A 57,459-nucleotide genomic window follows, 5' to 3' on the forward strand; every position below is an offset into this window, starting at 1 on the left:
GCCACCGCCGTGACCTTCGGCGGCACCCCGGCAACAAGCTTCACCGTCAACAGTGACACCTCGATCACCGCCACGACACCGGCTCACGCCGCCGGCGCGGTCGCAGTCGCTGTCACCGCCCCCGGTGGCAATGCGACCCTGCCAGGAGCCTTCACCTACGACCTGCCGGTGCCGACGGTCACTTCCGTTTCGCCATCCAGCGGCCCTGATACCGGCGGCACCAGCGTCACCCTCACTGGCGCCGGCTTTACTGGCGCCACCGCCGTGACCTTCGGCGGCACCCCGGCAACAAGCTTCACCGTCAACAGTGACACCTCGATCACCGCCACGACAGCGGCTCACGCCGCTGGCGCGGTCGCAGTCGCCGTCACCGCCCCCGGTGGCAATGCGACCCTGCCTGGCGCCTTCACCTACGACCTGCCGGTGCCGACACTTACCTCGGTATCGCCGTCCAATGGACCTGACGGCGGCGGTACCAGCGTAACCATCACCGGTTCAGGCTTTACCGGGACCACCGCTGTGACCTTCGGGGGCACCGTGGCAGCAAGCTTCACCGTCAACAGCGATACTTCGATCACCGCCACGACGCCGGCGCATGCCGCAGGAGCAGTCGCGGTCGCCGTCACCGCACCCGGCGGCAATGCCGCTTTACCTAGCGCCTTCACCTATTCCGCGAGACCTGATCCTTCCCGCGACCCTGAGGTCATCGGGATGCTGGAGGCCCAGTACCAAAGCACACAGCGCTTCGCCAAAACGCAAATCACCAACTTCCGCGACAGGTTGGAGCAGCTTCACAACGATGGCGGCGGGCAAACATCTTCCTGGAATCTCCAGGTGAGTTCACGACAGTCGTCGACCGATGCCTTGGGTTACGCCCAAGAGCCCAAGGAACACGACTCCGTCGGACAAAAACTCGGCCTGACGCCGACCAGGCCACTGCCATCCGAGCGCCGGGGCGAACGTTCGCCACAGGCGGCGGGAACAGCCTCCGACGTTGCGATCTGGGCTGGCGGCTACGTGAATTTCGGCTCTGCGGACAAGGACGATGCCAATCTGAACCACACTCTTGTTGGGGTCAGCGGTGGCGTCGACTATCGGTTCTCGGCAGATTTCACCGCCGGCGTTGGCGTGGGGTATGGGCGCGATGCGGTCAACATCGGCTCCAACGGCACGGAGACCGATGGAAGGGCACTGAGTGCCGCGCTTTACGGCAGCTACCATCCGAAGGACAACATCTTCATCGATGGCCTCCTGGGGTATAGCGCTCTCGATTTCGGAAGCCGCAGGTTTGTAACGTCTGGTGGCGGTTTTGCATCCGGAGAGCGCAAGGGCAGCCAGGTGTTCGGTTCGGTCAGCATCGGCTATGAACACAGACAGGATGTATGGCTCCTGTCTCCTTATGGGCGGCTTGAAGCGGCGTGGTCGCAGCTCGATGCCTTCACGGAAGATGGGGCAGGCTCTGAAAACCTGAGCTTTGGCCGCCAGTCCATGGATATGCTGGCTGGGGTTATCGGCCTGCGCGGCCAATATACCGTTCCCCAAGGCTGGGGTGGGCTGACCGCCAAGGGAAGGATTGAACTGACCCATGATTTCCAGGGCTCGAGCCGCGCAAGCATGGGTTATGCCACGCTCGGCAACGGCCTGCCCTACTCGCTGAAGATGGAAGGTTTCACCAAGGACTATGTGTCAATCGGTCTTGGGCTCGACGCCAATCTCGGAGACGACACGACGGTGGGTTTCGACTACACGACGGGGCTCGGCTTCGAAGGTAGAACCCAGGAGCACAATTTCGGATTGCTGTTCAATATGAGGTTCTGATCCCGCAGCAATCCGGACACGGGCATCGCCGCTAACTCCGGGGCTGGTAAGGGGCGATTTCGATCCGCTCACCGTACCGCGGACAAAGGAAAGCCCGTCTGCTACTTTTGTAGGCATATGCCTGCAGACGGGCCCGCCCCCGCACGACGATGCATCCCCGTACGCATAGAGCAAGAGCACGATATCGCTTTGATCGAACAATGAAATTGTACTTTGTGGCAATGCCCTTACGAAACCGGAGATTGCCAAGCGTAAGGATTGACCTACTCTGACCTTGCCCGCTCGCCGGAAAGGCTGGCCGTCACGCCGCGCAGGCCCGGCATGCCGAGCGCCGCGAGCGCGCATGACAGCAGCAAGGCCGAACAGGCCACCAGCACCGTGGTCGCGCCAAAGGTGTCCAGTGTCACCCCAGTGACGAGCGCTGCCGCCGGCGCGCCGAGCAGCACCAGGCTCATCGAGATGCCGATGACATTGGCGCGCAGGTCCTTCGGCACGCTGGATTGCAACAAGGTCGCGAACACCGGCGACAGCGGCCCGGCGGCGACACCCAGCATGGTACCCGAGGCGATCATGATCGGCACCGACCGCCCGAACAGCAGCAAGGCGACGCCGGCGGCAAGCCCGGCAAAGGCGACCGAGAAGATGCCGCGCAGCGACGGCGCCTGGCTGGCGAAGGCCAAAGCGACATTGGACGCGATCGCACCGGCGGCGGCCGCGGACAGAAACATGCCGAGCAAGGCCGCGGACCTGCCTTCCGTGCGCAGGATCGCCGGCAGGGCAATGCCTTCCACAGCCACGAAGACGCTCGTGCCAATGGCGGCGAGGATCAGCGCAGAGCGTAGCGTCCCCTGGCCGAAGATGAAACCGAGACCGGCTTTCATCTGGCCGAATGTCGAGCCGGCGATGCGGCGCAGCCGGAAGCGTGGCACGCTGACAGCAACCAGCAGGGCGGCCAGGAGATTGATGGCGGCGATGACCCACAACAGAACCGTCGTGCTGGCGACGGCGACCAGAAACGCGGCGATCGCCGGCCCAGCGATCGCCGCGCCATTGTCGACGATGTCGTCGATGGCGTTGGCACGGATCAGCGGCAGGCGCGCCAGCCTGGCGATCTCCGGCACTCGCGCCTCGATGGCGATGCCGCCCGGTCCATCGAGGATGGCGCCAAGCAAGGCCAGGCTCGCCAGCAGCCCGATGGTCAGCATGCCGGCATCATAGGCCGCAGCCGCGGCGATCGCGGCAAGCGAGCCCATCGCCACGGAAACGAGCGCCATACGGCGGATGCCGACCCTCTCTGCGATGATACCGCCAAAGGCCGAGCCGAAGATGGCCGGAAACAGCGTCAACGCCGCAATGATGCCCATCCAACTTGCATTGCCCGACAGATCGTAGACCAGCCAGGGATAGACCACCGCGGTGATGGCGTTGGCGAGATTGACGGTGATGCTGGCAAGCTGGAGCCCGGTATAGGGCCAGATCGTGCGCGCCAGCTGCAATGCCTTCGGAGCGTCAGTCATGATGAGGAACGGTTATCGTTTGTCCTGCTGTGACGCCGCGCGCTTCGGCGCCGTTTCGGGCACGAAATAGAGCAGCCAGAGCAACCAGGAGAGGTAGATGTATTCCCAGGCGCTCGCCTGGCCATTGAAGGCCGCAAGCACATCGGGAAGCTTGTACAGCCCGATGAAGCCGAGAAAACCCAGCCACCAGCGTTTCTGCATCTGCATCGTCGTTTCTTTCTCTCAAGCGCTTCCCACGGGATCGCGGAAGCGCATCAAGTCTTTGTTTCAGACAATTCCGGACGGAAAACCGCAGCGCGCCTTTCCTGGAGTTGTCCCAAAGACGGGAACGGCTTGCAGCCGCCTGCGCCTGCCGGGATATTACAGACAGGAACCGGAAGCCGCCCGGGTCGCCGACGTCAGTCGGTCGGCGCCGCGCCTGGCCGCAGGAAGCGCGTGACGAGGAGCCGCAGCATCGGCCGCTGCTCCAGGGGGTTGAAACCGGGATCGATGGCAACCCGGCTGAAGACGCCGTCGATGAGCGCCGCGATCCAGCGCGCGCTGTCGGCGGGGTCGAGCGTCGGATCTACCTGGCCGCGGGCAGCGGCGTTGCGCAGAAGCGTGTTCAACGCCGTCTGCAATTCGTTGTCGTTCTTGGTGACGAGCTTGCCGACCTCCTCATCGCGCATCGCCTCGGCCGCGATCTCCAGCGCCAGCTTGAGATAGGTCGGATCGGAAGCAAGCTCGAGCACGATGTCCATGAAGTCGAGCAGTTCAGCAAACAGGTCCGGCGACTGCAGGGTGCCTTCGAAATAGTCGGCAGTCTGGCGACGCTCCTCTTCGACGATGGCGGCGATGATCGCCTGCTTGTTGGGGAAATAATAAAACAGATTGCCGGGGCTCATGCCGGCTTCGGCGCAGATCTCCGCGGTCGAGGTGCGATGGAATCCCTTGCGCGCGAAGCAGGCAACCGCCGCCTGCAAAATCTGCTGGCGTTTCGCTTCATGCTTCTCGGGATCGACCTTACGCATTCCGCCTCATTTTTGCCTCTTTATTTCTAGACTACTCAGTCTAATAAATGGCGATGTGTGCCGTGTCAACGCAAAAAACACCATGTTTCCGCACCTTGACACCCCGGAGAGTCATTTATTAGATCGACTAGTCTAATAAATAAGGAAGCGCGGCGGGGGACGCCGCAGATATAGGCGACAGTACCCATGCGTTACGTTTCTCGCTTCGCTCGAGCAGCGGCGGCATCCATTTTCCTGCTGGCGGCGGGCAGCCAACCACTGCTGGCCGAGGTTGCCGCCGCCTCGGTGCAACCGGATATTTCGCAGCGCACCGTTTCCACCTTCATTGCGGAACGGCAGCCGGCCGAATGGACCCTGACCTTCACCGGCGTGCTGGTGGCGCGCGACGAGATCGCCGTCGGCACCGCCCTGCAGGACCAGCGCATTGCCGCGGTCGAGGTGGAAGTCGGCGAACACGTCAAGGCCGGCCAGGTACTGGTCAAGCTGGAAACAGCAATGCTGGAAAACAAGCTGCGCGAGTCGGAAGGCCGTGTCGCGCGCAGCAAGGCCTCGCTTGCCCAGCAGGAAGCGACGCTGGCACAGGCACAGTCGGCGCTCGATCGTGCCGAGCGGCTGAAAACGACGCGTACCATTTCCCAGCAGACCTACGAAGATCGCTCCTCCGCCGTTGCCGTGGCCAGACAAGGTGTTGCCGTGCAGCGGGCGGAAAATGCCGAAGCACAGGCGCAACGCGCCGAAGCGGAACGGCAACTGGAGCGTGCGATCGTGCGCGCACCTGCGGACGGCGTGGTTTCCGAGCGCCTTGCCCGCGCCGGTGCGCAGGCCGGTGCCGAAGCGCTGATCCGCCTGATCCGCGACGGTGCGGTCGAATTCGCCGCCGAGGTTCCTGAAGCCGACCTGCCGGCGCTTGCGGTTGGCCAATCCGTCAAGGTCAGGCTCGCCGGCCGCGCCGGCGAGATCGACGGCAAGGTGCGCATCGTTGCACCGAAGATCGACCGCGAGACCCGGCTGGGAGCGGCACAGATCACGCTCGACACCAAGGAGCCGCTGTTTGCCGGCGCCTTCGGCAAAGCCGAAGTGATCTTCGCCCGGCGTGAAGCCATCGTCGTCGCCGACAGCGCGCTGGTCTACGGCCGCGGCAGCGAGGATTGCGCGGTCTTCGTCGTCAATGACGGCCGCGTGCAGCGCCGGCCGGTCGAGACGGGCCTGCGCAAGAGCGGCAAGGTCGAAATCCGCGCCGGCCTCGAACCCGGCGAACGCATCGTCGCCAAGGCGGGTGCGGCCCTGCGCGAGGGCGACGCCGTGACGGCCGTCGACCTGGTGCAGGCCGGCAGCGTCAAGAACTGACAGGCCCCGAAAATCGACAACGATTTTCGCAAGGACCACCGAGTATGAAAAATGCAGGCTAGCAACATTTCCGCCTGGGCGATCCGCAAGCCGGTCCCCACCATCGTCCTGTTCATCGTGCTGACCTTCGCGGGTCTTGCCGCTTTCATGCGGCTGCCGATCAACGCCAACCCCAACGTCTCCTTTCCGATCGTCACCGTGACGGTGGCGCAATCGAGCGCTGCCCCGGCGGAACTGGAGACACAGGTTACCCGTCGTGTCGAAGGAGCGGCGTCCGGCCTTGCCGGCGTCAACCACATCAAGTCGACCATCACCACCGGTTCTTCGATCACCGAGGTCGAGTTCAAGATCGGTGTCGATCCCGACCGCGCCACCAATGACGTGCGCGAGGCGATCCAGCAGATCCGCTCGGACCTGCCGCAGTCGATCCAGGAGCCGGTGATCTCGCGCGTCGACGTCGATGGCAGCGCCATCCTCTACTACACGCTCAAGGCGCCGCGCATGACGCCGGTCGAACTGTCCTGGTTTGTCGACGACACCATCAATCGCGAACTGCTGGCGGTCAGCGGCGTGCAGAAGGTGCAGCGGCTGGGCGGCGTTGCCCGCGAGATCCGCGTCTCGCTCGATCCTGACAAGATGCTGGCGCTGGGCGTGACCGCCGACCAGGTCAACTCGGCCCTGCGCGACATCAACGCCAACATTCCTGGCGGTCGCGGCACCATTGGCGGCCGAGAGCAGTCGATCCGCGCGCTCGGCAGCGTCAAGACGGTGGAAGAGCTCGCGCAGCTTTCGGTGTCATTGCCGAACGGGCGCTGGGTCAAGCTGGCCGACGTCGCGACTGTCACCGACGGCGCCGCCGAGCCACGCTTCTTCGCGCGGCAGGACGGCGAAGCCACCGTCGGCTTCTCCGTCTCGCGCGGCAAGGGCTACAGCGACACCACCGTCGCCGACGCCACCCGGGCGCGCATCGCCGAGATCCAGGCCCGCTCGCCGGATATCGAGATCAAGGAACTGATCTCGACTGTGCAATACACGATGGAGAGCTATGACGCCGCCTCCACCGCGCTGGTGGAAGGCGCTGTGCTGACCGTCATCGTGGTGTTCCTGTTCCTGCGCAACTGGCGCGCCACCATGATCTCGGCGCTGGCGATGCCGTTGTCCATCCTGCCCACCTTCGCGGCGATGGATCTGCTTGGCTTCACGCTGAACTCGATCAGCCTGCTGGCGCTGACGCTGGTCATCGGCATCCTCGTCGATGACGCCATCGTCGAGATCGAAAACATCGAGCGTCACATCCATATGGGCAAGCGGCCCTATATCGCCTCGATCGAGGCCGCCGACGCCATCGGGCTGGCGGTGGTGGCGACGACACTGACCATCGTTGCCATCTTCGCGCCGGTGAGCTTCATCGGGGGCGCGGTCGGACAGTATTTCAAGCAGTTCGGCGTGACGGTCGCCATCGCCGTGCTGTTCTCGCTGCTGGTCGCGCGTCTGCTTACGCCGCTGATGGCAGCCTATCTGATGCAACCCGCGAAACAGGTCGACCATGACGCGAAGCCGTCCAGGATCTCGAGCGGCTACACCACGCTGCTCGCCTGGACGCTCGACCACCGCAAGACAGCGCTGGCCATCGTCGCGGTGATCTTCGCTGGCTCGATCGGCCTGCTCACCATGCTGCCAACCGGTTTCCTGCCAACCAGCGACGGCAACCTGTCGCAGGTCAAGGTGACGCTGCCGCCCGGTACCCGCCTCAACGAGACCGAAAGCGTGACCGACGGCATCGCCAAGCAGTTGCTGGCCCGGCCGGAAGTGGAAACGGTGCTGGTCACCTCCGAAAGCGTCAACCAGGCCAATTTCCTGATCCGGCTGACGCCGCGCAGCGAACGCAACGAAGACCGCAAGGGTTTCGACATGGCGGTGCGGCCGATCTTTGCCACAACACCGGATATTCAGTTCACCTTCCTGTCGGACGGTGGCGGCAAGGAAGTCACGGTCAACCTCGTCGGCGAAGATGCGCATGTGCTGTCGGACGCGGCGCGCAAGCTCGAAATGGAAATGCGGGACCTGCCACAGCTTGCCAACGTGCTGTCGAGCGAACCGCCGCTGGCGCCCGAACTGGTGGTGAAACCCCGACCGGACGAAGCCGCGCGCCTTGGCGTGTCGTCGATGGCGCTCGGCACCGTGGCCCGCATCGCGACGCTCGGCGAGATCGATTCCGCCTCGGCACAGTTCAACCTCGGCACCCGCCAGGTACCGATCCGCGTGCTGCTGGACAGCTCTGCCCGGGCCGATCTTGAAGCGTTGCGCAAGCTGCGTGTCGGCACATCCGGCGGCAAGATGGTGCCGCTCACCTCGGTGGCCGACATCACCTTCGGCGCCGAGGAAGGCCAGATCGAGCGCCTGGACCGCAAGCGCCAGGTCGCCATCGAGGCCAACCTCGACAACAACGCCACGCTCGGCACGGCCATGGCCGCGATCATGGAGTTGCCGGCCTACAAGCAACTGCCTACCGGCGTCAGCCTCAAGGAGTATGGCGACACCGAAGCCATGACCGAGATGTTCCGCAACTTCGCGCTCGCGGTGCTGGCGGGTGTGCTGATGGTGGTCGCGGTGCTGGTCCTTTTGTTCAAGGACTTCCTGCAGCCGGTGACGATCCTGATCGCGCTGCCGCTGTCGCTCGGCGGCGCGGCACTGGCGCTGATCATCGCGGGCTCGGCGCTGGACCTGTCGTCGGTCATCGGCATCCTGATGCTGATGGGCATCGTCGGCAAGAACTCGATCCTGCTGGTCGACTACGCGATCGAAGCCAGGCGCGAGGGCCTCGACCGGCGCGCCGCGCTGATGAAAGCCGGCACCACCCGCGCGCGGCCGATCATCATGACGACCATCGCCATGGTGGCCGGCATGGTGCCCGCAGCCATCGGTGTCGGCGCCGATGCCGGTTTCCGTGCGCCGATGGCGATCGCGGTCATCGGCGGCCTGATCACCTCGACGCTGCTGTCGCTGGTGTTCGTGCCGGTGATGTTCACCGTCATGGACGACCTGAACAATTGGTTTGCCCGCAGGCTGCGGCCGCTGACTTCGGTCACCGAAGCCGACCGCGCTGCCGGAGAACTGCTTGTTGCAAAACAGGCCGAGACGCCGAACCCTTAAGCCCCCAGTTGGGTTCGGCCAGGGCGCAGGGGCAATCGCCTCCCCTGCGCCCTTTCTTTTTTGGGCGCGCTTCTCCCTCAGGCACCAGGTGGTTCACACCCTTATGCCGGAGTGCTGTTGGTAGTATGTGGAAATGCTCTGGCGCGAGCACGGTGCCGCCCCTCATCGCCCTGCCGGGCACTTCTCCCCGTATAGGGACGGGGAGAAGGACGCTGGCCGCGACGAGGGCGTTCAATCTGCAACGCTGGCGATTGGCGAAAGCCATCGCGCGAGTGCCCCTTCTCCCCGTTCGAGGGGAGAAGTGCCCGGCAGGGCGATGAGGGGTGGCGCAAACAGCCGATATTTACGATCTACGCCACGAAGCACTTCCGTGCCTCAAAGCATGGGCGACAAGGGCCGCAGCCCTCAGTACCCTTGCGCCTCGCCGGCAGCCGCGCGGCTGTCGATGGCGCCGTTGTAGCGGGCGCCGCCGCCCTTGCGGATCTCGCCGAGGCTGCGGCCGCCGATCAGGATGCCGGCCGCCTGGCCCCACGTCTTGCCCTCTTCCGTGATGTCGAGCTTGTAGCCCATGCCGGCGAGCAGCTTCTGCGTGTCGGGCGACAGGCCGTTGTGCTCGACATAGAGCGTGTCCGGCAGCCATTGATGGTGGATGCGCGGCGCGTCGATCGCTTCCTGGATGTTCATGCCGTGGTCGATGACATTGAGGATCGCCTGCAAGGTGATGGTGATGATGCGCGAGCCGCCCGGGCTGCCGATGACCATGAACGGCTTGCCGTCCTTGGCGACGACTGTCGGACTCATCGACGACAACGGCGTCTTCTTCGGCTGGATCGCGTTCGCCTCGCCCTGCACCAAGCCATAGAGATTGGGCACGCCCGGCTTCTGGGTGAAGTCGTCCATCTCATTGTTGAGCAGGATGCCGGTGCCGTCGGCCACCACGCCGGCGCCGAACGCGCCGTTCAGCGTATAGGTGACGGCGACCGCGTTGCCGTCCTTGTCGACGATCGAATAATGCGTGGTTTCCTTGCTCTCGCCGAAACCCTGCGGCATCAGGTCCTTCGAGACGCCGGCGCGGAAAGGATCGATCTTGGCGCGGATGCCTGCCGCATAGCCCTTGTCGAGCAGCTTATCGACCGGGTTCTGCACGAAGTCAGGATCGCCCAGCGCCGAATTGCGGTCGACATAGGCATAACGCATCGCCTCGGCCATCAGGTGCACCGTGTCGGCCGAGCCTGCGCCGAGATAGTCGATCGGGTAGCCTTCGAGCACGTTGAGGATTTCGCAGATGATGACGCCGCCGGAGCTCGGCGGCGGCGAGGAGATGATCTCGTAGCCGCGATAGTTGCAGGTGATGGGAGCGAGTTCGCGCACCTTGTATTGTTCGAAATCCGCCTTGGCGAGAATACCGCCCTTGGCGCTGGAAGCCGCAACGATGGTGTCTGCGATGCCGCCCTTGTAGAAGGCGTCCACGCCCTTTTCAGAGATGGTGGAGAGCGTCGCCGCCAGGTTCGGCTGCACCAGCTTTTCGCCGATGCCGAACGGCTTGCCGTCGGGCTTCAGGAAGATGGCGGCCGCCGCCGGGTCCTTGCCCAGCCGCTCGGCGTCGGAAGCAAGTGCTGCCGCATCGCCCTGCTCCAGCGTGAAGCCGTCGCCGGCAAGCCGGATCGCCGGCGCCATCAGATCGGCGCGTGGCAAGGTGCCGTATTTCTCGCGCGCCATTTCGAGACCAGCGACCGAGCCCGGCACGCCGACGGCCAGATAGCCGTCGAGGCTGGCGCCCTTGATCGGGTTGCCGTCCTTGTCGAGATACATGGTCTTGGTGGCGGCGAGCGGTGCACGCTCGCGGAAATCGAGGAAGGTCGTCTTGCCGTCCTTGAAGCGGATGGTCATGAAGCCGCCGCCGCCGATATTGCCGGCGATGGGGTAGGTGACGGCGAGCGCATAGCCGACGGCGACGGCCGCATCGACGGCGTTACCGCCCTTCTTCAGCACCTCGACCCCGGCCTCGGTGGCCAGGCGCTGGGCGGTGACGACCATGCCGTTCTCGCCCTTGGCCGGCGCCGGCGAAGCGGCGATGGCGGGTGCAAGCGGCGCGAAGGCGAGCGCGGCAACAAGGCTGACGGATATCAGCGCATGGCGGATTGGCTGCATGACCATTCTCCAGAGATACCCCCGCCCCAGAGCTAGAGCATTTTGTAGCCAAGTGGAATCACTTGGCGTTACGACAATGCGGCGAAAACAAAACTCAGAGCGTTTCCGCGTTTCCGTGAAAAACGGAAACGCTCTGGTGATTCACGACGGGACCAATGACTCGCCTCAAAAGCGTTTCGACGCAAGGCGCCATGTGCGGGAAATAATCGGCACAACAAACGGCAAGGATGAAGCCGGTCTGGACCGCCGCGCTTTCGTCGGCGTTCCGGCATGGATCCCCGACACTCTCCACTCCCTTCGGTCGCTCCGAGGTCGAGGATGACGGACTTCATGTATCACCAGCGCCAATTGTCCGCGTTGGCTCCACGCTGGTGATTAGCGAAGGCGCAAACGCAACTCCGTCATCCTCGACCTCGAAAGGAGCGAAGCGACTGAAGAGTGTCGGGGATCCATTCCGGAACGCTGGTGAGTGAGTTCGACCTGCTATTCTTCGGAGCGTCCGACCCTCAATTCGGCAGGTTCTCGAGCAGGAAGCGGATTTCGTTGCCGCCCATCGCCTTGCCGGTGTCCGCGTCGCTGAAGCCTGCCGCCAGCAGCGCGTCGGTGATCTGGACAAGCCCCGTGGTGTCGAACGGCATGGTGACAGCGCCGTCGAAATCAGAGCCGAGCGCGACATGGTCGATGCCGGCCACGCCGACCGTATGCTGGATCGCCCTGGCGACGGCGGTGGCGTCCTTGCCGCAGATCGCGGTTTCCCAATAGCCGATGCCGATCAAAGCGCCCTTGGCCGCGAGCGCCTTCAACTGGTCGTCGGAGAGATTGCGGTTGTTGTCGCAAGTGCCCTTCACCCCTGTATGCGAGACGACGACGGGGCGCGTCGAGACGGCGAGCGCATCGTTGATGGTGGCCGACGAGGCATGGGCGAGATCGAGGATCATGCCCTTTTCCTCCATGCGGCGGACCATCTCGCGGCCCTTGTCCGTCAGCCCGCCCTTGTCGACGCCATGCGCGGAGCCACCCATCTCGCTGTCGAAGAAATGCGCCGGCGACATCATGCGGAAACCCGCTTCGAAGAGCACGTCGACATTGGCCGGGTCGCCTTCCAGCACCTGCGCGCCTTCGATGGCGAGCAGTCCGGCAACGAGACCGGACTCCACCTTGCGGCGCTCCAGGAAGCGGCGCAGGTCGCGCTTCGAGCGGATGACGATGAAGTGGCCATCGGAGCGCGCCGCCATGTCGTTCAGCCTGGCGGCCTGGTAAAGCGCGCGCTGCTTCAGGCTGAAGATCGCCGAAAACGGCCAGCGCTGGCCGAGGGCAAGCAGCGTGATGTTGTCGGTCGAACCGTCATTGTGCTCGATGTTCTGGCCGCGCGGCGATTTCGAGACCACGGCAAAGACCTGCAGGGCGACATTGCCTTCGTCCAGACGAGGTATGTCGACCTGGCCACGTGTGCCGCGCGCCAGCAGATCGCGCCCCCACAAAAGCGGATCGGCATGCAGGTCGGCGATGGTCAGCGTCTCATGCAGCGCCCTTGCCCTGTCGGACGCGGCATAAGGCGGCGGATTGATCACCCCGTTCAACGCCTGTTCGAGGCGCGCCGGCAGCACGAAGAAGAAACCGAGCCCGATGGCAAGCAACAACACCAACGCCGCGAGAGCGAATTTCCAGAAACGCCGCATCACACCCCCGCTGCAACCCTGCCACGCACTTTGCTGGCCTTGTTCGAGCGGCAATCATTTCCCGGCAAAACCAGGAAGTCGAGGTGAAGGCTGGCTGGCTGAAGAGTTCTCAACCGGTTAGTCGAACTGGGCCATCTCCCCGCCGTCGCGCATGTCGACGGACTTCGTGCACCGCGCGGTCTGATGTTGCGACAGGGATTACACGCTGCCCTCGCGTTCGATGACCAGCACGCGGGCAGCGCCGACCGGATGCGCAACGTGTTCGTCACCGTCCTCGGCATGGAAAATATCGCCCACCCGAAGCTTGTGAATGATGGTTTCACCGTCGACGCGGGCGTGCATGTCCACCTCGCCGTCGAGGACGACGAAAACCTCGGGGCCATCGTTGACGTGCCATTTGTAAGGCTTGTCGGTCCAGTGCAGCCGCACCGTCGTTGAACCCGGGATCGTCTCGATGCTCATCGCTTCCCATGCGCGCGATCCGACGAAGTTGCCTGGCGAAATTTTCCGCATGAATGCCTCCTTGCAATTATTGGAGTATCTATCGCCGGGTGTTGCGGGACGCATCTTGCGATACGACGGAAGATGGCTGCGGAAAGCTGTATCGGCATGCAAATCGACAAGACGAACAAACGCATCCTCTCTCTTTTGGAGAAGAACGCGCGGATGAGCGCGACCGCCATCGGAAAAGAGATTGGCTTGTCGCGTCCTGCGGTGCAGGAGCGGATTGCCGCAATGGAGCAGGGAGGCGTGATCCGGGGCTATCACGCGTCCACGGATGACGGCGCGCACCTGATCCACGCGGTGCTGTTCATCCGTATTGCCGAGCGACCTTGCGAAAAGGCATTGCGTTGGCTGGCCTCACTCGAAGGCGTGACGTCGGTTGTCTCGCTTGCCGGAGCGTTCGACGCCATCGTTTCGGTATCGCTGCCGGAAGCGGGTGATCTTTCGGCATTGAACGATCGGGTGGCGGCTTCGCCCTTGATAACCGGCTCGACGAGCCAGGTCGTTCTGCGACGCTATGCAGGTGACAGTGGTCGCAGATCTTAGCAGACCAGTTCCCTCCAGAGGAGGTTGCGGCAGGATTAGCCTTTGTAGAGCAGGCCCTGCGGGTCGATCTCCGGTTTGCGGCCGGCAACGAGATCGGCCAGCAGCGCGCCGGAGCCGCACGCCATCGTCCAGCCGACATGGCCATGCCCGGTGTCAAGATAGAGGTTCTTGTATTTGGCGCGGCCGATGACCGGCACCGAGTTCGGCATCATCGGCCGCAGCCCGGACCACAGCTCGGCCTTCTTCTCGTCAAAGGCGCCGGGGAACAGATCCTTCGCCGTCCTGAACATGGCAACGAAATCGCGCGGGCGATAACTGCGGTCGAAGCCGGTGAACTCGGCCGTCGAGGCGATGCGCAACCTGTTGCCGAGCCTTGAATAGGCGATCAGCTGGTCCTCGTCGGCGCCGCCCATGGTCGGTCCCTTGCTCTCGTCTTCCAGCGGCACGGTCGCGGTGTAGCCCTTGACCGGATAGACCGGGAGATCGATGCCATAACGGCGGCCGAGCAGGCCACTTTCCGGTCCCATCGAGATCACCACCGCATCGCCCGAAACCGGGCCTTTCGAGGTGATCACGTTGCGGACGGTGTCGCCCTCGATGTCGAGCCCTTCTACCGTCGTGCCATAGAGGAACGTCACGCCGAGTTTGTCGGCGGCAAAAGCGGCGAGGTTTTCGACGAACTGCCGGGAATCACCGGTCTGGTCGATCGGCGAATAGACGCCGCCGGCAATCTTGTCCTTGGCGCCGGCAAGGCCGGGCTCCAGTTCGACCAGCCGGTTGCGGTCGACGATCTCGATCGGCAGGCCATGCTGGGCGAGGAATTCGTAGTTCGCGGTGCCGTGCTCGAGGCTCTTCTGCGTGCGGAAGAAGTAGAGGATGCCGCGGCGGCGCTCGTCATAGTTGACACCGGTGAACTGCTGCAGCGCATTGATGCAGTCGCGCGAATACAGCGCCAGACGCAGCTTCACCTCGCTGTTGGCGCGCAGGCGTTCCTGCGTGCATTGCCGCAGGAAGCGCAGGCTCCAGGCAAGGAAGTAAGGATCGAAGCGCAGCCGCACCTTGATGCCGAGGTCATGGTTGTAGAGCGCGCGCAGGAAGGTCTTCAGCGCTGCCGGCGACGCCCAGGCCGTCGCATCGCCGGGCGAAACCAGGCCGGCATTGGAATAGCTGGTGCCCCGCGCCGCCGTCTCGTGTCGCTCCACGACGGTGACCTCGTGGCCGTCCCTGGCCAGGTAATAGGCTGCCGCCGTGCCGACAACGCCGGCGCCAAGAACCACAATCTTCAAAACCGTCTCCCCGAAACCGACCAATAACCGCATGACCTTGGTCCGAAAAGTCTGCAACTTTCCGGGGCCATGCTTGAGGCACCCACCTGCCGGCGGTCCTCATAACGACAATCGGCGGGTATTTCGAGCCTTGACCTGCTGGTCCAACGATTTGTGCAAACTTCAGCCGCGGGCCGAGTTCTTGGTGACCAGGATACGCTCCCATGCGAGCGCATCGCGCACGATCAGGTCGAGATCGTCACGGCGGGGCGTCCAGCCGAGTTCGGCCCGGGCCCGGTCGGCATTGGCGATGACCGACACCGAATCGCCGGGACGGCGTGGTCCCATCCTCACGGCAAGCTCGCTGCCGCTGGCGCGGCGCACGGCCTCGACCACCTCGAGCACTGAATAGCCGTGGCCGTAACCGCAATTGGCGACGAGACTGTCGGCTCCTGCACGCAAGCGCTGCAAGGCAAGCCGATGCGCGGCGACAAGGTCGCTGACATGGATGTAGTCGCGCAGGCAGGTTCCGTCCGGGGTCGGATAATCATTGCCGAACACTTCGAGATAGGGACGCTTGCCGAGCGCCACCTCGCAGGCCGCCTTGATCAGATGTGTCGCGCGTGGCGTCGACTGCCCGGTGCGGCCCTTGGAATCTGCGCCCGCGACATTGAAATAGCGCAGCGCCGAATAGCGCAACCCGTGGGCGGCGGCGGCATCGCGCAGCATCCATTCGCTCATCAGCTTGGACAGGCCATAAGGCGATTCCGGCATGGTGGCGGCGTCTTCCGGGATCGGTTCCAGCCGGCTGCCGCCATACACCGCCGCAGTCGAAGAAAAGATGAAGTTCGCCACGCCGCCGCGAACCGCCGCCTCGATCAGCGAGCGGGTCTTGGAGGTGTTGTTCTCGTAATAGGCCAGCGGATCGGCGACCGATTCCGGAACGACGACGGAACCGGCGAAATGAATGATTGAATCGATGCCGTGTTCGCGGATGACCCTGGCGACGAGGTCCTTGTCGCCGACATCGCCGACCACCAGCGTGGCTTCAGGCGCGACGGCCCAGTCGAAACCGGTGGACAGCCGGTCCAGGACGACGACATCCTCGGCACCGGAATCGAGCAGTTCCCACACCATGTGACTGCCGATGTAGCCGGCGCCACCTGTCACCAAGACGGCCATACGGCCCACTCCCCTCAAAAATCCACAAACTGTATCATCCGCAGGATTGTTGCGGACGCTAGCCAGAAAGCCTTAAGAAACAATACGGCGGCCTTGCCACTTTCGCGAAGCGGTCTTTGATCCACATCAAGGGAATAGTTCACAGACCGCGTACGTTAGAAGTGGGTCAATGGACAGCCAGGGATTGGGCGTGGCATTTTGACCAAAGCTGGTCCATGGACGCCGAACGAGCCTATGAATATTATCCCGCCGCAAATTGGGAAGCAGAGATGAACTATCAGCGGTTCTTCGAGGAAGCGATCGACCAGCTCCATGCGGAGCGCCGCTACCGGGTATTCGCCGATCTGGAACGCATCGCGGGCAAGTTTCCGCGCGCGATCTGGCGCGCCAATGGCCGCGCCCAGGAAATCACCGTCTGGTGCTCCAACGACTATCTCGGCATGGGCCAGCATCCCGACGTCATCGCCGCGATGCAGGCTGCCGCCGGCGGCATGGGCACCGGCGCCGGTGGCACACGCAACATTTCCGGCACCAACCACCCGCTGGTTGAGCTTGAGCTCGAGCTCGCCGACCTGCATGGCAAGGAGGCCGGCCTGGTCTTCACGTCCGGCTTCGTTTCCAACGAGGCCGGCATCTCGACCATCGCGCGCCTGCTGCCGAACTGCCTGATCCTGTCCGACGAGCTCAACCATGCCTCGATGATCGAAGGCATCCGCCGCTCGGGCGCCGAGAAGAAGATCTTCCGTCACAACGACGTGGCCCATCTGGAAAGCCTGCTGCAGAGCGCCGGGCGCGAGCGCGCCAAGCTGATCGTGTTCGAGAGCGTCTATTCCATGGACGGCGACATCGCGCCGATCGAGGCGATCGCGGATCTCGCCGACAAATACAACGCCATGACCTATATCGATGAGGTCCACGCCGTCGGCATGTATGGTCCGCATGGCGGCGGCATCACCGAGCAGGAAGGCCTGGTCGACCGCATCGATATCATCGAAGGCACGCTCGCCAAGGCGTTCGGCACGCTGGGCGGCTACATCACCGGTCCACGCGCCGTCGTCGACGCCGTGCGCTCCTACGCGCCGGGCTTCATCTTCACCACCGCGCTGCCGCCGGCCATCGCCGCCGCGACGACGACCTCGATCCGTCACCTCAAATCCTCGCAGGTCGAGCGCGACGGCCAGAAGCGCCAGGCCGAACGCACCAAGCAGGTGCTGGCCTCCGCCGGCCTGCCGGTGATGAACTCGGCCACCCATATCGTGCCGTTGCTGGTCGGCGAGCCGGAGCTCTGCAAGATGGCGAGCGACCGCCTTCTCGGCGTGCACGGCATCTACATCCAGCCGATCAACTATCCGACCGTGCCGCGCGGCACGGAGCGGCTGCGCATCACGCCGACGCCGTTCCACGACGACGTGCTGATCGACGGCTTGCGCGACGCGCTGGTCGAGACCTGGGACGCGCTCGGTATTCCCTACGGTTCGACAGGCCGCCCCGCCGTCACCGAGAGCGAGCGGATCATCCCGCTGCTGGTACCGAAGTCCGGCGGCTGACAGGTCGCCCGCGGGCGACGAGGCCGCATCAGCTCACCTCCTGCCGACGGAGCTGGTCGAGATAGTCGCGCAGCAGCGCGGCGCGTCTTGGCCTGAAGCTCTTCGATCCGAGGCGAACCTGCTCGATCCGCTCGACGCGGAAGATTCTGAACGAATCCCGCAGGCAGCACCATGCAAGCAGCGAGACCGAGACATTCGCGTACATGATTGCCAGCGGGAAAACCGTTCGCTCGGTTTCGGCACCCGCTGCATCGACGTAGCGGAAGTCGAGAGCGCGTTCGAGCCAGCAGCCTTCGCGAATGACGTCGATACCTTGCACCTGCTCATAACGCGGTAGCGGTCGATACACGTGCGATATCGCGTGAAAGAGCTGCTGCTCGCGATCGGTCGGGATCGCCGCGCCGATCTTGGCGAGGACGGACGCCGCGGCCCGGGCGAGTGACGGATCGCCGAAGCCTTGAAGATCGGCCATCCCCAAAGCGATCGCTTCCAGCTCCATCCGGTCGAAGGTCTGCGGCGGCAGTGCATCATCTTCGGTGAGGCGATAGCCGTAACCACGCTCACCCTCGATCCGTGCTCCCGCAGCGCGAAGGCTGTCGATGTCGCGGTAGAGCGACCGCAGTGAAACGCCGGTCTCCTCGGCGAGGCGCGCTGCCGTGGCAGGTGCCGGCAGCATGCGCAGGGCATGCAGGAGCCGAAACAGACGATCGGGTCGGGCCATTATCAACTGCCGGAAATTGTCAGTTGGTATCACGTATGGTCGACCCGATCCAATGGAGACTTCCCGATGACAGTGAACACAGTCCCGCATCTCAACTTTCGCGGCTCAGCTCAAGAAGTGCTGGGCTTCTATCGATCCGTGTTCGACGGCGAGCTGACCGTCGTGACCTACGAAGCTGCGGGCAACATCCATGCCGAGGCCGAAGCCAGCCAGGTGATGTGGGGACAGGTCGTGGCCCGCAACGGCTTCGCCATCATGGCATATGATGTGCCGGGGCATTTGCCCTGGAATGCCGGCGATGGCGCCTTCTTCGTTTCGGTCCGAGGCAACGACGCGGAGGAGATCGCTACCTTCTGGGCAAGGCTCGCGGTCGGAGCAACGATCATCCAGCCACTGGCGGCTGCAGGCTGGTCGCCGCTCTATGGAATGCTCAGGGATCGCTACGGCATCACTTGGGTGCTCGATATCGCCGTCGCATACACCGCCGCGGAACCTGCTTGAGCAAGACGTCGACACGTCGAGCCTGAGCAGCCTCAACTGCCCGTGGCATAACTCCTGTTCGCCGCATTCTGGATGAAGGCGATGGCGAGTGGTGGCAGAAGAAAGCTCCACACAGCCAGCCAGGGCAACGAAATCAACGCCGCCTGCCCTCTGTCGCGGGCGCGATCGTTGAGAAGATCGCCGAGGGTCACCGTCAGGATCGGCAATCCAAACGGCGCAAAGATGGCAACCAGCGCCGCAGCGCGGGGCGTGAGCAGTCGTTGCGAAGCCTGCGCGCCCGCCAGTTCTCCGTGGATGCGGTAAACCCAGTAGGCAAGGTAGATGAGTGTACCCACTGCGGCACAGAGCAGCAGAAACGACAGGAGCAGGGCGAGCGGGCTGGTATTGCCGAACGTGGTGACCTGCAGAAAATGGGCGGCAAGTCCCACGAGCAGGAACAAGATCGGCGGAGCCAGCAGGATGGCTGCGACGCCAAGCGGCGATCTCTGCCTGGGAGGCAGTGGCTCGTGACGATGGCGTGGAGCTGCGCTGAAGTCGAGCGGTCGTGCCGGCAGCAGAACCAATGTTGCAAGGAACAGGCAGCCCAGCAGGAGCCAGACGATCAAGCCGTCTCCAATAAACGCATACAACAATCCCGCCCCCATCGGGGCAAAGCGCGACACCAGTATAGTCGCCGACATCAGGACGAAAACGCAGGCGAAGTCGAGTTTTCCCGGCCGCCCGCTCACCAGGATAATCGCGGTCGCGATCGGGAAAACGGCCCTAACCGTCCCGACCGCCAGTCCGAACAGAAACAGCAATACGGGCGATCCCCAGGCGACAGGCATCACCAAAAAACCGGCTGTGACAAGACCACAGACAAGGGCGGGCACAATCAAAGCCGTCCCACCCTGGCGCATTGCCACGATAAGCGACAGGAAGGCGCCGACAACCAGACCGAGGGTCGATCCCAGGAAGAATATCCCCACACCTTGGGGGTCAAGTCCGGTTTGCTGCAATGCCAGGGGGAAGAATGTGGTCAGCCCTTCCCCGCCAAAGGCCACGAAAAGCGAAGAGAAAAAGAGTGCCCAATAGCGGTAGGTACTCAGAAAATCCGCCGTCGTAAAACCGGACTTTGTTGAAGCGATCGAGGGGTTGCTCATTGCGGGTGCATTCTCTTCCTGAGGTCTCCGACAGGTTGCCACGTTTCCATGTCGACCGCACCTTTCCGGCGACCGGGCTTTCGAAGCCGGTGTGTTGCTGTTAGGGTGGCTTCGCAGAAATTACGTCCATGGAGCGTTTCCGTTTTTCGCGGAAACGCGGAAACGCAAAGTTACACACTCTTGCCAGACGACGGCGACAGTACCAGCGACAGTAGTGGTTCGGGCGACAGTAGTCCGGGCGACGGTCGACACCGAAGGCAGCTGGTTTCGCAATGCGGAACCAGCTGCCTCGGTCTAACCCATAATCCGCTACGCTTTGTTTCGACCTCCGGTGTTCCCGCCTGGGGCTTTCTGCGTTCACGCAACAACCCTTAGGACCAACAATGGAACTCCTCGCGGATCCAGCCATCTGGACCGGCCTCATCACCCTTGTCGTGCTCGAAATCGTGCTCGGTATCGACAATCTCGTCTTCATCGCGATCCTGGCCGACAAGCTGCCCGCGCATCAGCGCAACAGGGCGCGTGTGATCGGCCTGTCGCTCGCGTTGCTGATGCGCATCGCATTGCTGTTCTCGATCTCCTGGATCGTGACGCTGACGCAGCCCTTGTTCTCGATCGCCGCCTTCTCGTTCTCGGGCCGCGACATCATTCTCATCCTCGGCGGCGTCTTCCTGATCGCCAAGGGCACGCTCGAACTGCACGAGCGCCTGGAGGGCGACCACAGGCCGAAACAGGGCAAGGTGATCCAGGCCGTGTTCTGGCAGGTCATCGTGCAGATCGTGGTGCTCGATGCGGTGTTCTCGCTGGACAGCGTCATCACCGCCGTCGGCATGGTCGACGAGCTGTGGGTGATGATCGTGGCCGTCTGCGTGGCCATGGCCGTCATGATCGCTGCCTCGAAGCCCCTGATGGCGTTCGTGTCACGCCACCCGACCGTGGTCATCCTCTGCCTCGGCTTCCTTCTGATGATCGGTTTCAGCCTCGTCGTCGAAGGCTTCGGTTTCCACATCCCGAAGGGTTACCTCTATGCCGCGATCGGCTTCTCTGTCCTGATCGAGGCGGCCAACCAGCTTGGCCGCCACAACCGCGAGAAGGTCATCGGCAGCGGCGACCTGCGCGAGCGGACATCCGAGGCCGTGCTGCGCCTTCTTGGCGGCCGTGTCGGCGCGCAGCCGCTGGGCGAGATCGTCGACGTCATCGCAGAGCAGAGCAAGCAGGGAGAGCTGTTCAAGCCCGAGGAAAAGGAAATGATCCGCGGCGTGCTCGGCCTTGGCGAGCGCCCGGTCTCTTCGATCATGTCGCCGCGCAACGAACTGGAATGGCTGGATCTGAACCAAGATGCCGAGACCTTGCGGGCTGCCGTCCGCAAACTCACGCATGGCCGCGTCATCCTGGCCCGCGACAAGGTCGAGGACTTTGTCGGCGTGGCCGTGGCCGGGGAACTTTCCGGTGCATTGCTCGACGGCGGGCCGATCGACTGGGCACGCCTGACCCGGGAGCCGGTGGTCGTGCATGAAACCACTGACGTGCTCACCGTGATGGAGCAGTTGCGGCGCTCGCCGGTGCAGATGGCCATGGTCGTCGACGAGCACGGATCCCTCGAAGGCATCGCCACACCGACCGACATACTGGAAGCCATTGCCGGCGAATTTCCCGACATGGACGAGGAAGCGGCCATGCTCGAACGCCAGGACGACGGGTCATGGCTGGCCGACGGCTTCGTCGACATCCGCCAGCTCAGCAGCGCGATCGATCACGACCTGGTCGATGACGCGAACCGCTATGCCACGCTCGCCGGCTATGTCCTGACCGGGCTTGGCCACCTGCCGAAGGAGGGCGACGCGCTCGAGACCGAAGGCTGGCGCTTTGAAGTCGTCTCCCTCGACAAGCGCCGCATCGGAAGGGTGCGCATCAGGGCGCAGCAAGGGGAGTGATGGAGCACCGGAGATTGGGCCTCTTCCTTGCCCGGGATCGATGTTCTGGAGCGTTTCCGTTTTTCACGGAAACGTGGAAACGCTCTAAGTTTTGTTTTCGCCGCATTTTGTAACGCCAAGTGATTCCACTTGGCTACAAAATGCTCCAGGTTGCGAGTGAGGCGTTGAACGGAATGCGCAATGACAATTCTTACCACTGACAACCGCCACAGGTGTCCGCGGCCACTGATCCTACTGGCCCTGGCATTCGTGATCGCCACCGGAACGGCGTGGGCGGGTGAAAAAGTCACCATTCCCGGCTACAAGCCGGAGATCGGCAAGATTGCAACCTATCGTATCGAGAAGACAACCGAGACCGACATGTCGCTGTGGTTCGACAAGCCGGAAGCGGCTTCCATGGTGATGCGTGGGGATTTCCGCCAGCAGACCGCGGTGGTTTCGCGCGACGACAAGGGCATGCGGGTTCAATGGGCGCTGTCACCTGCGCTGCCGCCGGCGGCGCTGAGCACGGCCGACTCCTACGCGATGAACCCACAATATGCGAATTCGCTTGCCGCCTATGGCGTGCAGCTGCTGGAGCTGGAGACCGATCTGACAGGCTATCCGACAGCTTTGGTCGGAGCCGACCAGATCGTCGCCCGTATGGAAAGCCTTGTCGCAGCGTCCGGTCCAGGCGGCGCGACGGTGCCGGCCGACAGTGTCGCCAGCCAGATGGTTCAGGCGATCAAGGCCAACCCGCTCAAGGTCGTTGACGCGCTTATCCCCGAGGTCATCGCCCTCAGCCTGGGGCAGGCCTCGCAGGACGCCGTCAGCGAGATCGGCGGCACGTGGACCGCAAAGGGCGAGGAAAGCATCGGAGATGGCATCGTCCCCGTTACGTCGGCCTGGAAATTCGAGTCGACCGACAGCGCCAGGCGTACCGCCACATTCAGCGTGAAGCAGAGCTTCGACGCGGCCGCCTTGCAGGCAGCCACGAAAACGTCGACCGACAAGGCGATCACGGCATTCGGCGATCGTGCAAAGCAGCTGAGCGATGAACAGATGGCGCGGGTCCGGAGCGCGCAGAAATCCCGCGACCTCACCTTGATCGTATCGCTGCAGGACGGTGCGACCGTGGAAGCGCTGGACAGCGTGACCGTGGACACCGGTGGCATCAAACTCACCAACGTCACCCATATCTGGCGCGACGATCAATTGCCGGCGCTGCCCAAGCCGCCAGCCTGGGATGCCAAAAGCGTGTCGGCTCAGAGCGTCAGTCCGCTGGCTCCCACACAGCCTCTGGACCTGGACAAATATTCAGCCGCAAGCGGCAGCAGCAGTCCCACCGCGCCAGCCGAACCGCAAAAGGTCATCGCTCCTGTTTCGCTCAAGGTCGCCAAAGCCGAGACCACCAGGGACCCGCTTTACGGAGAGACTGTCGTCAGCGTCGTGCTGGCAGCGGACAGCGCCAAGGCCTTCGGCGACTTCACCACGGCAGCGATCGGACGGAAGACACAGCTTCTGGTCGGCGAAACCGTGATCCTGGAACCGGTCGTGCGTGAGCCGATCGTGGAAGGCAAGATCACGGTCAGCGGCTTCGATGCGACCACGGCCAAGGGACTGGCGGAACAATTGTCAGCCCCCGGCGCGACAATCACCGTCAGACTGGCACCCTGAAACTGGCGCGGTGAGATTGTCCCCGAAGCCGCCGGTGGCCTTGTTGAGAAAGGCAGCGATCCGGACGTCAGGGAGAAATCCTGCGCGATGGATCATGTGCTCCTGCGGCGCAGCATGAAAAAAGCCAATCCGCCGGCGATGAGACCGCTGATGGCCCATTTGTAGGGGAGCACGTCGGCGATCTCGCTGCGGATCGCGCGCACGGCGACGGTGCCCGGACGTGTCTCAACCGAACCGTTGCCGGCAGCGATCTGTTCCGGTGAGACCACCCATTCCGCGCCGGTTTTCTTGTCATAAGCCATGAAGCCTAAACCGACGACGAGCGCGACCACCAGAGCCACGACGATTCTTGGGAGGAATGGCATCTTGTCTGCTCCAACGCATTTTCGAAACGTTTCCGCTTCTCACGGGAACGCTTCAGTCCTTTGTTTTCAGGCTGGTTTTGGATCGCTGCTGACGCGACCGTAAGGCCATGAGCATTTTTGCAGCCAAGCGGAATCACTTGGAGTTACAAAAATGCGGCGAAAACAAAAGCTTATAGCGTTTCCGTGAAAACCGGAAACGCTCCGGGTCAGATGCTGCGCATCCAGCCGTGGTCGTCCTTGACGGTGCCGCGCTGCACGCCGACCAGCTTGGCGCGCAGCTGCGAGGTGACCTCACCGTCGCCGCTGTTGCCGATCGAGAACGAGCCCTCGCGGAACTTCACCGTGCCGATGCCGGCGATGACGGCGGCGGTACCGCAGGCGAACGCCTCGCGCAGCTTGCCGCTCTTGGCATCGGCCTGCCACTCGTCGAAGCCGTAGAGCCGCTCCTCGACCGTGTAGCCGGCCTCGGCAGCGAGCTTCATGATCGAAGCGCGGGTGATGCCGGGCAAGATGGTGCCGAGCGGCGGGGTGACGATGCGCTTGTCATCCATGACGAAGAAGACGTTCATGCCGCCGAGTTCTTCGATCCAGCGGCGCTCGGCCGCATCGAGGAAGACGACCTGGTCACAGCCATTGCGGGTGGCTTCGGCCTGGGCGACGAGGCTACCGGCATAGTTGCCGCCGCACTTGGCAGCACCGGTACCGCCGGGAGCCGCGCGGGTATAGTCGTCCGACACCCAGACGCTGACCGCCTTGTAGCCGCCCTTGAAATAGGCGCCGACCGGCGAGGCGATGACACAGAAGATGTATTCGGTGGCCGGGCGCACGCCGAGGAAGGCTTCGCTGGCGAACATGAAGGGGCGCAGATACAGGCTGCCGTCGCCTTCCGGCACCCAGGCGGCGTCGGTGCGCACCAGCGTCTCGACCGCTTCGATGAACAGGTCTTCCGGGATCGACGGCATTGCCATGCGCTCGGCCGAAAGGTTGAGGCGGCGGGCATTCTCCTCAGGACGAAAGAGTGCCAGCCCGTCCGGGGTGCGATAGGCCTTCATGCCCTCGAAGATTTCCTGGGCGTAGTGCAGCACGGCTGCCGCCGGATCGATGGCGAAGGGGGCGCGAGCGCGAACCTGTGCATCGTGCCAGCCGCGATCGACGCTCCAGGTGATGGTGACCATGTGGTCGGAGAACACCTTGCCGAAGCCGGGATTGGCCATCAGCGCGGCGCGCGCTTCCGGCGAAGTCGGCGAGGCATGCGGGATCAGTTCAATGCGCGGCTTTGCTGTCGTCTGGGCAGTCATCTGGCGTACTTTCCTCAAGCCTTCCGTCGGGAGCGGCAAATGTCGCCTGCTGAGAGGCACGTAATAATATTGCTCGTAACAATCTTGCGCGAAATTACAAGCGCCGCGTCCAGTCCGCGATGCGGGTTGCGGCTTCTTCAAGCTGGTCCAGGCGGCGCAGGAAGCACAATCTGAGAAATTTCTCGCCGCCAACGCCGAAGGCTGTGCCCGGCGCGAGGCCGACATTGGCATGGTCGACGATATCGAAGGCGGCGGCGCGGGAATCGCTCAGGCCGTCGACGGAAAAGAACAGATAGAAGGCGCCGGGCGGAACCGCGAAACGTATCTTGCCGGTGCGCCCGAGGATGTCACAGACAAGGTCGCGTGCCTGGCGCGCATGCGCGACCTGGCCGGCGACGAAAGCATCACCCTGGTCGAGGGCCGCCACCGCGCCACGCTGCATGAACTGCGCCACGCCCGAGGTCGAGTACTGGATCAGGTTCTCGAACACCTGCTGCAGCGAAGGGTGCGTCTTGATCCAGCCGACGCGCCAGCCCGTCATCGACCAGTTCTTCGAGAAGCTGTTGACGAAGAGGATACGATCATCGTCGCGCATGACGTCGATGAAGGATGGGGCACGGCCGCCATCATAGTGGAACAGCGCGTAGATCTCGTCGGCGATGATCCAGAGGCCCCTTGCCCTCGCCAGTTCGAGGATCGCCCGCAAGGTGTCGTGGTCGGCGGTCCAGCCGGTCGGGTTCGAGGGCGTGTTGACGAAGATCGCCCGCGTGCGCGGCGTGATGGAAGCCGCGATCTTCTCGACGTCGCAGGTCCAGCCATTATCGGTGAGGTCGAGCACCACCGGAACCGGCACCGCGCCGCTGATGCCGGCTGCCGCCGCAAAATTCGGCCAGGCCGGCGACAGATAGATCACCTCGTCGCCCTTGCCGGCGACGGCATCGAGCGCAAGCTGGATCGCATGCATGCCGGAACCGGTGAGGATGAATTCCTCCAGTGCGAAACTCCTGCCGAAATGACGCTCATAGTAGTGACTGAGCGCCTGCCGCACTTCCGGGATGCCCTTCTGCCAGGTGTAGAAGGTCTCGCCGTTGCTGAGCGCTCGGCTGGCGGCATCGGCAATAAAGGCAGGCGTAGGCTGATCGCCCTCGCCTGCCCAGAGCGGGATCATGCCGTCGCGGCCGCGGCCATGGTTCATGACGGCAACGATGCCGCTCTCAGGTGCGGCGCGCGCTTCCGCGCGCAAGGTCTCGAACATATCCATACGCAGGTTCCGTCTTGTATCGTCTCGAAGTGCTATCGCGTTTGAGATAGTCCGAAAACAGCAAAACCCGGCCGCAGGCGGCCGGGTTCTTGGTCCAGGAGACTGGATTTACTTCTTGGCGAGCAGGTCGCGGATTTCGGTGAGCAGCGCGACATCAGCCGGCGGTGCCGCCGGAGCCTCGGCTGCCTTCTGTGCAACCAGACGGTTGCGCATGTTGTTCACCATCTTGACCATAAGGAAGATAATGAAGGCGAGGATGATGAAATTCAAAAGCACGGTAATGAAATTGCCATAGGCGAATACGGCACCCTGCTTGCGCGCGTCAGCAAGATTGGTGGCCGTTACCGCGGATGAAAGCCCCAGGAAATAGTTCGAGAAGTCGACACCTCCGATGGCTCCAATCCAAGGCATGATGATGTCATTGACCAGCGAGTCGACGATCTTACTGAAGGCGGCGCCGATGATGACACCGACCGCCAGATCCATGACATTGCCTTTGGAGATGAACTCCTGAAATTCTTTCAGCATTTTGTCCTCCTTTTTCGTGGCGCCGCGCCACGACCCTCGGCAACCGGCCCCACTGCCGATTCGCGGAAACAATAACAAAAATGCATCACAGCACGAGCAAAAACGAAACGCAGGGTTGAGACGCCTGCGCGATCGTCCGCACCCAAGGTCGTAATGGACACACCGGCGAAGCTGTGGTTGCCTCGAAGCGATATCTTTTGTTTGTCGCATGATCTTTGTCCGAAAAGTCTGCAACTTTTCGGGATCATGCTCTGGGAGGAACATCCGGCGTGCAGGGCTGGTTCATCGTCATCATAGCGCTCGCCTATGTGACGCTGCTGTTTGCGGTCGCCAGCATCGGCGACCGGCGCGCCGCCGTGAGCGGTCCCGGCAGGCCACGGCCGCTGATCTTCGCGCTCAGCCTTGCCATCTACTGCACGTCCTGGACTTTCTTCGGCTCGGTCGGGCTGTCGTCCGAGCGCGGCTGGGAGTTCCTCGGCATCTATATCGGCCCGGTGCTGTTGTTCATGTTCGGCTATCCGCTGCTGTCGCGCATCGTGCGGCTGGCCAAGGCCGAAAAGATCACCTCGGTGGCCGACTTCCTGGGCGCCCGCTACGGCAAGAGCTTCACCGTGGCGGCCATCGCCACGCTGATCGCAACGGTTGGCGCCGTTCCCTACATCGCACTGCAATTGAAGGCGATTTCCGGCTCGGTCAGCCTGATGGTCGAGCACTATTCCGGCTCGCCGCCCTCCTTCGATCCCTTCGTTTCCGACATCTCGCTGATCGTGGCGATGCTGCTGGCCGTCTTTGCCGTGCTGTTCGGCACCCGCCACGCCGACGCCACCGAGCACCAGGATGGCCTCGTCCTGGCGGTCGCGGTGGAATCGGTGGTGAAGCTCGCGGCCTTTGTCGCCATCGGGCTGCTCGTCACCTTCCTGGTGTTCGGTGGCCCCGGCGACATGTTGGACAAACTCGCCGCCAATGCCCGGGTGCAGCAGGCGATGAGCTACCGCACCTCGCTCGCCACCTGGCTGGTGCTGACGGGTCTCAGCGCCTTCGCCATCGTCATGCTGCCGCGCCAGTTCTACGTGATGATCGTGGAGAACCGCAGCCAGCGCGAGCTGCGCACCGCGACCTGGGTGTTTCCGCTCTATCTGATCGCCATCAATCTGTTCGTGCTGCCGATCGCGCTGGCGGGCCTCACCGTCGTCGGCGATCGCACCTCGAGCGACCTCTACGTGCTGTCGCTGCCATTGCTCGGCGGTCATGACGCCCTGGCGATGGCTGCCTTCATCGGCGGACTTTCCGCTGCAACGGCGATGGTCATCGTGGAGAGCGTCGCGCTTGCCATCATGATCTCCAACGATCTCGTCATTCCGCTGTTCGTGCGCCGTGTGCTGAAGAACAGCGCCTCGGAAAACGAGGACTGGTCGACACTGATCCTCAATGTGCGGCGCGGCTCGATCTTCATCGTGTTGTTCATCGCCTTCCTCTACTACCGCGCCTCGACCGACAGCGCCCGCCTCTCCTCGATCGGCCTGATGTCGTTCGCGGCGATCGCACAGTTCGCCCCTGCCCTGATCGGCGGCCTGATCTGGCGCCGCGCCAATGGACGCGGAGCCGCGCTCGGCATGGTGGCCGGCATCGCGGTGTGGGCCTACACGCTGCTGTTTCCCTCGCTCGCCGCGCCCGACAATTACATCGTCACCCAGGGCCTGTTCGGCATCGAGGCGCTGCGGCCGCAGGCGCTGTTCGGCACGGCGGCCGAGCCGCTCAACCACGGCGTGATGTGGAGCCTGTCGATCAACGCGCTGTTCTTCCTGCTGGGCTCGCTGTCGCGCGTGTCGGTACCGCTGGAACGCATCCAGGCGGCGATCTTCGTGCCGCGCGACGCCAACCCGATGCCCAGCCTGCGCCGCTTCCGCACCGCCACGACGGTGAACGACCTCAAGGACACGATCGGCCGCTATCTCGGCGTCGAGCGCACCGAACGATCGTTCCAGAGCTTCGAGCGCGACAATGGCCTCACCTTGCACGGCAACGAACAGGCCAGCATGGAGGTGATCCGCTTTTCCGAACAACTGCTGGCGAGCGCCGTCGGCTCATCCTCGGCGCGGCTGGTGCTGTCGCTGCTGTTTCGCCGCAACGACCGCGAATCCAGGGATGCGTTCCGTCTGCTCGACGACGCCACCGAAGCGTTGCAGCACAATCGCGACCTGCTGCAGATCGCGCTCGACCAGATGGAGCAAGGCATCACGGTGTTCGACCGCGACTTCCGGCTGATCTGCTGGAACCGGCAATACCGAGCCTTGTTCGACCTGCCCGACGACATGGGCCAGGTCGGTGTCTCGCTCGACCAGATCCTCCGCCATCTCGCCGATCGCGGCGACATCTCGCCGGACACGCGGCTCGTCGTTCTCGACCGGCTGGCCAATTTCGTCAGTCCCTGGCAGCTCGAACTCAAGACCAGCGGCCGTACCCTGGAGCTGCGCTCCAACCCGATGCCGGATGGCGGGCTTGTCGCCACCTATGCCGATGTCTCGGCGCGCGTGGAATCCGACCTTGCGCTGAAGCGTGCCAACGAATCGCTGGAACAGCGCGTCAAGAGCCGTACCGCCGAGCTCACCCGCGTCAACGAGGAACTGGCGCAGGCACAGATGCTGGCCGAGGAAGCCAATCTCGGCAAGACACGCTTCCTGGCCGCCGCCGGCCACGACATCCTGCAGCCGCTCAACGCCGCCAGGCTCTATTGTGCCTCGCTGATCGAAAAGGCAGGTAAGGGTGTCGCTGGGCAAGCGGCGATGAACATCGAATCCTCGCTGGAATCGGTGGAGACCATCCTGGGCGCCGTGCTCGACATCTCGCGGCTCGATGCCGGCGCGATGAAACCGGAAGAGACGACATTCCGGCTCGACGGCCTGCTTCGCCAGATCGGCACCGACTTCAAGCCGCTGGCCGCTGAAAAGCAGCTGAAGCTGACCATCGTGCCGTCGTCGCTGTCGGTGACCACCGACCGCAACCTGCTGCGCCGGCTGATCCAGAACCTGGTTTCCAACGCCATCAAATACACCCGCAAGGGCCAGATCCTCGTCGGCGTGCGCCGGCGCGGCGAGCTGGCGGAAGTGCAGGTGATCGACACCGGCATCGGCATTGCCGGCGACAAGCTGAACACGGTGTTTCGCGAATTCACCCGGCTCGACGAGGGCGCGCGCGAAGCGCAGGGGCTTGGCCTCGGCCTCTCCATCGTCGACCGCATCGCCCGCGTGCTGCGGCTGGAGATCAGGCTGTTCTCGAACCAGGGCAAGGGCACCCGTTTCTCGATCGTGCTACCGGTGGCGGAGACCGCCGCAGCGGTGCCGGAGGCCAGGCCACGCGCGATCGCCCGCGCCGGCTCGACACTCTCCGGCCTGACGGTCGCCTGCATCGACAACGACGCCCGCATCCTGGAAGGCATGCGGCTTCTGATCGAAGGCTGGGGCTGCACGGTCACGACCTTCTCCGGTTCAGCCGATTTCCAGGCGCGCGCCGGAAGCGCACCGCAGCCCGACCTCATCCTTGCCGACTATCACCTTGACGGCGAGACCGGACTGGACGTCATCATCGGGCTGCGCCGGCACTATCGCGACGCGATACCGGCAGTGCTGGTGACGGCGGACCGGTCGGGCGAAGTCCGCACCGCCGCCGCCGAACTCGATGTTCCGGTGATCAACAAGCCGGTGAAGCCGGCAGCGTTGCGCACCATGATGGCGCGCGTGAAGCCGCTGGCGCCGGCGGCGGAGTAGGGTTCAACCGCCCTGTAGCGGATCGGTGCCGATCTTCGACAGCTGGATCACCGCCTGCGTGCGGCTGTCGACGTCGAGCTTCTGCAGGATCGCCGAGACATGCGCCTTGATCGTGGCTTCCGACACGCCGAGCTCATAGGCGATCTGCTTGTTGAGCAGGCCGGCGCCCAGCATGCCGAGCACCCGCGTCTGCTGCGGGGTCAATGTCTGCAGGCGCTTGATGAGGTCGGAGATTTCCGGATCGCGCTCGACGCCGAGATCGATGCCGGCGGGGGCGGCGATATCGCCGGCGAGCACGGCTTTCACCGCGTCGCGGATCTCCTCCATGCTGGCCGACTTGGAGATGAAGCCGGAAGCGCCGAGTTCGAGCGCACGGCGGATGGTGACGGGATCGTCATGCGCCGAGACCACCACCATCGGCACCGACGGATGGATGCCGCGCAACGCCACCAACCCCGACAGGCCGCTGGCCCCAGGCATCGACAGGTCGAGCAGCAGCAGATCGATGTCCTCATTGGCGGTCACCAGTGCCTTGACGCTGTCGAAGTCGCCGGCCTCGTGGATGGCGCCAACGTCACCGACGCCGGCAAGTGCCGCCTTGAGCGCGCCGCGAAACAAGGGGTGATCGTCAGCGATGACGAAGCTGTAGCCTGCCGGCAAATGGTCCTCCCCGATCCTTGTTTGACGCAGGATCAAGCGGGTCGGATTATGCGGGCGCGGCCGGCGTTTTCAAGCGGCAAAGACTCCGGCAACCGTTTTCCAACAGACATGCCGAGTGCAAACGGCGTAAGACTCCACGCAGGTGGCAGGCCGGACCGAAATGCCGAGGCAAAAAAAATGATCCTGGACGGAGTGGTCGAGACCCCGCGTCTGACGATCCGCCCATTCGAACCGTCGGACGCGGCCAGGCTGGTGTGTGTCTTTTCCGATCCGGAAGTCGCCCGCTATGTCGGGGACGGCGAGCCGCTGTCGTTCGAGGACGCACAGCTCTGGGTGACCAGGTCGGGCGAGAACCTGAAGCGCCATGGCTACGGAACGGGGGCGGTGATCGCCCGTTCGAGCGGGCAGTTGATCGGCTGGGCCGGGTTTGCGCGGCCGCAAGACGGTCCCGAGCAGATCATCTACGGCCTCACCGTCGCCAACTGGCGGCAAGGCTTCGGCGATGAGATTGTCGCGGCGCTCATCGACATCGCCGACAGACGCGGCATCGAGACCGTGCTGGCAACGGTCGACCGGGCCAACATCAAATCAATCCGCCTGCTGGAAAAACACGGCTTTCGCCTGCGCGACGCCAGCCATGACGGCGACCCCACGGTGCATCTCTATGGACGCGACCGCGCCGGATAGAGCAATTCCAGCAAAGTCGCCGGAAATGCTCTGGAATACCCGGATCAGGTCTTCTGCAGGTTCGGCTTGGCTTGGTCGGTTTCCTTGTCCATGTCCTTGACGATGCCCATGAAGCCGCGCACGAAACGCTCCATATAGCCCATCGTCTTGTTGAACTCCTCTTCGCTCGGCAGCTTGGATTCCAGCCGCGCCGTCAGCGAATTCTCGAGCTTGCCTACGCGCTCCTCCAGCGACTTGACCGAGCCCTGCAAGCGATCGATGTCGTCCTGGAAAGCGGTGCGCTCGTCGGCAGCAACACGGCACACCAATTGGCCGTCGCGTTCGTTGCAGATCGACATCGCGCCGGTCTGCGTGTCCATGCGCACGTAACCGTCATTGGTCTTTTCCAGCTTGTAGCGGCTGGCGTCCTCGGCGAATGCGGGAGCCGCCAGCAGGCCGGCCAATGCGGCGGGAACGATCAGCCTGTCGATACGCATGGTGTTCTCCTTCAGCCGTTTTGCGCAGTATGGCCGCGCTTTGCGCCGGAATTACGGAAAGCACGCAATGCGTTCTTCCCGTGGGCGCCGGAATTACGGAAAGCACGCAATGCGTTCTTCCCGTGAGCGCCGGAATTGCGGAAAGCGCGTTTCGCGCCCTTTCCCGTTCGCCACAATCCGACTATAGCGCTGCCATGTCACGATTTATCTACAAGATCGCGCCGCAGTCGCTGTGGCAGGAAGCCGAAGCCGCGGGCCGTTTCACCGGGGCCCCGGTCGACCTCGCCGACGGCTACATCCATTTCTCGACCGGCGCCCAGGTCAAGGAAACGGCAGCCCGCTATTTCGCCGGTCTCGACGACCTGGTGCTGGTGGCGCTCGATGAAGCCAGGCTCGGACCGGCGCTGAAATACGAGGTCTCGCGTGGTGGCGACCTGTTCCCGCACCTCTATGCCGAGTTCACGCTTGATGCTGTCGCCTGGGTGAAACCGCTGCCGCTCGGCGCCGACGGCAGCCATGTCTTCCCGCCGCTGGAGGCTGAATGAGCCTGATCGACCGCATCGGCCAGCAGGTCCTGTTCAGCTTCGATCCGGAGACCGCGCACGGACTGTCGATCACCGCCCTGCGCTGCGGCGTTCCGGTCGCTTCACGCGTTCCGCGCGATTCCCGTCTCAATGTCCGCCTGTGCGGCCTCGACTTCCCGAACCCGCTCGGCATGGCGGCAGGCTATGACAAGAACGCCGAGGTGCCGGACGCGCTGCTTGGCCTCGGCTTCGGTTTCGCCGAGGTCGGCACGGTGACGCCGCTGCCGCAGGCTGGCAACCCGAAGCCGCGCATCTTCCGCCTGACCCGCGACGAGGCGGTGATCAACCGGTTGGGTTTCAACAATGAAGGCCATGAGGCCGCCGAAAGGCGCCTGATGGCGCGCCGGGGCCGCAGCGGCATCGTCGGCGTCAACATCGGCGCCAACAAGGACAGCGCCGACCGCAGCGGCGACTATGAAAAAGGCGTCGCGCGGTTCGCCGCGCTGGCTTCCTATCTCACCGTCAACATTTCCTCGCCGAACACGCCGGGCCTGCGCAACATGCAGGCGCGCGAGCAGTTGGGCGAATTGCTGTCGCGCGTCATGGCGGCGCGCGGCAAGGCGACACGCCAGCCGCCGGTGTTCCTGAAGATCGCGCCCGATCTGGTCGAGGCCGAGCTCGAGGACATTGCCGCCGAAGTCACCGAAAAGGCGGTGGACGGCATCATCGTCTCCAACACGACGATCGCGCGCCCGGCGCTGAACAGTGCTGCGCATGCCGGCGAGACCGGCGGGCTTTCCGGCAAGCCGCTGTTCGAACGCTCGACGGCGGTGCTGGCCAGGATGCGCAAGCTGCTTGGTCCGGACCGCGCCATAATAGGCGTCGGCGGCGTCGACTCGGCGGAAACCGCACTCGCCAAGATCCGCGCCGGCGCCGACCTCGTCCAACTCTACACCGGCATGATCTATGCCGGCCCGTCGCTGCCGGGACGCATCGTCAGCGGCATGCTGCGCGCCGTGGAAAAGGATGGGCTGAAATCCATCCGCGACCTGCGCGACAGTGGGTTGGATGAGTGGCTGAAGAAGGGATTGGGGGAATAGGCAGTCGGCAGTCGGCAGTCGGCAGTCGGCAGTCGAGAAAAGCACGACAAGACGCTGTTTGGAACACCAGAACCCAGCGCTGCGACGAAGACACCCCTACTGCCTACTGCCTACTGCCTACTGCCTACTGCCTACTGCCTACTGCCTACTGCCTACTGCCTACTGCCTCCCTAAAACGCCTCCCGCACCCGCCGCTGCATGATCGCGAACAGGCTGAAGCCGCGCACCAGCAGGAAGACGTGCAAAGAAGCCCAGAGGCCGTGATTGCCGAAGGCCGGCGCCAGCGTCAGCAATGCCGCCAGGAAGACAACGAACGACAGCAGCATCATGTTGCGCATGTCGCGTGACCAGGTAGCGCCGATGAAGACGCCGTCCATCTGGAAGGCGAGGACGCCGCTGATTGCGGTGAAGGCCGCCCAGGGCAGATAGATGTCTGCGACGTCGCGTACCGCAGCCGAGGTGGTGACGACGCCAACGAGTGCGGCACCACCGAACAACAGCACCAGGGTTGCCGTACCGGCCAGCCCGTAGCCCCACCACAGCGTCAGCCGCACGGCGCGGCGAAACGAGTTTTCGGCGCGGGCGCCGATGGCGCGGCCGGCAAGCTGTTCGGCCGCCGTGGCGAAGCCGTCGAGGAAATAGCCGGCGATCAGGAAGAAATTCATCAGCACGGCATTGGCGGCCAGCGTCACCGTGCCGAACTGGGCGCCCTGGCGGGTGAACAGGGCAAAGGCGGCAAGCAGTGAGAAGGAGCGGATCATGATGTCGCGGTTGAGCGACATCATGTGCCTGTAGGCCGTCCAGTCGAGGATACGGCTCAGCGGCAGCTGCCCGCTGCGCGCGAAGCGCCTCACAACGATCGCCAGCCCGAGCAGCATGGCGCAGAACTCGCCGATCACCGTTGCCCAGGCGACGCCCGAAACGCCCCAGTTGAGCTCGAGGCCGAGCACGATGCACAGCGCGATGTTGATGCCGTTGAGCACGATCTGCAGGAACAGGCCGAGATTGCCCTCGCCGCGCCCGAGCACGTAGCCGAGGATGGCATAGTTGACGAGCGAGAACGGCGCGGCCAGCAGACGGATACGGACATAGGTGTCCATCGCCTCGCTGACGCGGGCCTCGGCACCCATGAATTTCTGGCCGAGCAGCGATACGACCGGCGCGAGCGCCGCAAGGATGACGCCGGCAACGATGGCGATCAGCACTGCGCGCCAGAACACGGCCTGCTCTTCGGCTGCGTCGCCACGGCCGAAGGCCTGGGCGACCAGCCCGGTGGTGCCGGAGCGCAGGAAGTTGAAGGTGGTGAAGACGACGTCGAAAGCCAGCGCGCCGGCGGCAAGCCCGCCGAGCAGCGCGGCATCGCCGAACTGGCCAACCACCGCGGTATCAACGAGGCCGAGCAGCGGCGTGGTGAGATAGGCAAGCGTCATCGGCACCGCGATGGCGAGCACCGAGCGGTTGGTGACGGAGAACGGCCGGCTTGCAGCCGCTGACGACGCCTGATCCAGCTTTCTCTCCCATCTCGAACGCGTCGCCGATGTGGCCCAATTTGGCCCTGCCACGCAACTGACATTGCGGGCCGGGCAATCGAATTGTCGATCGTGGCGCCAGCGCCCCGGTGGGCTTGCCTGCACAGGGCGCTTTGGTGGACAGCCGAAACAATCTGGGTCACTGTTGGCAGACAACCAACGAACAGGTGCAGGCCCAGGGTGCAGCTCAGCATCGCCGCCAGGACCGGATTGCTGCTCTGCGGAACCTTGATTCACGTCGGCTGGGCGCATGCCGAAGATCGTATGATTCTGCTTGACCGCAATGGCTTCGTCCTGCGTGCGCATCTGCAGGCCGGGTTGAACGCCGTTTCCGAGCACAATCTGTTCTGGAATTATGCCGAGAGCTTTGCGCCATCGGCCGGCTTCGACCCCAAGGCGACCTGGCTCGAAGGTTACGTCAAGCCGGGGCTGAGTTTCACCCAGGGCCTTGGTGGCCTCACCCTCTACGGCAAGGTCTCAGCCGTCGCGTCCGGCACGCTCGGCTTCGATGCCTATGACACCGGCAATACCGGCGCCGTCACGCTGGAGGAAGGCTATCTCGGACTGAGCTCCGAAAAACCGGCCAGTCCATCATTCGACGTCTCGCTTGGGCCGCGCGAGTTCAAGGCAGGCACCGGAATGCTGCTGGCCAATGGCGGTTCGAGCGGTTTCGAGCGCGGCGCGCTCAAGCTCGGACCGCGCAAGGCATGGGAAGCTGCCGCCATCGGCCGGTTCGGCTTCGACGATTTCACGGTCACCGCCTTCTACCTCGATGCAAACGAACGCTCGAACAGCGACACCAACACCCAGATCGTCGGCACCGATCTTCGCTATCAAGCCGACGACGACAGTTTCGCAGGCGCCACAATCGGCCATGTGCTGGAATCCACGGCCCCCTACCCGAAGGCCGCTCCCGGAGGCCTTGGTGTACCGGAGGTTTTGCCCGATGCCCGCGCCGGCCTGAATTTCGTCAACCTGTACGGCAAGGGCAAGCCGTTCGGTGAGAGCTTCGACGGCTTCTTCGTGGCTGGCGATTTTGCCTATGAGCAGAACAATCGCATCGACATGCAGGCCTGGGCCGGCCGCCTCCAGCTCGGCTATACCTTCGCAGACTATTCGTGGGCGCCGACCCTGGTCTATTCCTACCAGACCTTTTCGGGCGACGACCCCGCGACTACGAAACTCGAACGCTTCGATCCGCTGTTCTACGAGGGCAGCCCCAGTGCGTGGTCGACCGGCTCGAAATCGTCGATGGTCTTCATCAATTCCAACATCAACGCACATCAGCTCAGCCTGCGCGTCACGCCGACGGAACGCGATACATTCACATTACGCTACGCCTATATCAGCGCCAATGAGCTGCTGAGCCCGATCCAGTTCGGTCAGGCAACGCGGGTGGTCAATGCCAATGGCGTGCCGAACCCGATCGCCGGCGTCACCGCCAGGCACCTCGCCGATGACATCTTTCTGGAATACAATCGCGTCCTGAACCCAAACACCTATCTCACGGCGGGGTTCAGTGTTTCCTTTCCCGGGCCAGGAGCCAATTCCGTCGTCGCTGCGGATGCACCCGTCTGGACAGGAGGTTTCGTCAATGTCGTTGTCGATTTCTGAAGCTGGGCCGCGCAGGCTTGCCGCTTGTTTGATCGCTCTCGCATTCGGTGCAGCGATGGCGTGTACCCCGTCCGCGGCACAGGAGGACAAGACGATGTCGGCAGAGGCTTCCGACCCGGCGAAACTCGGCTGGATGATCGGCTCGCCACCGCCGGCGGACAAGATCATCCGCTTTTCGGATCCCGATTATTTCAGTTTTCCCAAGCTGCGCTGGACCGTTTGCCATTTTCGCCAATTGATGCCGACGGTCGGCGTGAGCCGTGGGCTCGACGCGCCGATTCCGTTGGAACGCAAACTCGACGACAAGATCGACGCGCTGACTTTCACGCCGCTGAACGGCACGACACCGATGACCTGGGCGCAATCGCTGTCGGCCAATTACACCGATGGCATCGTCATCCTGCACGACGGCGTCATCGTCTACGAACGCTATGCCGGCTGCCTGGGCGATACCGGCCAGCATGGCGCCATGTCCGTGACGAAATCGCTGACCGGCCTGCTTGGCGAAATGCTGGTGGCGGAAGGCAAGCTCGACGAGACGGCGAAGGTCGCCGCCATCGTGCCGGAGCTTGCCAAAAGCGCGTTCGGCGATGCCACCGTGCGGCAGGTGCTCGATATGACCACCGGTCTTCGCTACAACGAGGACTATGCCGATCCCGATGCCGATGTCTGGCGCTATGGCGCGGCCGGCAACCCGCTGCCCAAGCCCGCTGGCTACACCGGGCCGCAGACCTATTTCGAATATCTCGAAACCGTCGCCAAGGAAGGCGAGCATGGCGCGGCCTTCGGCTACAAGACCATCAACACCGACGCGCTGGGCTGGATCATCGCGCGTGTCACCGGCCAATCTGTGACGGACCTTCTGGCCGATCGCATCTGGAGCAAGATGGGGGCCGAACAGGACGGTTATTATACGGTCGATTCCATCGGCACGCCCTTTGCCGGCGGCGGGCTCAACGCCGGCCTGCGCGACCTTGCCCGCATCGGACAGCTGATGCTGGAAGGCGGGGTCATCAATGGCCGGCGCCTGGTCCCGGAGGCTGCGGTCGAAAGCATTCGCAAAGGCGGTGACAAGGCGGTGTTCGCGAAGGCCGGCTATCCGCTGCTGAAGGGCTGGAGCTACCGGGGCATGTGGTGGGTAAGCCACAATGAGAACGGCGCCTATATGGCGCGCGGCGTCCACGGACAGGCCATCTATGTCGATCCCAAGGCCCGCATGGTCATCGCGCGGTTCGCGTCCACCCCGCAGGCCGGCAATGCCGCCAACGATCCGACATCGCTGCCTGCCTATGACGCGGTGGCAAAATATCTGATGCGGTAGGCAGACCGTCCTCCGAGTCTTCAAAAGCGCCCAGCCGGGCGCCATATCCAATCGACCGTTTCAGAGTGCTATCGCTTGCTGCTGCAGATCGCCCATCATCCCGACTATGACGCCGGCTTCGCCGTCAACCATCGCTTCCCGATGAGCAAATATCCGCTGCTGATGCAGGCCCTGGTCGCGCGTGGGCTGACGGCCGCCTCGCACCAGCCGGAACCGGCAGCGCCGCAATGGTTGAAGCTTGCCCATGACACGGCCTATGTCGACCAGGTCATCGACTGCGCCGTGCCGGCCAGGATCGAACGCGAGATCGGCTTTCCGGTCGGCCAGCGTGTGTCGCTACGCGCCCAGCTTGCGGCGGCCGGCACGGTGCTTGCGGCGCGACTGGCGCTGGAGCACGGCATCGCCTGCAATGCGGCCGGCGGCAGCCACCATGCCAGGCGCGCGCAGGGCGCCGGTTTCTGCACCTTCAACGACGTCGCCGTCGCGGCCTTGGCGCTGATCGAGGAAGGCCTTGCCGGCGATGTGCTGGTGGTCGATCTTGACGTGCACCAGGGCGACGGCACCGCCGACATCCTGCGCGACGAGGAACGCGTCTTCACCTTCTCCATGCATGGCGAGCGCAACTATCCGGTGCGCAAGATCGCCTCCGATCTCGACATCGGTCTGCCCGACGGCATGGAGGATGAAGCCTATCTGGAACGTCTGGCCGATGTGCTGCCAAGGCTGTGCAGCCTGCGGCGATGGGATCTCGTCTTCTACAATGCCGGCGTCGACGTGCATGCCGAGGACCGGCTTGGCCGGCTTTCGCTGAGCGATGCCGGCATCCGCGCCCGCGACAGGCTGGTGATCGAAACCTTCCGGTCGCGCGGCACACCGCTGTGCGGGGTCATCGGCGGCGGCTATTCGACGGATGTGCCGACGCTGGCGGCGCGCCACGCCATCCTGTTCGAGGAGGCCGCGGCGGCAGCCTGACCTCCTGTTCCAGCGCAATTCCAGACGGAAACCGCTGTTTCCCGGACTTGCCCTACTTGCGGTAGCTCGCCAGCCTGAGCAGGATGAAGGCCGGGATGACGATGGCCGCGCCGAGCAGGATGTAGCCGACGAAACGGTCGACCGCCCGGAAGCCGAGGTTCCACAGATCGACGAAGAAATTGCGGATGCCATAGAGCACGTCGAACGGCGACCAGCCGAACGCGGTCATGACGATACCGACCAGGAACGACACCACCAGCAGCTTCAAGAACACCTTGAGCGGCGAATCGCCGAGGAAACGGGTCAGTGCGGACAAAGGCTCTTCTCCTTCGAAATTCCTCCGTTGAGATACGCGCTCGCGACGCCCGCTTCAAGTTACCGCTTTGTCATTGCCGGACAGCCTGAGGCCATGCTAACGAGGCGGCGCGCGGGTATGATGTAATGGTAGCCTGTCAGCTTCCCAAGCTGAACGCGCGGGTTCGATTCCCGCTACCCGCTCCAGTTTGCGCCTTTGATCCGATTGAGCATTTCCAGCGTATAGACGCCAAATGCCCACTGCGTCGCCTTCGGTCCCACACATGACGCCCACCGGATCTCACGAATGGCTTTTCGCTCTTTCATGCAACCGCTGCTGCTGCTGATGGGATTGGCTGTCGCTCTGGCCATGTTTGCGCATCGTGGGGTGGCCGGCGATGCAGAGGCGCTGCGTATTGATGTCGGCGGCTACCAGCTGAACAGTGTTCTGCTCCAGCCCGGCGCGAAGGCAGACCTGCCCCCGATCGTGTTCATCCATGGTGCCAGCAGCAGTCTGTATGACCCGTTGCTGGCATTTCGGAACAGGCTGGAGGGAAGAGCCGCACTGCTGTTCGTGGACCGCCCGGGCCATGGCGACTCCGACACGGGCGGCACGCGCAACATCCTGCCCGATGGCCAGGCCGATGCGATCTCGGTGCTGATGGAAAAACGCGGCATCGACAGGGCGATCATCGTCGGCCATTCGTTCGGCGGGGCGATTGCCGCCGCTTTTGCCGTTCGCCACCCCGGAAAGGTGGTTGGCCTCGTTTTTCTTTCGCCAGCCGTCTATCCTTGGTCAACCGGCATCGACTGGTATTACGACGTTGCCCGGGTCCCGGTCATCGGTCATCTGTTCAGCGCTCTGGTGGTACCGCCGCTCGGTTTCGCGGCCATCGAAGGCGCGGCGGACGCCGTATTCGCGCCCAATGCGCGTCCCGACGGCTATGTCAGGAAAACACACGCCTTGCAGGCGATAAGCCCGGGCCGGTTCCGTCACAATGCGCAGGAGATCGCCGCGCTCAGCGACTGGGCCAAGGTCGCCAGCCGCAATTACCCCGGGATCAAGGCACCTACGGTGATCATAACGGGCGATGCCGACGGGATCGTCTCCCCTGAAATCCATTCGCGTCACCTCGCCCGCGACATACGCTGGGCGCAACTGGTCATCGTCCACAATCTCGGCCATAAACCGGACTATGTCGCGGGCGATCTCGTCGTCGCCGCCATCGAACAGGTCGCCGGCCGCAAGCGGGATCTGCAATTGGTCGCGCGCGCGGTGGAAAAAAGAATTGCGGATGATGGCAAGGACTGAGCGTTGACGACCCGAGGGACTTCATCGATTTCGGCTCTTCCATAAGTCGCTTTGCACGCCAGGTCCGGGAACCTGGGCGAAGGCTCTAAGCTATTTTCGCTTTTTGAGGTCCATCGCCATATTGAGGCAATGCTGCCGGTGTGCACTGCCTTAGTGACAGTGCACACCGATCGTGCTCAGCGTAAAGCTTCCGAGGCGGTCAGCCGCCAAAACCGACGGTCACGCCCTTGGCTTTCCTGCAGTTTTCCATCGCGGACTTCAGTTTCGGGCTGTCGGTGACGGTGGCAAAATCAAACTGCCCTTCGCTGCCCGGATCCGGAAAATTGGCAACGCCCTCGTCGCGCACACACTGCGCGAAGCCGAGCAGCTTCGCTCTCCGCTGCGGATCCGGACGTTCCGACGCCCACCCCTCCGGCGCCACGTCGTTGCAGGCTGCGTGGGCCTGGCGGAAGGCAGGCGCCGAGCGGTCGTCGAGCCTTGGACGGAGAAGGATGCGTCCTTCCGCGTCCGGATCGGGAAAATCGGGAAAGCCGTTCTTGCGCATGCATTGTGCGTAGGCTGCGGCTTTCTCCCCATCTTTGGCATCTGCGGGATTTCCCCAGATCGACAGTGCCGCGGTCATGGCCAAGCTCAAAAGCAGCTTTGCGCCGCAAGGGTTTGTATAGGCACTCAGCATCGTGTTGTCTCCAAACAGGGTTGATGGAGATTTCAGGCTACGGCGCCGTGTGTTGTGGTGACGTATGGGGTTTTCGATATGCGGACGATACGTCCCAAGCCCTATGGCAATTCCAGAAAAGCGCTGCGGTTCGGCGTCTGGAATTGTCTGAGAACAAATGGTTGGAGCGTTTCCGCAGTTCCGTGAAAACGAAACGCTCTCTGGTATCGAGGTCTCATGCGCGTTTTGATCGTGGAAGACGAACCTTACCTGGCCGGAGCCATCCGCGATGGTCTGCGGCTGGAAGCAATCGCTGCCGACATCGCCGGCGACGGCGACACGGCGCTGGAACTGCTCGACATCAATGTCTACGACATCGCCATTATAGATCGAGACATCCCCGGTCCTTCGGGTGATGAGGTTGCCAGAAGCATCGTGGCTTCTGCCAGCGGTATCCCGATCCTCATGCTGACCGCCGCAGCCCGCCTCGATGACAAGGCCTCGGGCTTCGAAATCGGCGCCGACGACTACCTCACAAAGCCGTTCGAATTTCGGGAACTCGTTCTCAGGCTGCGCGCGCTTGACCGCCGGCACCTGCGCAACAAGCCCCCAGTGCTGGAGATCGCAGGTCTTCGCGTGGACCCATTTAGACGGGAAGTCTATCGCGATGGTCGCTATGTCGCACTGACACGCAAACAGTTCGCGGTGCTCGAGGTTCTTGTCGCCGCCGAAGGCGGTGTCGTCAGCGCCGAAGAACTGCTGGAGCGGGCCTGGGATGAAAACGCCGACCCATTCACCAACGCCGTGCGCATCACCGTTTCTGCGTTGCGCAAGCGCCTCGGCCAGCCGTGGTTGATCGATACGGTTCTCGGCGTCGGCTACCGCATCGATACGCAACGCAACAGCTAGCCTGGAGACGACGCCATGGAGAGAACGCCGGGCTTGAGCGTGCGACTGAAACTCGCTCTGAGCTACGCCGCGTTCCTCATGGTGGGCGGCGGTCTGCTGCTCGCCGTGGTGTGGATTTTCCTGCTGCGGGGCACGTCCGCCAGCATATTCATCCCCGCTCCTTCGAATCTTCTGCGCGTGTTCGACCCAACCAATTTCGGTCCGATCATATTCGGTCCGGCGGCCGTCGCCGTCATGGTCTTCCTGCTGATGTTCGGCCTGCTCGGAGGCTGGTTTCTCGCCGGGCGCATGATGGCGCCCTTGACGCGGATTACAAACGTTACGCGCCTCGTGGCCGAAGGATCACTGTCGCATCGGATAGGACTCCGGGGCCGTCAGGACGAGTTCCGCGAACTCGCCGATGCGTTCGATGCCATGCTTGCCCGTATTGAAGCGCATGTAGCAGAACAACAGAGGTTCGCGGCCAATGCTTCCCATGAACTGCGCACCCCCTTGGCGATCACGCAGACCCTTCTTGATGTCGCCCGCCGGGATCCGAACCGCGACGCCGGTGAGCTTGTCGAGCGCCTGCGAGACGTGAATGCCCGAGCGATCGACCTCACCGAGGCGCTGCTTGTGCTTAGCCGCGCGGACCGTCATGCGTTCACCAAGGCACAGCTGGACCTGTCCCTCATAGCGGAGGAAGCGACCGAAGCGCTTCTGTTTCTGGCTGAGAAGCATGGCATCCGACTGGAAATGTCCTGCGACACCGCGCCGGTCATCGGTTCGGAGACGCTGCTTCTGCAGATGGCGACGAACCTCGTGCAAAACGCGATCGTGCACAATCTGCCTGAGCAGGGTAGCGTTTGGATCGCCACCGCCTCTCAGCCGGGGCATGTCATGCTTGCCGTCGAAAATACGGGCGAAGACCTCTCCCCTCAATCCGTTTCGACACTTGTCGAGCCGTTTCAGCGCGGGACTGGGCGTATCCACACGCGACACGCGGGCGTCGGCATGGGGCTGGCGATCGTCAAAAGCATCACCGAAGCTCACGGAGGCACGTTGACGCTCGAACCTCGCCCTTCCGGTGGGCTGCGCGTCGTCGTCCAGCTTCCCGTATCCGCGACAGCCAAGGTCTAAGCTGATTTCGCCATTCGGTTCATTCCCAGCTATTTTCTCTTTTTGAAATACTCGGCCATCGCGAGATTTCTGGAATTGGGATTGAACGCCTCGGCATACTGGGCATAGGTCATCTTGCCACTCGCCGCCATTTCGAGATACCGGCTGCACATACGCCGCGGCACCTTCTCGACACCGATGCCTAGATAGGTTGCCCATTCCTGGAGGTTCTCGAAGGACCGTTGCCGTGCCGTCCTGATGCATTCGTCCAGGTACAGTTTTCGCACGGACGGCTTTGCCCGTATCTCGGCGACAAACGCATTGAACGTCGTTTCGCTCGGTGCACATCCCGAAAGCGCGATTGCCCCCAACACGACCAACAGCAGACCCCGCATTGCTCCCCCAAATTCGATTGCTTCGACCATCAAATGCATGACGCGCGCCCCGTTCGCAAACCACGACATCCCGAACAGTCACAGGAGTTGGCATCGCCAACGATGCCGCGCATGTAATCCGTGACCTGGAATGCTGGATCGCAAGGCGCCCCCGGCCGAAAATATACCATCTGTCTATAACATAAGTCACAGATCACGAGACACATATCACTTAGCATTCATCTTGAGGAAATTACCAGGCAAAGTTCTTTTCGAGACCTCTTCAGCAATATTCGGATCATGATGCAAATGCCTGAATCTACTCATAAATTGACGACACAAAACAAAACAAAAAACATTTTCTTACGCACATAAAACCTTCCATTTTTGTAAATACTTCGAGATAAAGAATCTTCCTTAGCAAGCCTATTGCATTATTTACGCTTTTTGCGCTTTAATACTTAAGGGCAGACAGGGGTTTCCCTCATTGAAGGGAAAAGGGGGGAGTATGCGTTCAAATCGCATAGTTGGCCTACTATTGGCCACGGCCATCTATTCTCCATTTCCGGCTTCTTCCCAGGATCGACCGGCGCTCGAACGTACCGAGATCAAGCCGAACTGGGATGCCGCTGCGGAAGCCAAACGCGCCGACGAGGAGCGTGACGGGGAAGGTGTAACAAGATTCCGCGCCGCTGCACCGGCTGGCATTGAGCAGACACAGCTACCGGTTCTGGTGCCCGGCACAGGCCCGGTCCGCGCACAGCCGACCTTCGCGACGCAGGGAACCGCCTATTCTTCCTTCTATCCGCTGACCTCGGCCCAGCTCGCCATCATGGGCTCGGTCGGTGCGCTCAACGTGCCCGAGGGGGATCCTCTCGCCGCGCAGCTTCAGGCCGGCGGCGATGGCCGTGAACCGAAATTCGACGTCGTGGAAGGCGGTGCCGAACTCTCCTTCGAGCGTTTCGGCGCTTCCTATGTGCTGCAGCTCACCTGCGATGCGGAAAGCGACCAACGCTGCACCAATGCCGAGTTTCTCAAATCCATCTACGACACTCTGGTGACGGCTGGGGGAAGCAAGCTATGACATTGGCGCGCAGCGCGATCAAAGGGACACTCCTGGCTTGCCTGCTCAGCACACCGAGCCTTGCCGATTCCCAATTCTCCGATCCCGGCAAGCTGGAGCCGAACAGCGGCCAGGGCTTTACGGACACCCGGATCTTCCTGCCCAACATGCGCTTCCCGATCGAGAGGGCGCCGGCATTCGTCAACTCCCAGGTCTATCGTCCAGGGGGCAGCGCCGTGGGTGGCAGTCAGTGCGATTCCAAGAATTACTCCTACCCCTGGCGCGACAACTATTGCGAGTCACGATCCTGGTCGATGCCTCTCTGCGCCGCCGGCAAAGGCCACCAGGGCAACGACATCAGGCCTTCGACCTGTCAGCGCAACACACATTGGGCAGTCGCGGCCGACAATGGCGTGATCACATCCATCGGCACCTACTCGGTGACGCTGCAGACGGCCCAGGGCACCATCTATCGCTATCTCCACCTGCAGATGGATGACCTGGCCATACGCCTCAACCAGCGGGTGCATCGGGGAGACAGGGTCGGAAAGGTCTCGAATTATTTCGGCTCCACATCGACGACGACGCACCTGCACTTCGACGTCAAGGACAGCGTTCGCGTCGGCAATTCGGTGCGGGTTGTCTATGTGCCGCCCTATTCCAGCCTCGTGAACTCCTACAAAAAGCTGCTCGCGGGAAATCCATGACATTCCCTGGTCTGAAGACGGTTGGATGGTGGTGTCTTCTCTGTGCGGTCGGGCTGGCGGCCCTCTGCCAGCAGGCCAGCGCCCAGGCCATCAACACCCGTGACGGGGAATATGAGATCTACAAGAAAAGCGAAGCGCTGGTCATCGGCGTTTCCGACTATGTGGAATGGAAAGACCTGAACGTGGTCCGCGACGAGGTTCGGGACGTTTCCGCAGCCCTGACGGAGATGGGTTTCACGACAAAGGTCGTACGAGATCCGACAAGCGACCAGTTGGTCAGGGAACTGAAGAAGTTCCTGATGCGCAACGTCGGCCGCGATACCCGACTGATCGTGTTCTTTGCAGGCCACGGCTGGACGGACAATCAACGCAACGGTTTCATATTGCCACGCGATATCCCGCTGGATGAACAGAGTGACGATTTCCTTTCCCGCGCCGTGAGCATGAGTGAAGTCCGGGCGATGACGGATTCGACGGACGCCAAGCACGTGCTTCTCGTCTTCGACAGCTGTTTCTCCGGATCGATCTTTCTGGTCCGCAGCAACCTGCGGCCGTCGCAGCTTTTTGTCAGAGATGCCGACCGGAAGGTCCATCAATTCATCACATCCGGCAGCGAAAACGAGCAGGTCCCCGATGCGACGGATTTCTACAAGGCGTTCATCGAAGGGCTCAAGGGGCAAGCCGACACGTTCAAGGACGGAGTGGTAACCGCAAACGAGCTGGGAGCATGGCTGAAGGCTCAGGTGACCCAGATAGGAGCCCAAACGCCGCAATACGGCACGGACCCGAGATTCGACTACAGACTTGGCGACATGCTGTTCCCGCTCTCCCCGGAAGGAAGGCTCTTCGACGTGGCCGTGGCCCCGGTGGTTGAACCCGTCGCGGAGGTTGGTCCCTTCAAGTCGCTTGTCCGCGGCCAGGGGCTGCCGGAAGATCCGCGCGCGAACCTGTTTACCGGCCTCGACATCATCTACTATCGGAAGCTTGCCGATGGTTCAAAAGTGGAAGACGCCCTCAACAAGCGCAACATCCCCTATTCCGCCACCGGTGCGGAACTGCCGGAAAAATTCAGCACCAACACTCTGGGCTGCGCCCCTGATGTTCCAATCGAGGCGCTGAAAAAACTTGCGCTTACGCTGATTGACGGAGGCGTCGGCCTGCAGAGCATCCGCACCTTCCAGCGCCCTGCCGACAAGCGCCGCCGTATCGAAATCTTCTCGACCACCAAGAATGGCAGCGGCGTTATCCCACTCGACACCGCGCCACTGACCCGGGAGCAGATCAACCAGTTGACCAGCTGCCCCAGGCTCCTTCTGAACAAGGCTTAGAGCGTTTCCATTTTTCACGGAACGCGGAAACGCTCTAAGCTTTTGTTTTCGCCGCATTTTGCAACGCCAAGTGATCCCACTTGGCTACAAAATGCTCCAGCAGCAAACGATCCATGCGGTTCCACATAGGGCGGGGAGAGCGATGTCGGGTACCGAAGACCTGCAAGATGTGCTGCAGAGGCTGGCGGACGGCTTCTTCAGGGATATGCGGGATATCAGCCGGCGGATGAATCGGGCTGATGGCTCGGTGAACCTGGAAGAACTTCCACGCATCCATCAGGATATCCGGCACTGGATAAACCAGTTGGAGGCTTGCCAGTCCAAGGTCGGCTTCCTGCTCGAACAGGCGCGCAACGAGACCCAGCATCTGCTTTTTCGCATGACTGCCGAACTTGCCCGCCGCATCGAGACGGTCGAAGCCGGTTCCCGGGTGGCGCCGGCTCCAGCCGCCCAACCGGCCCCAGGCCAGCAGCATGGCCAGGCGCCGCACAAGGCCGTCGAGAGCCAGCCGCACATCGATCCCGCCCAGGAATACTACCGGAAGAAACGGGAAGAAGACCTGGAAAAGGCGAAGGACGCGCTGGCGCTACAACAGACCATCAACACCGGTCTCGGCAAAGTCAGTGCTGCGCGCATGAAGGGCCTGGATGCCCAGAGGGTACAGTCCGCAAAGCGCTGGAACAAATAGGCTCAAAAACGCAATTGAGACGACAAGGCAACGGGAGGACGACACCATGGAAACTGGACCACAACCGACGACTGGCGGACTGCAAATGCCGCAGCTCGGCTGGCGGAAATCCACGCAGAAGAGATATGCGGGCGCCATTTACTGCGAAGCCCCATGCCCGAATTGCGATGGCACCTGCACGGTGCCAACCGCCGATCATCAGGGCAAGGATCACATGTGCAACTATCCTGCACACCATTCTTGGAAATAGCCGGCGGCGGCGCATCGCGGCAACCGGCCGGTATCGCGATGCGCTCGCCAAGACGTTGGTGCTCCCTGAATTCAGGGCAGTGGCGCTTGGCTGAGGTCGAACACAATCTGTAACTGATGGTGGCAGCGCAACTGCCACCGAAAACCGCGGCACCCGACACCGGGGGCGCGGCACGGGGTTGGTTCAACCCGTGCGCTGGACGCCCCTGCCCAGCAGGACGGTCAGATAGACGCCACCCAGCAGCGAGGCGAACAGGCCGACGGGAAGCTGGTAGGGAAAGAACAGCATCCGTGACAGCCAATCCGACAGCACCATCAGCAGCGCGCCGAGGATAATTGCGCCGGCCAGTTGCGGCCGGGGGCGGTCGAGGCCGAGCATCCGCGCCAGATGCGGCGCGATCAGCCCGACAAAACTGAGCGGACCGATGAATTGCGCGGCGACCGCGCTGGCCAATGCCGCGATGACGATCAGCGTGTTGCGCGCCAGTCGGACCCGGAGCCCAAGCGCAAGCGCGGTGCCCGGACCGAAGGGCAGGATCGCCAGCCAGCGGGCGGCGAACAGCAGCGGAGTGGTGATCATGACAAGGCCGATCACAGCGATCCATGCCTCCAGGCCGGTCGCCTGGATCGTGGAGCCGGTGAGCCAGCCGAGCAGCCGGTAGGATTGCGCATTGCCCAGCGCGATGACGGCGGCAAGCACCGCGCTGCACAGCGCGTTCATGGCGATGCCGGCAAACAGCAGGCGCTCGGGGCCGAGACTGCCACGCGCCGCGATCATCAGGATGACGACCAGTGCCAGCAGCGCGCCGAAGGTCGAGCCGGCCAGTTGCCAGCCTAGGCCGGCGCTGCCGGCAAACAGCAGCACGGCCGCCAGCCCTGCGCCGGCGCCGGCGCCAATGCCCAGCACTTCCGGGCTCGCCAGCGGATTGGCGGTCACGCGCTGGATGACCACGCCGGCGGCCGCGAGCATGCCACCACAGGCCGCAGCGACGATGACACGCGGCAGGCGCCATGCCACCAGGTCGGCCAGCATGTCGCCACCGGCAAGCGACCATCCGTCCGGTCCCCGGCCGAGCAGCAGGGCGATGGCCAGCGCGATGATGCCTGCCATGCCAAGCAGGGCGACGCCGAGCCAGGGGCGGGCGGCGCGGCGTGCCGTCTGCGTCGCCCGCTCGAGCGAAGGCCATTCGAACAGGCGCAGGCGCGGCAGCAGCCACAACAGCAGCGGCCCGCCCAGCAAGGCGGTCGCGGCGCCCGTCGGTATCCGCTCGCCGCCGGCACCGGCGGCAAGCTGCACCAGGCCGTCGGTCAGCCACAGCAGCACCGCGCCGATGAGCGGAGCGGCAACCAGCTTCTGTCTCAGCGAACGCGCGCCGGAAAGCGTCGCCAGCACCGGCGCGGCGAGGCCGACAAAGCCGATGATGCCAACTTCCGACACCACTGTGGTGGCCAGCCAGACCGCCAGAGCGATCAGCAGGAACCGGCTGACGTTCAGCGACAGGCCAAGGCCGCGCGCGGCGACGTCGTCGAGGCCAAGTATGGCAAGCGGCCGCATCAGCAGGATGGCGGCGCCAAATCCGACGACGAGCCGCCAGACAATGGCGATGGCGGGATCCCAGCCCTGCTGCACCAGGGAACCGCCACCCCAGATGAACAGGGAAAACAGATAGTCGCCATTGGCCAGGATCAAGGCCGCGCCGGCGGCATTGGCGGTCAGCGCCACCATCATGCCGGCCAGCACCACGGAGACGGGCTCCAACCCACGCCGCCAGGTCAGGGCAAGGATCAGCGCGACGGCGACAATGCCACCGGCGAAAGCCACCGCCGCGGATGAATGCACGACCAAGGCGGGCGCGTAGAGCGTTGCCAGAGCCAGCGCCAGTTGCGCGCCGGCGGAGATGCCGAGCGTCGAGGGCTCGGCCAGCGGATTGCGCAATATGCGCTGCAGCAGCAGACCCGAAAGCCCGAGCGCCGCACCGGCGAGCAAGGCGACGGCGGCGCGCGGCAGCAGGCCGTAGAACAGGATGACGCGGTCGAGATCGGCGGTCTGCCCTGAGTGCAGCCCGGACCACTGCGCCGCGACCTTATGGCCGAAGAGCGCGCAGGCTAAAAATCCGAGCGCGCACCACAGCAGGATCGGCAACGGGACGCGTCTAGCCACGGTCCGCCCCCCGCGCAACGGCATCGGCCAGCAGGCGTGCGAAGCGGCGCGCCGATGGCAGGCCGCCGAAATGGTTGACCGGTTCGAGCACTGCCACACGGCCCTCGCGCACGGCCGGCAAGGCGTTCCACAGCGCGTTGTCGGGCAGGCCGCGGCTCACCTCCGCCGGCAGTGGCGCAAGCACGATGATCGAGGCCTCGGGCACACGGGCCAGCGCCTCGATGCCGACGGGGGCCGCAGCGCTGTAGCTGGTGTCGTCCCGCCAGGCATTGGCGATGCCGAGCCGCGCCAGCACGTCGCCCGGCATGGAATCCGCTCCGAAGGCACGGAAGTGGCGGGCATCGCCGAGGCTGATCAGGAAGGCAGGGCGTGACGCGAAGGAACGCAGCGCCAGCCGCCGCTCGTCGAGTTCAGCGGCCGTCTCGGCGACATAGCTGGCGGCGCCATCCTTGCGTCCCACACGCTCGCCGAGCGCCAGCATCGACGCCTGCGCCAGCGGGAAAGGCGGCCTGCCGGCCTCATAGATGGGCAGCGCCAGCACCGGGGCGATGCGCTCCAGCGACGAGCGCTGATACTCGTAGAAGCCGGAGATCAGGATCAGGTCGGGAGCCACGATGCGCAGCAGTTCGTAGTTCGGCGCCCCCCTCAGGCCAAGGTCGACGACGCTCGGCGGCACGGCCGGCTCCACCGCGATGCGGGCGAACTGTCTCAGCTCCGTCGCGGCAGCCGGCGCGGCGCCGATCGCCAGCGCCGTCTCGAGCAGCCCCCAGTCGATGGTGGCGATGCGCAGCGGCGCGGCCGGCGCCGGCCGCGCCAGCAAGGCCGAGGCGGCCAGCGCCAGGAAGGCTCGCCGGTCGAGACCAGGCCAGCCTGCCCGTACCGGGTGGCCGTCGCGCTTACAGCACATAGCTGATCGGCGCGCCGGTCTGCGGATGCCTGGTTATGCCCATGGCCAGGCCGTAGATGCTGTCCAGCACCGTCGGCTCGAGGATCAGCTCGGGCGCGCCGCGTGCGACGATGCCGCCCTGGCGCAGCGCGATCAGTTCGTCGCAGAAGGACGCGGCCATGTTGATGTCGTGCAGCACCGCGACGATGGTCAGCCCCTGCTCGCGGCTGAGCGTGCGCACCAGCGCCAGGATCTCGACCTGGTGCGCGAGATCGAGCGCCGAGGTCGGCTCGTCAAGCAACAGGCAGCGTGTGTCCTGCGCCAGCATCATGGCGAGCCAGGCGCGCTGACGCTCGCCGCCGGACAGGCTGTCGACCATGCGGTCTGCCAGCGGCGTGAGCGCGGTCTGCGCCAGGGCGCGGGTGACCTTGTCCTCGTCTTCGGCGCTGAAACGGCCGAGCGCGCCATGCCAGGGAAAGCGGCCGAGGCCGGCAAGTTCACGCACATTCATGCCTTCGGCGGGCGGCGTAAATTGCGGCATGTAGGCGACGCAGCGGGCAAAATCGCGCGTGCCGTAGCTGTCGAGTGGCCTGCCCGAGAAGCGGATCGAGCCGGCCGCAGGATCCTGCTGGCGCGCCAGCAGCTTCAAAAGCGTGCTCTTGCCCGAACCATTCGGCCCGACCAGGCCGTAGAAACGCCCCGGCTGCAGCGCCATGGTCAGCGGCGGCAGGATGGTGCGGCCGCCAGCGGCGAAGGACGCGGCTTCGACATCGTAAAGATGCAGGTCGGGGTTCTTTGCTGCATCCATCACGGTCGTTCCTTCGAGACAGCCGGCAGCTACCAGCTGGTATGGGCCTTCAGCTTGAAGGCGCGGCCCTCGCCATAGCTGCAGACCAGGGCGCCCTGGCAGCTCGACACATAGGCCTTGTCGAACACATTGGTCACATTGAGGTCTATACCCCAATTGTCCTTCTCATAACCGAGCTTCAGATCGACGAGGGTCGCCGCCGGAACCTTCAGCGTGTTCTGGTTGTCGGCCCAGGACGAGCCGACATAACGCAGGCCGCCGCCGACGGAAATGCCGTCATACCAGTCGCCGCGGAAGGTGTAGTCGGCTTTCGCCGAGGCCATCACCTCCGGCACGATGAAGGGCCGCTTGCCGATGATGGTCTTGTCTTCGTCCTTGGTGACCTCGATGTTGTAGGCGGTCAGCGCGGCGGTGACCTTGAGATCCTCGGTGACGTTGACCTTGCCTTCCAGCTCGACGCCGCGCGAGCGCACCTCGCCCGTCTGGACATAGGTGAAGGGCGTCAGGTTGGACTGCACGTTGCGCCGGGTCAGATCGAACACCGAAAGCGTGAACAGGCCATCGACGAAGCTCGGCGCATATTTGATGCCGGCTTCGTACTGGATGCCATCCTCCGGTTCGAACAGCTTGCCGGACGCGTTGGTGCCGATGAGCGGATTGAAGAAGGTGGCGACACTGGCATAGGGGGTCAGGCCGTTGTCGAATTCATAGGCGAGACCGGCACGCCCCGAGAAAGAACCGTCGCTGCGTTTCTGGGTGGCATTCAGCGTCGGCGCGTAGAAGTTCGGCCGGTCGTGCACGCTCAGCCAGCCGCGGTCGTAGCGGCCGTTCAAAGTGGCGATCCAGCCGCCGCCGAAGCGCAGCTGGTCCTGCGCGTACAGGCCGAGCTGCTGCTGGCTGAGATCCTGGTTGAGATAGCTGACCCGTGGCGTCAGCGCCGCACCGTAGACGGGATTGAAGGCGTCGATGGGCGGCGTCGTGCCGAACAGCGCCGACGATTGCACCTGGTCGATGTTGTAATATTTGTAGTCGATGCCGGCCAGCAGTCGGTGTTCGATGCCGCCGGTGTCGAACTTGCCCTCGACCTGGTTGTCGAGCAGGAACGTCGTCACATCGCTGTCATGGCCGAAATTGATGCGATCGAGCGTTGTCGGGCCGGCCCAGCCATTCGGATAGATGCTGATCTCCCTGACATTGGCGGCGCCGAAGCGGGCATTGGAGCGGACGGTCCAGTCGCTGTCGAACGTATGCTCGAATTCGTAGCCGAGCGAACCCTGCCGGCGCTGGTAGGTGTCGACATCCGGCTCGGTGTAGTTGGCGTCGCGCGGGATGCGGCCGTAGTTGGTGCCGCCGACGATGCGGTCGACGACGGTGCCCTGGTAGGGCAGGAAGGAACCGCCATTGTGGTTCTCGTCGATATGGCTGTAGTTGGCCAGGATGGTCAGGCTGGTCTGCTCGTCCGGCTTCCAGGTAATGCTCGGTGAGATGAAGCCGCGCCAGCCGTCCTGGAGATCGGAATAGGTGTTGCCGCCGGCGACCTTGCCGAGCACGCGGTAACTCAGCACCTTGTTGTTCGAGATGCCGCCGAGGTCGACACCGAGATAGGCGTTGCCGGCGTCGTTGATGCCGGTTTCGACATAGCGCAGTGTCTCGAAATCGGGACGCTTGCTGACATAGTTGATGACGCCGCCGGGGTTCGAGCCGCCGTAAAGCACTGAGGCCGGGCCCTTCAGCACCTCGATGCGTTCCAGGCTGAACGGATCGACATAGAAGCCGCCGAAGGCATGGCTGAACAGCTGCAGGCCGTCCATGTAGGTTCCGGTCGCCGTGGCCTGGAAACCGCGTATGAACATCCAGTTGGTATCGCTGTCGGGCCCGAAGGGCTGCGCGAACACGCCGGCGGTGTAGCGCAGCGCCTCGTCGGCCTTCTGCGCGCCCTGTTCGTCGATCTCCTCGCGGCCGATGACCGACACCGACTGCGGAATGTCCTTGATGTCGGTGGCCGTCTTGGACCCTGTCGTGGTCGCCTTGGCAACGACACCCTTGACCTTGCCGACGGCGGCCGAGCGATCACCTGCCTGTTTGCCGGCCTGCCCCTCGATGACGATCTTGTCCAGCACGGTGGCCTGCTGGGCATGGACCGGCCCCAGCGAGGCCAAAATCGCCACACCGGAAGTACCAAGCAATCTGAGCGGAACACGTGCCATGCGACATCCCCGAGCCACCACGCCTTTCCCATTCGAAAGGCCGTTCAATAAGTTGAGCTATTAACTCATCTTATTTGGCAGTGGCTTGGACCTTCTTGCTGTGAATTGTCGGTTCTTGACGGAAAACACCGGCGGGCCGATCGGCGATGATCAATCCGCGGCATTGCGGCGCCACTCGGCCGGCGTCAGCCCCACAACGGCCTTGAACACGCGCGTGAAATGGGCCTGGTCGGAGAAGCCGGCAGCGAGCGCGACCTCGCTCAGGGTCGCGGTCTCACGGCGCAGCCTCTCCTGCACCTTGCGGATCCGCGCCCGCATCTGCCAGCGATGCGGCGGCAACCCGGTCGAGGCCTTGAACGCATGGCTGAGATGCGTCTCCGACAGATCGACCAGCGCGGCCAGCTCGCCGAGCCGGATCGGCCTGAAACAATTGGCTTCGATGAATTCGGTCACCAGGCGCAGCTGTCCGCGCGACAGGCCGGATTTGCGCTGCCCGTCCTCGTGGATGTCGAAAAGCAGCGCCAGCAGCGCGTTGACCAACCCGGCGCCGAACAGGCCGTGCATGGCAACAGGGTTCGTGCATTCGTCGGCAATCGCTTTGGCCAGCGGCGCCATGCGCGGATCGCGAAACTGGAAGCGTGGCATTGACAGCCGCGCCTGGTCGACGGTCCGGCCAAAGCGCCGTGTCACCGCGGCTTCCGAAAAATGCAGGTCGAGATGCTTGATCCGCCGCAGCCTTTCGCCGCGTCCGCTGATCGGCATGCCGGCCGGCACATAACTCATGGTTTCGGCGGCGTCATGGCGGCCAGCCGGCCGCGCGCCCGGATGGTCAAGAACGAAGACCCCGCCGGGATTGAGGTCGAGCATCACGAACAGGCGCGGGTCGGGCGAGACATAGTCGCCCTGCGCGTCCTGCGCGCACTGGGCGCGCCAGACGTCGGCGACGACGTCGTCCCAGGCACGCCATTTGAGATTGTCGACCACGGCAAAGCCGTGGACCATGGCATGCATCTTCGGGCGGAAGTTCAAACCTGCCCCCATCCTTCGGCACCAGGGATGAGATTGTCGAGATTCATGAGTACATTACTCATATTTTTACGGCAAGCGCTGATTGAGTTTGCACGACACCCGCCTGGTTGTCCTCTCGATGGCAATCGTCGGTGCAGGCTGGACAAGGCAGGCACAAAACGACGACAGTCCTTGTCGTCGTCAGGGAGACGCGTTGCGGAACCACACGCAGCAGCCGAACGTCGAAACCGGGAACTGATGCATGCGACTGGCCGGCCAGGCCTCATTCGAATACGTGCTCACCAGCGCCGACGAAACCTTCCTCTGGCGCAAGGATGACTATCCCTGGGTACGGAATGTCTGGAACTTTCATCCCGAGATCGAGATCCATCTCATCACCAACGCGTCGGGCCTGCTGCTGGTCGGTGACCACATCGGCGAATTCGGTCCGGGCGAGCTGACCGTCGTCGGCAGCAATCTTCCGCATGACTGGGTCACGCAGGTGCAGCCCGGCGAGCTCATCGAAGGCCGCGATATCGTCATTCAGTTCCACCCGGACAAGCTGCGCGACGCAGCCACCCTGCTGCCGGAACTGGGAAACTGCGCGGAATTCCTGAAGCGAGCCGAGCGAGGCCTCAGCTTCCATTCGGGCACCCGCGAGCGCGCCACCAGGATGATCCATGACATGGAACCGCTCTCGGGTGTCGCCAAGCTTTCCGCATTCCTCGGCCTGCTCGACGTGCTGCAGCGATCAGACGAATATCACGTCCTGTCGTCGCAGACCTTCTCGCCCGACCTGGAATACGGCTCGGCCGACACGCTGCAGCGGGTGTTCTCCCACATCCTTGCCAATATCGGCCGCGAAATCCGCCTGCCCGACGTGGCCGCGCTTGCCGGAATGAGCGAGAGCTCGTTTTCCCGCTTCTTCAAGCGAAACAGCGGCCACACTTTCACCGACCACGTCAACAAGCTGCGCATCTGGAAAGCCACCCAGCTGTTGGCGCAATCCGACATGCCTGTCACCGAGATCTGCTTCGAGGTCGGCTACCTGAACATCTCGAACTTCAATCGCACGTTCATGCGCCAGCATCACATGACGCCTTCGCAGTACCGCAAGATGGCTTCGCATCGCCTTTTGAAACGCGACGCCTAACCGGGCGCGAACGGGCTTTTGATCCATGCTGCAGCGCAAAAACGCAGCAAAGACGTTCCAATCCTGCATGAGAGTACAGGAATCGCGCAGCAGGAGCGCTAGAGCGCAGGCCAGCAACTGCTAGCATCCACATCGGCGTCACATCCGGCATCGGGGGGGCGCAAAGTGGAGATGCCATCGAGGGCGGCATCATCCAGATACAATCTGCCTGGGAGGAAAATATGGCTTCGAAAAAGCTCGCTTCGAGCATCGCATATGCTTGTCTTTTTCTGACAGCGACTTCGACTGTGGTCGCCGCTCAGGAGAAATCCTGCGAAAAGCCCATCAAAGTGCTGGCACAACCGCGCGACGGACTGACTCTTCTCGAGAAATACGAAGACGAATTCAAGAACCTGAGCGGCACCACGTTCCAGATCGACTATCTCAACGAGAACGACCGCCGGGCAAAGTCGCGCGCCGATGCATCCACGGTCGGCAACTACAATGTCTATTATGTCGACGAAGCCAATGTGGCGCTGTTCTCGTCATCCGGCTGGATCGTGCCCCTTACGGACTACTATCCGGCGGACTACGACTATGCCGATTTCGATCCCGGCCGGCAGAAGGTCGCGACCGTTGCCGACAAGATCTGGTTCGCGCCCCTCACCGGTGGCGGCGACCTGATGGTCTATCGCAAGGACCTGCTCGAAGCAGCCGGCGTACAGCCCCCGAAGACGCTCGACGAGCTCGTGGCCGCAGTCGAGAAGCTCAACGATCCCGACAAGGGGGTCTACGGCATCGCCTTGCG

General features: G+C 63.4%; 49 protein-coding genes and 1 tRNA gene (1 of these 50 only partly in view). 25 read left to right on the forward strand and 25 right to left on the reverse strand.

Annotated elements, in window-relative coordinates; translation table 11 throughout:
- Positions 1-1,818: autotransporter domain-containing protein (locus tag AC3WTO_RS26850; RefSeq protein ID WP_492558446.1), on the forward strand; the 1,818-nt coding region annotated here is incomplete at its 5' end.
- A 263-nt stretch (positions 1,819-2,081) separates the two neighbouring features.
- On the opposite strand, the gene AC3WTO_RS26855 is transcribed toward AC3WTO_RS26850, so the two are convergent.
- From AC3WTO_RS26855 to AC3WTO_RS26865, 3 genes are all read right to left on the reverse strand, one after another.
- Positions 2,082-3,335 (reverse strand): MFS transporter, encoded by a 1,254-nt coding sequence (locus AC3WTO_RS26855; protein ID WP_492464042.1) that lies wholly within the window; start codon positions 3,333-3,335, stop codon positions 2,082-2,084.
- A gap of 12 nt (positions 3,336-3,347) precedes the next feature.
- Positions 3,348-3,542, reverse strand: a complete 195-nt coding sequence (locus AC3WTO_RS26860; protein WP_492464040.1) for a hypothetical protein — start codon at positions 3,540-3,542, stop codon at positions 3,348-3,350.
- A 191-nt stretch (positions 3,543-3,733) separates the two neighbouring features.
- The gene (locus AC3WTO_RS26865) at positions 3,734-4,345 is read right to left on the reverse strand and encodes a TetR/AcrR family transcriptional regulator (RefSeq protein ID WP_492464039.1); all 612 of its coding nucleotides are present in this window, start codon (positions 4,343-4,345) and stop codon (positions 3,734-3,736) included.
- Positions 4,346-4,531: 186 nt separating this feature from the next.
- Between AC3WTO_RS26865 and AC3WTO_RS26870 the strand changes: the two genes are divergently transcribed.
- Positions 4,532-5,692: an efflux RND transporter periplasmic adaptor subunit gene (locus AC3WTO_RS26870; protein ID WP_492464038.1), complete on the forward strand. Its 1,161-nt coding sequence runs from the start codon at positions 4,532-4,534 to the stop codon at positions 5,690-5,692.
- A gap of 51 nt (positions 5,693-5,743) precedes the next feature.
- Positions 5,744-8,845, forward strand: coding sequence for an efflux RND transporter permease subunit (locus AC3WTO_RS26875; RefSeq protein WP_492464037.1), 3,102 nt, complete (start codon positions 5,744-5,746; stop codon positions 8,843-8,845).
- A 405-nt stretch (positions 8,846-9,250) separates the two neighbouring features.
- On the opposite strand, the gene ggt is transcribed toward AC3WTO_RS26875, so the two are convergent.
- The 3 genes from ggt to AC3WTO_RS26890 all read right to left on the reverse strand — a co-directional run bounded on the left by ggt (position 9,251) and on the right by AC3WTO_RS26890 (position 13,188).
- The gene (gene ggt / locus AC3WTO_RS26880; protein ID WP_492464036.1) at positions 9,251-10,996 is read right to left on the reverse strand and encodes a gamma-glutamyltransferase; all 1,746 of its coding nucleotides are present in this window, start codon (positions 10,994-10,996) and stop codon (positions 9,251-9,253) included.
- A 506-nt stretch (positions 10,997-11,502) separates the two neighbouring features.
- Positions 11,503-12,675, reverse strand: a complete 1,173-nt coding sequence (locus AC3WTO_RS26885; protein ID WP_492464035.1) for a dipeptidase — start codon at positions 12,673-12,675, stop codon at positions 11,503-11,505.
- Positions 12,676-12,873: 198 nt separating this feature from the next.
- Positions 12,874-13,188 carry a cupin gene (locus AC3WTO_RS26890; RefSeq protein ID WP_492464034.1) on the reverse strand — a complete coding sequence of 105 codons (315 nt, stop codon included), beginning with the start codon at positions 13,186-13,188 and terminating at the stop codon, positions 12,874-12,876.
- Between the two features lie 72 nt (positions 13,189-13,260).
- Here AC3WTO_RS26890 and AC3WTO_RS26895 point away from each other — a divergent pair, with 72 nt between their 5' ends.
- Complete coding sequence (locus AC3WTO_RS26895; protein WP_492464033.1) at positions 13,261-13,725, forward strand: Lrp/AsnC family transcriptional regulator; 465 nt, start codon at positions 13,261-13,263, stop codon at positions 13,723-13,725.
- Positions 13,726-13,760: 35 nt separating this feature from the next.
- Here AC3WTO_RS26895 and AC3WTO_RS26900 read toward each other — a convergent pair whose 3' ends face one another.
- Entirely contained in the window at positions 13,761-15,011 is a 1,251-nt protein-coding gene (locus AC3WTO_RS26900) for a D-amino acid dehydrogenase (protein WP_492464032.1), read from the reverse strand.
- 162 nt (positions 15,012-15,173) lie between these two features.
- Entirely contained in the window at positions 15,174-16,172 is a 999-nt protein-coding gene (galE, locus tag AC3WTO_RS26905) for a UDP-glucose 4-epimerase GalE (RefSeq protein WP_492464031.1), read from the reverse strand.
- A gap of 269 nt (positions 16,173-16,441) precedes the next feature.
- Between galE and hemA the strand changes: the two genes are divergently transcribed.
- The gene (gene hemA, locus AC3WTO_RS26910; protein WP_492464127.1) at positions 16,442-17,719 is read left to right on the forward strand and encodes a 5-aminolevulinate synthase; all 1,278 of its coding nucleotides are present in this window, start codon (positions 16,442-16,444) and stop codon (positions 17,717-17,719) included.
- Positions 17,720-17,747: 28 nt separating this feature from the next.
- On the opposite strand, the gene AC3WTO_RS26915 is transcribed toward hemA, so the two are convergent.
- Positions 17,748-18,440 (reverse strand): helix-turn-helix transcriptional regulator, encoded by a 693-nt coding sequence (locus AC3WTO_RS26915; protein ID WP_492464030.1) that lies wholly within the window; start codon positions 18,438-18,440, stop codon positions 17,748-17,750.
- A 66-nt stretch (positions 18,441-18,506) separates the two neighbouring features.
- Here AC3WTO_RS26915 and AC3WTO_RS26920 point away from each other — a divergent pair, with 66 nt between their 5' ends.
- On the forward strand, positions 18,507-18,941 hold the full coding sequence (locus AC3WTO_RS26920; RefSeq protein WP_492464029.1) for a VOC family protein: 435 nt from the start codon (positions 18,507-18,509) through the stop codon (positions 18,939-18,941).
- A 32-nt stretch (positions 18,942-18,973) separates the two neighbouring features.
- Here AC3WTO_RS26920 and AC3WTO_RS26925 read toward each other — a convergent pair whose 3' ends face one another.
- Entirely contained in the window at positions 18,974-20,083 is a 1,110-nt protein-coding gene (locus AC3WTO_RS26925) for an MFS transporter (RefSeq protein ID WP_492464028.1), read from the reverse strand.
- Positions 20,084-20,466: 383 nt separating this feature from the next.
- Here AC3WTO_RS26925 and AC3WTO_RS26930 point away from each other — a divergent pair, with 383 nt between their 5' ends.
- A complete protein-coding gene (locus AC3WTO_RS26930; protein WP_492464027.1) occupies positions 20,467-22,017 on the forward strand; it encodes a TerC family protein in 1,551 nt (516 codons plus the stop codon).
- Positions 22,018-22,197: 180 nt separating this feature from the next.
- The gene (locus AC3WTO_RS26935; RefSeq protein WP_492464026.1) at positions 22,198-23,673 is read left to right on the forward strand and encodes a SecDF P1 head subdomain-containing protein; all 1,476 of its coding nucleotides are present in this window, start codon (positions 22,198-22,200) and stop codon (positions 23,671-23,673) included.
- 92 nt (positions 23,674-23,765) lie between these two features.
- Here AC3WTO_RS26935 and AC3WTO_RS26940 read toward each other — a convergent pair whose 3' ends face one another.
- From AC3WTO_RS26940 to mscL, 4 genes are all read right to left on the reverse strand, one after another.
- Positions 23,766-24,038 (reverse strand): hypothetical protein, encoded by a 273-nt coding sequence (locus AC3WTO_RS26940; RefSeq protein ID WP_492464025.1) that lies wholly within the window; start codon positions 24,036-24,038, stop codon positions 23,766-23,768.
- 206 nt (positions 24,039-24,244) lie between these two features.
- Positions 24,245-25,336: a branched-chain amino acid aminotransferase gene (locus tag AC3WTO_RS26945; protein ID WP_492464024.1), complete on the reverse strand. Its 1,092-nt coding sequence runs from the start codon at positions 25,334-25,336 to the stop codon at positions 24,245-24,247.
- A 94-nt stretch (positions 25,337-25,430) separates the two neighbouring features.
- On the reverse strand, positions 25,431-26,597 hold the full coding sequence (locus tag AC3WTO_RS26950) for a pyridoxal phosphate-dependent aminotransferase (RefSeq protein WP_492464023.1): 1,167 nt from the start codon (positions 26,595-26,597) through the stop codon (positions 25,431-25,433).
- Positions 26,598-26,705: 108 nt separating this feature from the next.
- Positions 26,706-27,125 (reverse strand): large conductance mechanosensitive channel protein MscL, encoded by a 420-nt coding sequence (mscL, locus tag AC3WTO_RS26955; RefSeq protein WP_492464022.1) that lies wholly within the window; start codon positions 27,123-27,125, stop codon positions 26,706-26,708.
- 269 nt (positions 27,126-27,394) lie between these two features.
- Here mscL and AC3WTO_RS26960 point away from each other — a divergent pair, with 269 nt between their 5' ends.
- Positions 27,395-30,889 carry a PAS domain-containing hybrid sensor histidine kinase/response regulator gene (locus AC3WTO_RS26960; protein WP_492464021.1) on the forward strand — a complete coding sequence of 1,165 codons (3,495 nt, stop codon included), beginning with the start codon at positions 27,395-27,397 and terminating at the stop codon, positions 30,887-30,889.
- A 3-nt stretch (positions 30,890-30,892) separates the two neighbouring features.
- Here the strand turns inward: AC3WTO_RS26960 and AC3WTO_RS26965 are convergent, their stop codons facing one another.
- Positions 30,893-31,549, reverse strand: coding sequence for a response regulator transcription factor (locus AC3WTO_RS26965; RefSeq protein WP_492464020.1), 657 nt, complete (start codon positions 31,547-31,549; stop codon positions 30,893-30,895).
- 177 nt (positions 31,550-31,726) lie between these two features.
- On the opposite strand from AC3WTO_RS26965, the gene AC3WTO_RS26970 reads away from it, so the two are divergent.
- Positions 31,727-32,236 carry a GNAT family N-acetyltransferase gene (locus AC3WTO_RS26970; protein ID WP_492464019.1) on the forward strand — a complete coding sequence of 170 codons (510 nt, stop codon included), beginning with the start codon at positions 31,727-31,729 and terminating at the stop codon, positions 32,234-32,236.
- A 44-nt stretch (positions 32,237-32,280) separates the two neighbouring features.
- On the opposite strand, the gene AC3WTO_RS26975 is transcribed toward AC3WTO_RS26970, so the two are convergent.
- Complete coding sequence (locus AC3WTO_RS26975; RefSeq protein WP_492464018.1) at positions 32,281-32,712, reverse strand: hypothetical protein; 432 nt, start codon at positions 32,710-32,712, stop codon at positions 32,281-32,283.
- A 194-nt stretch (positions 32,713-32,906) separates the two neighbouring features.
- On the opposite strand from AC3WTO_RS26975, the gene AC3WTO_RS26980 reads away from it, so the two are divergent.
- Positions 32,907-33,257: a DUF952 domain-containing protein gene (locus AC3WTO_RS26980; RefSeq protein WP_492464017.1), complete on the forward strand. Its 351-nt coding sequence runs from the start codon at positions 32,907-32,909 to the stop codon at positions 33,255-33,257.
- The gene (locus AC3WTO_RS26985; protein WP_492464016.1) at positions 33,254-34,336 is read left to right on the forward strand and encodes a quinone-dependent dihydroorotate dehydrogenase; all 1,083 of its coding nucleotides are present in this window, start codon (positions 33,254-33,256) and stop codon (positions 34,334-34,336) included. Before AC3WTO_RS26980 ends, AC3WTO_RS26985 begins: the two co-directional genes overlap by 4 nt.
- 170 nt (positions 34,337-34,506) lie before the next feature.
- Here AC3WTO_RS26985 and AC3WTO_RS26990 read toward each other — a convergent pair whose 3' ends face one another.
- Entirely contained in the window at positions 34,507-35,844 is a 1,338-nt protein-coding gene (locus AC3WTO_RS26990; protein WP_492464125.1) for an MATE family efflux transporter, read from the reverse strand.
- 285 nt (positions 35,845-36,129) lie between these two features.
- Here AC3WTO_RS26990 and AC3WTO_RS26995 point away from each other — a divergent pair, with 285 nt between their 5' ends.
- The 3 genes from AC3WTO_RS26995 (at position 36,130) to AC3WTO_RS27005 (ending at position 39,772) form a co-directional block, all read left to right on the forward strand.
- Positions 36,130-37,479: an alginate export family protein gene (locus AC3WTO_RS26995; RefSeq protein WP_492558447.1), complete on the forward strand. Its 1,350-nt coding sequence runs from the start codon at positions 36,130-36,132 to the stop codon at positions 37,477-37,479.
- A 94-nt stretch (positions 37,480-37,573) separates the two neighbouring features.
- A complete protein-coding gene (locus AC3WTO_RS27000) occupies positions 37,574-38,800 on the forward strand; it encodes a serine hydrolase domain-containing protein (RefSeq protein WP_492464014.1) in 1,227 nt (408 codons plus the stop codon).
- Between the two features lie 75 nt (positions 38,801-38,875).
- Positions 38,876-39,772, forward strand: coding sequence for a histone deacetylase family protein (locus tag AC3WTO_RS27005; RefSeq protein ID WP_492464013.1), 897 nt, complete (start codon positions 38,876-38,878; stop codon positions 39,770-39,772).
- 52 nt (positions 39,773-39,824) lie between these two features.
- Here AC3WTO_RS27005 and AC3WTO_RS27010 read toward each other — a convergent pair whose 3' ends face one another.
- Complete coding sequence (locus AC3WTO_RS27010; RefSeq protein WP_492464012.1) at positions 39,825-40,088, reverse strand: DUF6460 domain-containing protein; 264 nt, start codon at positions 40,086-40,088, stop codon at positions 39,825-39,827.
- Between the two features lie 111 nt (positions 40,089-40,199).
- On the opposite strand from AC3WTO_RS27010, the gene AC3WTO_RS27015 reads away from it, so the two are divergent.
- Positions 40,200-40,273: transfer RNA gene (locus AC3WTO_RS27015), tRNA-Gly, on the forward strand.
- A gap of 100 nt (positions 40,274-40,373) precedes the next feature.
- Positions 40,374-41,378, forward strand: coding sequence for an alpha/beta fold hydrolase (locus tag AC3WTO_RS27020; RefSeq protein WP_492464011.1), 1,005 nt, complete (start codon positions 40,374-40,376; stop codon positions 41,376-41,378).
- A gap of 199 nt (positions 41,379-41,577) precedes the next feature.
- On the opposite strand, the gene AC3WTO_RS27025 is transcribed toward AC3WTO_RS27020, so the two are convergent.
- The gene (locus AC3WTO_RS27025; RefSeq protein WP_492558448.1) at positions 41,578-42,006 is read right to left on the reverse strand and encodes a hypothetical protein; all 429 of its coding nucleotides are present in this window, start codon (positions 42,004-42,006) and stop codon (positions 41,578-41,580) included.
- Positions 42,007-42,270: 264 nt separating this feature from the next.
- Between AC3WTO_RS27025 and AC3WTO_RS27030 the strand changes: the two genes are divergently transcribed.
- Positions 42,271-42,942, forward strand: coding sequence for a response regulator transcription factor (locus AC3WTO_RS27030; RefSeq protein ID WP_492464009.1), 672 nt, complete (start codon positions 42,271-42,273; stop codon positions 42,940-42,942).
- Positions 42,943-42,957: 15 nt separating this feature from the next.
- Entirely contained in the window at positions 42,958-44,061 is a 1,104-nt protein-coding gene (locus tag AC3WTO_RS27035; protein WP_492558449.1) for a sensor histidine kinase, read from the forward strand.
- A gap of 29 nt (positions 44,062-44,090) precedes the next feature.
- On the opposite strand, the gene AC3WTO_RS27040 is transcribed toward AC3WTO_RS27035, so the two are convergent.
- Entirely contained in the window at positions 44,091-44,474 is a 384-nt protein-coding gene (locus AC3WTO_RS27040; protein WP_492558450.1) for a hypothetical protein, read from the reverse strand.
- A gap of 448 nt (positions 44,475-44,922) precedes the next feature.
- On the opposite strand from AC3WTO_RS27040, the gene AC3WTO_RS27045 reads away from it, so the two are divergent.
- The 4 genes from AC3WTO_RS27045 to AC3WTO_RS27060 all read left to right on the forward strand — a co-directional run bounded on the left by AC3WTO_RS27045 (position 44,923) and on the right by AC3WTO_RS27060 (position 48,200).
- Complete coding sequence (locus tag AC3WTO_RS27045; protein WP_492464007.1) at positions 44,923-45,498, forward strand: hypothetical protein; 576 nt, start codon at positions 44,923-44,925, stop codon at positions 45,496-45,498.
- Entirely contained in the window at positions 45,495-46,184 is a 690-nt protein-coding gene (locus tag AC3WTO_RS27050) for a M23 family metallopeptidase (RefSeq protein ID WP_492464006.1), read from the forward strand. The genes AC3WTO_RS27045 and AC3WTO_RS27050 overlap by 4 nt, the downstream gene beginning before the upstream one ends.
- Entirely contained in the window at positions 46,181-47,512 is a 1,332-nt protein-coding gene (locus AC3WTO_RS27055) for a caspase family protein (protein ID WP_492464005.1), read from the forward strand. Before AC3WTO_RS27050 ends, AC3WTO_RS27055 begins: the two co-directional genes overlap by 4 nt.
- A gap of 142 nt (positions 47,513-47,654) precedes the next feature.
- Positions 47,655-48,200 carry a hypothetical protein gene (locus tag AC3WTO_RS27060; RefSeq protein WP_492464004.1) on the forward strand — a complete coding sequence of 182 codons (546 nt, stop codon included), beginning with the start codon at positions 47,655-47,657 and terminating at the stop codon, positions 48,198-48,200.
- Between the two features lie 433 nt (positions 48,201-48,633).
- On the opposite strand, the gene fhuB is transcribed toward AC3WTO_RS27060, so the two are convergent.
- The 5 genes from fhuB to AC3WTO_RS27085 form a co-directional block, all read right to left on the reverse strand.
- On the reverse strand, positions 48,634-50,610 hold the full coding sequence (gene fhuB / locus AC3WTO_RS27065; protein ID WP_492464003.1) for a Fe(3+)-hydroxamate ABC transporter permease FhuB: 1,977 nt from the start codon (positions 50,608-50,610) through the stop codon (positions 48,634-48,636).
- The gene (locus tag AC3WTO_RS27070) at positions 50,603-51,517 is read right to left on the reverse strand and encodes an ABC transporter substrate-binding protein (RefSeq protein ID WP_492464002.1); all 915 of its coding nucleotides are present in this window, start codon (positions 51,515-51,517) and stop codon (positions 50,603-50,605) included. Before AC3WTO_RS27070 ends, fhuB begins: the two co-directional genes overlap by 8 nt.
- Positions 51,507-52,304, reverse strand: a complete 798-nt coding sequence (locus AC3WTO_RS27075) for an ATP-binding cassette domain-containing protein (protein ID WP_492464001.1) — start codon at positions 52,302-52,304, stop codon at positions 51,507-51,509. The genes AC3WTO_RS27070 and AC3WTO_RS27075 overlap by 11 nt, the downstream gene beginning before the upstream one ends.
- Before the next feature lie 29 nt (positions 52,305-52,333).
- Positions 52,334-54,511, reverse strand: coding sequence for a TonB-dependent siderophore receptor (locus AC3WTO_RS27080; protein ID WP_492464000.1), 2,178 nt, complete (start codon positions 54,509-54,511; stop codon positions 52,334-52,336).
- Positions 54,512-54,661: 150 nt separating this feature from the next.
- Entirely contained in the window at positions 54,662-55,540 is an 879-nt protein-coding gene (locus AC3WTO_RS27085) for a helix-turn-helix domain-containing protein (RefSeq protein ID WP_492558451.1), read from the reverse strand.
- A gap of 241 nt (positions 55,541-55,781) precedes the next feature.
- Between AC3WTO_RS27085 and AC3WTO_RS27090 the strand changes: the two genes are divergently transcribed.
- Complete coding sequence (locus tag AC3WTO_RS27090) at positions 55,782-56,672, forward strand: helix-turn-helix domain-containing protein (RefSeq protein WP_492463998.1); 891 nt, start codon at positions 55,782-55,784, stop codon at positions 56,670-56,672.
- A gap of 221 nt (positions 56,673-56,893) precedes the next feature.
- Positions 56,894-57,459, forward strand: partial view of an ABC transporter substrate-binding protein gene (locus AC3WTO_RS27095; RefSeq protein ID WP_492463997.1) — the beginning only. Its footprint extends 706 nt past the window's final position; 566 of the gene's 1,272 nt are visible here — the first part of the coding sequence; it begins with the start codon at positions 56,894-56,896; the stop codon falls past the right edge of the window.

This window comes from Mesorhizobium sp. EU05-FHT14A09 (genome assembly GCF_058790995.1).

Bases quoted from the DNA above. Each gene is read 5' to 3' on its own strand.
- AC3WTO_RS27060 (WP_492464004.1), top strand. From the start codon at position 47,655: ATGTCGGGTACCGAAGACCTGCAAGATGTGCTGCAGAGGCTGGCGGAC.
- mscL (WP_492464022.1), bottom strand. From the start codon at position 27,125: ATGCTGAAAGAATTTCAGGAGTTCATCTCCAAAGGCAATGTCATGGAT.
- AC3WTO_RS26940 (WP_492464025.1), bottom strand. From the start codon at position 24,038: ATGCCATTCCTCCCAAGAATCGTCGTGGCTCTGGTGGTCGCGCTCGTC.
- AC3WTO_RS27070 (WP_492464002.1), bottom strand. From the start codon at position 51,517: ATGTGCTGTAAGCGCGACGGCCACCCGGTACGGGCAGGCTGGCCTGGT.
- AC3WTO_RS26920 (WP_492464029.1), top strand. From the start codon at position 18,507: ATGACAGTGAACACAGTCCCGCATCTCAACTTTCGCGGCTCAGCTCAA.
- AC3WTO_RS26925 (WP_492464028.1), bottom strand. From the start codon at position 20,083: ATGAGCAACCCCTCGATCGCTTCAACAAAGTCCGGTTTTACGACGGCG.
- AC3WTO_RS27045 (WP_492464007.1), top strand. From the start codon at position 44,923: ATGCGTTCAAATCGCATAGTTGGCCTACTATTGGCCACGGCCATCTAT.
- galE (WP_492464031.1), bottom strand. From the start codon at position 16,172: ATGGCCGTCTTGGTGACAGGTGGCGCCGGCTACATCGGCAGTCACATG.
- AC3WTO_RS26985 (WP_492464016.1), top strand. From the start codon at position 33,254: ATGAGCCTGATCGACCGCATCGGCCAGCAGGTCCTGTTCAGCTTCGAT.
- AC3WTO_RS26945 (WP_492464024.1), bottom strand. From the start codon at position 25,336: ATGACTGCCCAGACGACAGCAAAGCCGCGCATTGAACTGATCCCGCAT.
- AC3WTO_RS26995 (WP_492558447.1), top strand. From the start codon at position 36,130: ATGATTCTGCTTGACCGCAATGGCTTCGTCCTGCGTGCGCATCTGCAG.
- AC3WTO_RS26860 (WP_492464040.1), bottom strand. From the start codon at position 3,542: ATGCAGATGCAGAAACGCTGGTGGCTGGGTTTTCTCGGCTTCATCGGG.
- AC3WTO_RS26895 (WP_492464033.1), top strand. From the start codon at position 13,261: ATGGCTGCGGAAAGCTGTATCGGCATGCAAATCGACAAGACGAACAAA.
- AC3WTO_RS26975 (WP_492464018.1), bottom strand. From the start codon at position 32,712: ATGCGTATCGACAGGCTGATCGTTCCCGCCGCATTGGCCGGCCTGCTG.
- hemA (WP_492464127.1), top strand. From the start codon at position 16,442: ATGAACTATCAGCGGTTCTTCGAGGAAGCGATCGACCAGCTCCATGCG.
- AC3WTO_RS27080 (WP_492464000.1), bottom strand. From the start codon at position 54,511: ATGGCACGTGTTCCGCTCAGATTGCTTGGTACTTCCGGTGTGGCGATT.
- ggt (WP_492464036.1), bottom strand. From the start codon at position 10,996: ATGCAGCCAATCCGCCATGCGCTGATATCCGTCAGCCTTGTTGCCGCG.
- AC3WTO_RS27055 (WP_492464005.1), top strand. From the start codon at position 46,181: ATGACATTCCCTGGTCTGAAGACGGTTGGATGGTGGTGTCTTCTCTGT.
- AC3WTO_RS27075 (WP_492464001.1), bottom strand. From the start codon at position 52,304: ATGGATGCAGCAAAGAACCCCGACCTGCATCTTTACGATGTCGAAGCC.
- AC3WTO_RS26885 (WP_492464035.1), bottom strand. From the start codon at position 12,675: ATGCGGCGTTTCTGGAAATTCGCTCTCGCGGCGTTGGTGTTGTTGCTT.
- AC3WTO_RS27050 (WP_492464006.1), top strand. From the start codon at position 45,495: ATGACATTGGCGCGCAGCGCGATCAAAGGGACACTCCTGGCTTGCCTG.
- AC3WTO_RS27030 (WP_492464009.1), top strand. From the start codon at position 42,271: ATGCGCGTTTTGATCGTGGAAGACGAACCTTACCTGGCCGGAGCCATC.
- AC3WTO_RS27020 (WP_492464011.1), top strand. From the start codon at position 40,374: ATGGCTTTTCGCTCTTTCATGCAACCGCTGCTGCTGCTGATGGGATTG.
- AC3WTO_RS26855 (WP_492464042.1), bottom strand. From the start codon at position 3,335: ATGACTGACGCTCCGAAGGCATTGCAGCTGGCGCGCACGATCTGGCCC.
- AC3WTO_RS26870 (WP_492464038.1), top strand. From the start codon at position 4,532: ATGCGTTACGTTTCTCGCTTCGCTCGAGCAGCGGCGGCATCCATTTTC.
- AC3WTO_RS26980 (WP_492464017.1), top strand. From the start codon at position 32,907: ATGTCACGATTTATCTACAAGATCGCGCCGCAGTCGCTGTGGCAGGAA.
- AC3WTO_RS26935 (WP_492464026.1), top strand. From the start codon at position 22,198: ATGACAATTCTTACCACTGACAACCGCCACAGGTGTCCGCGGCCACTG.
- AC3WTO_RS27035 (WP_492558449.1), top strand. From the start codon at position 42,958: ATGGAGAGAACGCCGGGCTTGAGCGTGCGACTGAAACTCGCTCTGAGC.
- AC3WTO_RS26875 (WP_492464037.1), top strand. From the start codon at position 5,744: ATGCAGGCTAGCAACATTTCCGCCTGGGCGATCCGCAAGCCGGTCCCC.
- AC3WTO_RS26970 (WP_492464019.1), top strand. From the start codon at position 31,727: ATGATCCTGGACGGAGTGGTCGAGACCCCGCGTCTGACGATCCGCCCA.
- AC3WTO_RS27090 (WP_492463998.1), top strand. From the start codon at position 55,782: ATGCGACTGGCCGGCCAGGCCTCATTCGAATACGTGCTCACCAGCGCC.
- AC3WTO_RS26890 (WP_492464034.1), bottom strand. From the start codon at position 13,188: ATGCGGAAAATTTCGCCAGGCAACTTCGTCGGATCGCGCGCATGGGAA.
- AC3WTO_RS26865 (WP_492464039.1), bottom strand. From the start codon at position 4,345: ATGCGTAAGGTCGATCCCGAGAAGCATGAAGCGAAACGCCAGCAGATT.
- AC3WTO_RS26930 (WP_492464027.1), top strand. From the start codon at position 20,467: ATGGAACTCCTCGCGGATCCAGCCATCTGGACCGGCCTCATCACCCTT.
- AC3WTO_RS27040 (WP_492558450.1), bottom strand. From the start codon at position 44,474: ATGCATTTGATGGTCGAAGCAATCGAATTTGGGGGAGCAATGCGGGGT.
- AC3WTO_RS26950 (WP_492464023.1), bottom strand. From the start codon at position 26,597: ATGGATATGTTCGAGACCTTGCGCGCGGAAGCGCGCGCCGCACCTGAG.
- AC3WTO_RS27000 (WP_492464014.1), top strand. From the start codon at position 37,574: ATGTCGGCAGAGGCTTCCGACCCGGCGAAACTCGGCTGGATGATCGGC.
- AC3WTO_RS26915 (WP_492464030.1), bottom strand. From the start codon at position 18,440: ATGGCCCGACCCGATCGTCTGTTTCGGCTCCTGCATGCCCTGCGCATG.